Here is a 57671-nt window from a genome sequence, read left to right as displayed (position 1 = left end):
GGTCAAATTCTTGTTCGATATGATGAATCAATAGGTTTTGATAATCGACTTTATTGTCATTAAGTGGTGCTACACGAATCAACAATTTAGACGGACTAACACGTTCTAACAGCAATGCCAATCGCTCGTAGGCTTGTAATTTTAGAGGCAAAGCTTGCTTCTGGTTTTCACGCATCAATCCAAATCTTCTGCGTTGTTCATCATTTTTAGAAAATGTTTTAAAGGCATGCAAAGCAACCAATCCTGTAATAATTCCAGGTAAAGTGTAAAATGCTAATTCGATAAGTTTGTCTGTATTCATAAGTATGTTAAAATTGTATTTGTGGTGCTTTTTGATTGAACCACTCTTGGTCTCGATCTAATTTATTTTCAATAAGAAATTTTTTATCTTTGATATTAACCGTTACTTGCCCTAAATAGTTAGTTTTTCCTTTTTCAATGGTGAATTTCAAATCCAATGGAACCTCAAATTCAACCCGACTTTCTCCCGAATTATCAAAAATTTTAATCTTTGCAAATTTATAATTTCCTTCAGGTTTTACAATAGTAAATAGGAAATATGTTTTGCCTTTTTCCTTAAAGTCGCCAGACGTATTTTTAAACACAAACGAATCACTCATGTTGGCATAATCGGCCACACCATTAGCGGCATCGGTATATACAAAAGTATATGAACTATAGGATTTGTTTTCTATACAAATTGTTCCCACAACCATTCCTTCGCTGGTTTCGTTAAAGGTTGTCTTAAAATTTTTCAATTGAGAAAAGCAATTGGAACATCCTAAAAACAAAAAACAAATCAATACAATTTTGGATTTCATCATTATAAAATTTTCTTTCTATACAAAGGAATAGATTTTTTAATTCGGAAGCAAAAATAGTTAATAATTCGGCAGTTAAAATATTGTTATTAATGGTAACTAAACCTATTTTTGTATTTTTAAGAGTATTAAAATGCAACACTATATAAGCCAACTTAACGACGCACAACAACAACCCGTTTTACAAAAAGACGGGCCTATGATTATTATCGCTGGTGCTGGTTCGGGTAAGACACGCGTATTGACCATTCGAATAGCATACTTAATGAGTTTAGGTGTAGATGCTTTCAATATTTTGGCCTTGACTTTTACCAACAAAGCGGCGCGTGAAATGAAAAAGCGTATTTCCGATATTGTGGGTACTAACGAAGCTAAAAACCTTTGGATGGGAACTTTTCACTCGGTTTTTGCTCGAATACTTCGAAGCGAATCTGAGAAATTGGGGTATCCTTCTAACTTCACCATTTACGATACACAAGATTCGGTACGTCTCATTTCTGCCATCATCAAAGAAATGCAATTGGATCGAGATATTTATAAGCCTAAGCAGGTTTTGGGTCGGATTTCTTCTTATAAAAACTCATTAATTACGGTAAAAGCGTACCTGAACAATCCCGAATTACAGGAGCAAGACGCCATGTCTAAAAAGCCTCGATTGGGTGAAGTGTATGCCAATTATGTCGACCGATGTTTTAAAGCAGGCGCGATGGATTTTGACGATTTATTATTGAAAACCAATGAATTGCTAAATCGTTTTCCAGATGTACTTGCCAAATATCAAGACCGTTTTCGTTACATCATGGTCGATGAGTACCAAGATACCAATCATTCGCAATATTTAATTGTGAGAGCTTTATCCGATCGATTTCAAAATATTTGTGTGGTGGGTGATGATGCGCAGAGTATTTATGCGTTTCGTGGAGCTAACATCAATAACATTTTGAATTTTCAAAAAGATTATGATAATGTGCAAACCTATCGTTTGGAGCAAAATTACCGTTCTACGAAAAACATTGTAGAAGCCGCCAATTCCATTATTGATAAAAATAAAACCAAATTAGATAAAGTGGTTTGGACGGCTAATGATTATGGCGCCAAAATAAAGGTGCATCGCAGTTTGACCGATGGTGAAGAAGGCCGATTTGTAGCTGGAGAAATCTTTGAACAAAAAATGCGCAATCAAATGATGAACGGACAGTTTGCCATTTTATACCGCACCAATGCTCAATCGCGTGCTATGGAAGACGCTTTGCGCAAACGTGATATTCCGTATCGAATTTATGGCGGATTGTCGTTCTATCAGCGCAAAGAAATTAAAGACGTTCTTTGTTATTTGCGATTGGTTATCAATCCGAAAGACGAAGAAGCTTTAATTCGTGTCATTAATTATCCACATCGAGGCATCGGAGATACAACGGTTGAAAAACTTACTGTTGCTGCCAATCATTACAAACGTTCTATTTTTGAAGTAATGGAACATATTGATAAAATCGACTTAAAATTAAACTCGGGAACTAAAGCCAAGTTGCAAGATTTTGTAACGATGATTAAGAGTTTTCAAGTCATTAATGAAAGTCAGGATGCATTTTATTTAACCGATCATGTCACAAAAAAAACAGGTTTGGTTCAAGAGTTAAAGAAAGACGGAACACCCGAAGGCATTGCTAGGATTGAGAATATCGAAACCTTAATGGGCGGTATTAAAGATTTTATCGAAGGTCAGAAAGAAATTGATGGTGCTCGCGGTGCTTTGTCAGAATTTTTGGAAGACGTAGCCTTGGCAACCGATTTAGATAATGATACAGGCGATGATGATCGAGTAGCATTAATGACGATTCACTTGGCCAAGGGATTAGAATTTCCATACGTTTTTGTGGTCGGTATGGAGGAAGATTTATTTCCAAGTGCGATGAGTATGAATACTAGAAGTGAATTGGAAGAAGAACGCCGATTGTTTTATGTCGCATTAACTCGTGCAGAGCATCAAGCGTATCTAACGTATGCTCAGTCGCGTTACCGTTGGGGAAAACTTACGGATAGTGAACCTTCGCGATTTATAGAAGAAATTAAAGACGACTATTTAGAATACATCAATCCGAGTGAAACTGGTGGTTACCGATACAAACCCATGATGGATATTGATATTTTTGGTGATGTTGATAAAAGCAAATTGCGTTTGGCGAAACCCACTGCCGGAACGCCACCTAAAAAATATGGTGATGAACCCGTTTCTTCGGCAAATATTCGTAAATTGAAACCTGTTTCGACTAATGCGCCTAGCAGTTCATCGGCTAATTTATTTGATAGCAAACTCACCGCTGGAAATATTGTTATGCACGAACGTTTTGGAAAAGGCGAAGTAATTAATCTGGAAGGCGTTGGTGCCGATAAAAAAGCGGAAATTCGTTTTGAAGTGGGTGGCATCAAGAAATTATTATTACGATTTGCTAAATTAGACGTTATTGGTTAAATAACCTTTAAAAAAAAATACTATGTCACAATTTATTAAACTATATGAAGACAAACCCAATGAAGCTGCTGTAAAAAAAGTAGTTGATGTGTTGCGTAATGGTGGATTGGTGATTTATCCCACCGATACGGTTTATGGTTTGGGTTGCGACATTACCAATACTAAGGCATTAGAACGTATTGCAAAAATTAAAGGAATCAAATTAGAAAAAGCCAATTTTTCTTTTATTTGCTGTGATTTAAGTAATCTTTCTGATTATGTGAAACAAATTGATACCGCTACTTTTAAAATTTTAAAACGCGCTTTACCCGGTCCCTATACCTTTATTTTGCCCGGAAATAATGATCTTCCTAGAGAATTTAGAAAGAAAAAAACCGTCGGAATTCGTGTGCCAGACAATAATATTATCATAGAAATTGTTCGCATGTTGGGCAATCCTATTGTATCAACGTCCATTCATGATGATGATGAAGTATTGGAATATTCTACCGATCCTGAATTGATTTTTGAGAAATGGCAAAACTTAGTTGATATGGTTATTGATGGAGGCTATGGCGATAATACACCATCAACCATCATAGATTTATCGGGTCATGAACCCGAAGTCATTCGAGAAGGAAAAGGTAGCTTAGATATAATTTGAGTTCCTGCATGAAAAAAAATTATTTACTTATTTTACTTTTAAGCGCATCCCATATCTTTTCTCAAACAATAAAAGGTAGAGTAGTAGATGTTGATAATCTACCATTACCTGGTGCAAACATCTATTTTGATGGTACTACAATCGCTACTATAGCGGATGAAAATGGAAATTTTACACTCTTTTATGGTTCTAAATTAAACAGTGTTTTGGCTGTTAGTTTTATAGGGTATCAAACTCAATTTATTAAGTCTTTTGAATCTGATAAAGACATTATTATTGTTTTGAAAGAAGCTTCAAATACATTGAAAGAGGTTGTTATTAAGAAAGATCGATTTACTAGAAAACAAAAACTGCAGCTTTTTAGAGAACAGTTTTTAGGCATGACCGCTATTGCCAAAAAAGCCGTAATCGAAAATGAGGATGACTTGTATTTTGAATATAATGAAGAACTCAATACCTTTAAAGCTTATTCGGACAAGCCATTACTCATTAATAATGTTTCTTTAGGCTATAAAATCACGTATGAATTAGTGCATTTTGAAGTCGATTTTCAAACTACCAGCATAAAATCGGCAGACGTTTTTAGAAGTTATTATTCGGGTTTGACGAGATTTGAAGAAGTCAATTCGAATGAAAAAATTATAAAGCAACGCAAGAAGTGTTATGAAGGTTCGCAGTTGCATTTTTTTAGAAATTTGGTTAATAACATTTGGAACAAAGACAATTTTCTTTTCTTTAAAGGAAGTTATCAAGACAATCCGAATGATTATTTTACCACAACGGACTTAGGAGAATCTAAAAAAGTAACCGTTAGAAAACAGCCCAAAGATTTAGCCCCTAAAAATTTTGTTGCTGAGTTTAATTTATTATTCAAAAAGAGCCAACAATCTAAAATTATTTTTGAAACAGATACTTTTTATGTCGATAAATTTGGCAACAATTCTAACATCGAAAACATCATTTTTTCGGGATATATTGCGCAGCAAAAAGTGGGTGAGATGCTACCAATGAACTACGGAATAGAATAAAAAAACGCCCCAATTGCTTGAGACGTTTTGTATTTTGAAATCAAAAATTACTTCTTTTGATTTTTCATTTCTTTTTCAATCATATCATAGAATTCGTCGATTTTCGGCAACACCACAATACGAGTTCTTCTGTTAATTGCTCTGTTTTCAGCAGTTTTATTATCTACTAACGGAATGTATTCGCTTCTTCCTGCCGCAATTAATTGGGATGGTTTTACGCCTAAATCTTTAGTTAACACACGAATAATCGCTGTAGAACGTTTCACACTCAAATCCCAGTTATCAATCAAAATAGCGTTTCCAGTAAATGGAACATTATCCGTGTGACCTTCCACCATACACTCAAAAGTAGGTTTGTCGTTAATTACTTTAGCAACTTTAGCCAATACTTCTTTTGCTTTGTCGCTTACCACATAACTTCCGCTTTTGAATAGTAACTTGTCCGAAATTGAAATAAATACCACACCTTTGTCTACATTCACTTCAATGTCTGGATCACTAATGCCTACCGAACTTTTCAAACTGGTAACTAAAGCCAATGTAACACTGTCTTTTTTCGTTAAAGCATCTTGTAAACGGGTAATTTTTAAATCTTTTTCTCTTAAACTTTCTAGTGATTTTTCTAGATTTTGAGCGCCTTTAGTAGTCAAAACAGTCAATTCTTTAGAACTGTTAATCAAATCAGAATTGTTTTGTTTAAGATAGTCGATTTGTTTGCTAAGAGCATCTTTTTCCGTTAAACACATATTTAACTTTACAGTAGTCGAATTTAATAAATCCTGACATTCTTTATTTTTCTGCTCTAAATCGGCAATTTTCTTTTTGGCACCACACGATGTTAATGTTAGTGCTGCCAACGAAAACATAAAAATTACTTTTCTCATAAGTTTCTGATTTTTTTAATTTTTACAAAATTACAATTTCTTACTTGTTTAAACGTATAAATACTATAAAGTATTGTTAACATTTTTACTCAAACACCTTGCCACCTTTGATAAAATAACGGTAGATGATGCTTTTAGTTTGGTAGTAATTTGGATTCTGAATGGAAGCTCTTTTCTTTAAGTTTTTGGAAATCAAACCGTAAAAAGCAAAATGCGCTTTAATAATGGCTAAGCAATGGTTAAAATTTCCTTCCGAAATAAATTTAATTCCTGCCAAACCATCCAAACAAAGTCGCATAAATAGTATTGTAATTAACTTGTTTTTAGGCAGATTTTTCAATAACATCGATAAAGAATTCCTAAAATTCAAATACGTTTTCTTAGGATTTGACTTGTTTAAAGTGGCGCCACCTACATGGTATACTACCGATTTGTGCGTATATTTTATTTTGTATCCCAAATTAAAAGCCCTCCAACACAAATCAATTTCTTCTTGATGTGCAAAGAAATCGCCATCAAAACCTTTTAGCGTTCGATAGACTTCTTTTCTAATAAAAAAGCAAGCGCCAGTTGCCCAAAAAATTTCAATTTCATCATCATATTGGTGTACATCTTTTTCTATCGTTTCAAAAATTCGTCCACGACAAAAAGGAAAACCATATTGATCTATATATCCACCGGCAGCTCCAGCATATTCAAAGTAGTCTTTGTTTTTATAATCTAGAATTTTGGGTTGTATAATACCAATTTTGGATTCATTTTCAAAAATGGAAAGAATAGGAGTGAGCCAATTTTCGGTCACTTCTATATCCGAATTGACTAAAGCATAATACTCTTCTTCAACATGCTGTAAAGCGTTGTTATACCCATTAGCAAATCCGAAATTACCTTCATTGTGAATGATTTTAACCGATGGAAATTGTTCCGTAACCACTTGAATCGAATGATCCGTAGAAGCATTATCTGCAACATAAATTGCAGCTTCATTAGAAAATTCAATAACTGACGGCAAGAATTGTTCTAATAACGAAGCTCCATTCCAATTTAAAATTACGACTGCTATTTTTTTATCTGACATCAATTGAATTATATAAAATGAGGAAGCTCTTTTAAGAAAACATATTTTTCGTTTTCAAAATCCATTTGGCAAAAGTAATGATTTAGACCGTTGGTTACCATTAAGTATTTTGCCTTTAAAACTAAGTTGTAACGTGCAATTTGATCGAAAGTATGCTGAGTGATAGGTATCTCAGGTGCTTTGCATTCAATGAGTAAATAAATTTCTCCATTAGGTTGATATACAATAATATCATATCGTTTACTTAAATCGTTAACTTTAATTAATTTTTCAACATTTACATACGATTTAGGATACTTTTTATCTTGTAACAAGTACTGAACAACATGCTGGCGTACCCATTCTTCTGGTGTTAGAATGATGAATTTTTTCCGAATTTCATCGAAGATAGCTACTTTATTTTCACTATTTTTGAACCGAAACGAATAGGTAGGAAATTGGAGTTTTTGCATGAAGCAAAAGTAAGACTTTTAGATAATACTTAAAAGAGCATAAACAAAATGGATGAAGTCATAAAAATCATCAACGATATTAAAGCAGGAAACATCAAACCTATTTACTTTTTAATGGGTGAAGAACCTTATTATATTGATAAATTAACCGAATATATTGAAAAAAATGTGCTTTCTGAAGATGAAAAAGGATTCAATCAAATGGTGATTTACGGACGCGATACCACTATTGAAGATGTGGTTTCTAATGCCAAACGCTATCCGATGATGGCCGATCGACAGGTTGTTGTTGTTCGAGAAGCACAAGAATTGTCTCGAACCATTGACAAATTGGAAAGTTATGCTGAAAATCCGCAACCTACAACCGTTTTAGTGATTGCTTACAAATATAAAACACTTGATAAAAGAAAAAAGTTAGTCAAATTAATAGACAAACACGGTGTTCTTTTTGAAAGTAAAAAAATGTACGATAATCAAGTAGGAACTTGGATTCAACGTGTGTTGCAAGGCAGAGGTTACGGAATAGAACCTAAGGCCAATGCCATGCTGGTTGAATTTTTAGGAAACGACTTAAGTCGAATTAGTAACGAATTGGATAAATTACAAATTATACTTCCTAAAGGGCATACTATAAATCCAAAAGATATTGAGGAAAATATTGGCTTTAGCAAAGACTTTAATGTATTTGAATTGCAAAATGCCTTAGGTTCCAAAAATCAATTAAAAGCCTTCCAAATTGCACAATATTTTGCCGATAATCCCAAAGACAATCCGATGGTTGTTACCACAAGTTTGGTATTTAATTTCTTTGTAAAAATCTTAAAATACCACGGATTAAAAGATAAAAACCCAAAAACGGTAGCTCCAGCATTAGGCATAAGTCCCTTTTTTCTAAAAGATTACGATGTTGCCTTACGCAATTATCCGATGAAAAAAGTCAGTGCTATCGTGGCTGCACTTCGGGATATTGATGTAAAAAGTAAAGGCGTTGGTGCCAATTCACTTTCTAATCACGATTTGTTGAAAGAAATGCTGGTTAAAATTTTCAGTTGATTCATGAAAGTCAATACTAATAAGGCTTTTCAAAGATTTCTTTTTCTGATTTTATTCGGACTCATACTTGTAATTAAAGTTCACATTCTCCTGATTTACGTAGTAGTGTTTTACTTGTCATTTGAATATTTGAATCAGCATAAAAACTACCTTCAAATGGTATTTTACCAAACCTACAACTGGTTATTTCTTGCTTTTTTGAGTTTTATTATTTTAGTGAGAGCCAATCTTTTTGAATTTTCTGAAACAACTCATTATCATTTGAACAGTCTCGAACACCTTTTCTTCTCGGGAATTATATGTTTGATTTTGACCATTTACCTTTCTATTTTGAATGTTCATTTCAAAACTAAATTCTGGTATTTGTTGGCAATTTTTATTATTTTTAATGGTATCGGATTGTGTAATGAATATTTTCAGAATTATTTTCAGCATTCCGAAGTTTTCTTGCTTAAAAAAGAAGATTGTAAAGATGTAATTATTAACCTCATAGGCTCAACTCTATTTGTTACTGCATTACTCTTTACCAAAATTAAAAATTAGTTTAAAAATTCATCAATATTCACGATATTTGTCGTCCTTGAATTTAAAATAGTAATTATGGGAATGAATAAAAATACCGTTTTAGGTTGGGCTACATTGATAATGATCATTATGGGTTTACTCCTTATTGGATTGGGAGTATACCGTTATGCCGATGTAGCAGGTTGGGGGTTTAGTGCTGTTGGCGTAGGTTTTTTAGCCAATGCATGGGTTTTCAGCGCGTTAAAAGGAAGAGTTTAATTTTTCAATAAAAATAAAATACAATGTCAGACGATAAGAAAGTAATATTCTCAATGCAAAAATTGAGTAAATCCTACCAAGGAAGTGATAAACAAGTGTTGAAAAACATTTATTTGAGTTTCTTTTATGGAGCCAAAATAGGTATTCTAGGACTAAACGGTTCTGGAAAATCATCGTTATTAAAAATTATAGCTGGAGTTGATAAAAATTACCAAGGTGATGTGGTTTTTCAACCCGGATATACGGTTGGTTATTTAGAGCAAGAGCCTCAATTGGATGATGATAAAACCGTTATTGAAATTGTTAAAGAAGGTGTGGCGGAAACCGTTGCAATTCTTGAAGAATTCAACAAAATTAACGATATGTTTGGCTTGCCAGAAGTCTATGAAGATGCTGATAAGATGCAAAAACTAATGGATCGTCAAGCCGATTTGCAAGATAAAATTGATGCTTCGGGCGCCTGGGAATTGGATACTAAATTAGAAATTGCTATGGATGCATTGCGCACTCCAGAAGCCGATACGCCAATTAAAAACTTATCGGGTGGAGAACGTCGTCGTGTCGCTTTATGCCGTTTGTTATTGCAACAACCTGATGTATTATTACTTGACGAACCTACCAACCACTTGGATGCAGAAAGTGTACTTTGGTTAGAACAACATTTAGCACAATATGCTGGAACTGTCATTGCAGTAACGCACGATAGATATTTTTTAGATAATGTTGCGGGTTGGATTTTAGAATTGGATCGAGGAGAAGGTATTCCGTGGAAAGGAAATTATTCTTCTTGGTTAGATCAAAAATCGAAACGTATGGAGCAAGAAGAAAAAACAGCTTCCAAACGAAGAAAGACCTTAGAGCGTGAGTTAGACTGGGTACGACAAGGTGCCAAAGGTCGTCAGACAAAACAAAAAGCACGTCTTCAAAACTATGATAAGTTGTTGAATGAAGACCAAAAAGAATTGGATGAAAAATTAGAAATCTACATTCCAAACGGCCCTCGTTTAGGAACTAATGTTATTGAAGCTAAAAATGTTGCCAAAGCATTTGGAGATAAATTATTGTATGATGATTTGAATTTTACATTGCCACAAGCTGGAATTGTTGGAATTATCGGTCCGAATGGTGCTGGTAAATCCACTATTTTCAGAATGATTATGGGTGAACAAGAAACAGATAGTGGAGTATTTAGTGTGGGTGAGACAGTCAAAATTGCTTATGTAGATCAAGCACACTCTAATATCGATCCTAATAAATCCATTTGGGAAAACTTTTGTGATGGTCAAGAATTGATTATGATGGGTGGTCGACAAGTTAATTCAAGAGCCTATTTATCGCGTTTCAACTTTGGTGGAAGCGAACAAAACAAAAAAGTAGCGACTTTATCGGGTGGTGAACGTAATCGTTTGCATTTAGCCATGACTTTGAAAGAAGAAGGAAATGTATTGTTATTAGATGAGCCAACCAATGATTTGGACATTAATACTCTTAGAGCTTTAGAAGAAGGATTGGAAAACTTTGCGGGTTGTGCTGTAGTAATTTCGCACGACAGATGGTTTTTAGATAGAATTTGTACCCACATTTTGGCTTTTGAAGGCGATTCTCAAGTATACTTCTTTGAAGGAAGTTTCTCTGAATATGAAGAAGGCAAGAAAAAACGACTGGGAGGCGATTTAACACCGAAACGTCTTAAATATAAAAAGTTAATTAGAAATTAATTACATTTGTTTAAATATCCCAATTAAGTTTGGGATTTTTTTTGAAGTTTTAAATAATCATACAGTATCAACTATTTAGTGAATTTTGAAATTTAATAAAAATACAGTCCTTTTCTTTATTCTAACCTTTGTCCAGTTAGTGTATTCTCAGGTGCCTGCAAAGAAACAAATTGAGAAAATGCTTACTGAAGCTGGAATTGCTTTTGCCGATTTAGATGTTGACAAATCTTTAAAACTCTCCAAATTAGCCTTAAACAATGCCTATATCATTAAAAACGATGCTTTAATGGCGAAAGCATACAACATCATTGGTTTAAATTTTGAAGAGTTTTACAATCCAGAGAAAGGAGTTTTATATTACAAAAAAGCTTTATTTCATGCCAACAAAGCCAATAATGATTCTATTAAAGATTGGGTGAATAACAATTTTGGAAACTATTATTCGTATAGAAAAAACAATTTTAAGCAAAGTATTGTTTATTATAAAAGAGGCCTTTTTTTTGCAGAAAAAATCAAAGATTCTGTTGAAATAATGTACACTAAGCTGAATATCTGTTCAGCGTATTTTGCTATACAAGATTATAAAAACGGAATTCCATTTTTAGAGAGTGTAAAAGATTATGTTCTAAAAAGTGAAGAGTTGGAAGCTAAAATGAGTTTGTGTACCATGTACGGATCGTATTACAGCTTTTACAATCAAAATCAAAAGGCGGAATTGTTTTTTAATGAAGCAATTAATTTAGGGAAACAAAATAAAGCGCAACTTTTAGATTCTAATTTATGTGAGGTTTATAACGACTTTTCGAATTATTATAAAAAAAATAAAAACTACGAAAAAGCCTTATATTACTTAAATCTTCATAAAGATTTAAAAGAAAAAGTTTACAATGAAGAGCGAACCAAAAAAGTAAAATTGGCAGGAAACGAAATTGAAATTGATGAATATCAAAGACAAATCAATAAAATTGAAGGTGAAAAACACGAACAATCTAAAGATTTAAAAGAATCAAAATTGATTGTATTACTTTTTGTAATCATCCTATTCATTTTGTTGCTATTACTATATTCATTATATAAAAATAACAATTTTAGAGAACAATCCAATAAAGAATTACAACAATCCAATAAAGAATTACAACAAGCCAACGAAGAGTTAAAAATAGCTAAAGAAAAGGCCGAAGAAGCTTCTCAATTGAAAACCCAGTTCGTGTCCACAATAAGTCATGAATTGCGAACGCCTTTATATGGAGTAGTAGGAATTACCAATATCATCATCGACGAGCATAAAGAACTTTCCAACAGTCCGCACTTAAATTCTTTAAAGTTTTCAGCGCGTTATTTATTATCATTGGTAAATGATTTACTTCAGATTAACAAAATCGAAGAAAATAAAATTACGCTTGAAAACATGATTTTTAACATTACCGATGAAATCAAAACTATAGTAGATTCATTGGAATTTATTGCTGTGAAAAACAACAACAAACTCATTTGTGAAATTGATCCAAACATTCCTGAGTTTTTGATAGGTGACAAACTTCGACTTTCTCAAGTTTTTATGAATTTAGTAAGTAATGCCTTGAAATTTACAAAAGACGGCGAAGTTAAAGTCAGTGCTGTACAAGAAAAAATTGAAGGTTCTCGGCATTACATTCACTTTAAAGTTGAAGATAATGGTGTAGGAATCGCAAAAGAAGATCAAGAAAAGATTTTTGAAAAATTCGTCCAAATTGAACGTAAAGAAGGTGACTACCAAGGCACTGGTTTGGGGTTGTCAATTGTTCAAAAACTGACGGAACTTTTTGGTAGTGAAATTCATTTGAAAAGCCAAGAAGGTGTTGGAACTACATTTTCCTTTACCATTGGTTTTGAAGCCGATGAATCTAAAAAAAATGAAATTATCAATAATATAGTAGTCGATTTATCATCAAATCATTTCTATAAAATATTAGTAGTAGAAGACAATAAAATCAATCAAATTGTTACCAAGAAAATATTAGAAACTAACAATTTCAAATGTACCATTATGGAAGATGGTTATGCAGCAATTAACCTTTTAGATTCGGAAAACTTTGACGTAATTTTAATGGATATCAACATGCCAATCATTAATGGATTTGAGACTACAAAACTCATTAGGAAGAAAGGAATAACGATTCCTGTGATTGCTTTGACAGCCTTTGACAAACAAGAAATTACCGAACAAGCGCTGTCTTGTGGCATGAATGATATTATTATTAAACCATTCGAACAAGCCAAACTATTTCAAGTGATAAACAATCTTATCAATAAAAAAAACGTTGATTAATACCAACGTTTTTTATTTTTTTTAGAAGCATCCGACTTCCTAGAATTTGAAGTATTTTCTTTTTTCTTATTCCTCAAATCAGGTTTTGCATCCGGATTAGGAACTTCATCAGTATACGGATAAGGATGATCCGAAACGACTTTTATATTCATTCGAATTAACTTCTCAATATCTTTCCAATACGGTTGTTCATCTTTAGCACAAAACGAAATTGCTAATCCTGAATTTCCAGCACGGCCCGTTCTTCCAATGCGGTGCACATACGTTTCCGAAATATTAGGAATATCAAAGTTGATTACATAGGGTAAACTTTCAATGTCAATACCTCGAGCTGCAATATCGGTAGCGACCAAAACAGAAATTTCTTTATTTTTAAAAGCATCTAAAACGCGTTGTCTTGCATTTTGCGATTTATCTCCGTGAATGGCTTCGGCGGTCACTCCATTTTTCTTTAGGGCTTTTACCACATTATCGGCGCCATGCTTGGTTCTAGTGAAGACCAAAACGTTTTCGATTTTATCATTTCTAATGATGTGGTATAACAATTTTCGTTTGTCTTCTTTACCAACAAAATAAACCTTCTGATTTACTTTTTCAGCTGTTGACGAAACTGGATCTACCGAAACATATTTAGGTTTGGTTAAAAAGGTATCGGCCAATTCACGAATTGCCATGGGCATAGTTGCCGAAAATAAAAGCGTTTGTCGGTTGTCGGGCGTTAATTTTACAATTTTTTTGACGTCGTTAATAAAACCCATGTCTAGCATTTGGTCGGCTTCATCAAGCACTAAGAAATGCAAATGGTCTAAGTCGATAAATCCTTGCTTGTGTAAGTCTAATAAACGACCTGGTGTAGCAATAAGAACATCGATGCCTTTTTTAAGTTGATCCACTTGTGGCACCTGACTCACGCCACCAAAAATTACCATCGAGCGAATGTTGGTGTATTTACCATACGTATTGAAACTCTCATCAATTTGGATGGCTAGTTCACGTGTTGGAGTAACCACTAAGGTTCTAATCAATTTTCTTTTGGCAGAAGAACCCACAATTCGATGTAATGAATTGATAATAGGAATCGCAAAAGCAGCCGTTTTTCCGGTACCGGTTTGCGCACAACCCACTAAATCGGTTCCTTCTAATATAATTGGAATGGCTTGCTGTTGGATAGGAGTAGGCGATTCATATCCTTCTTCGGTTAGCGCCTGTTGTATGTTTTTTAATAAATTTAAATCGTTGAATGTCATAATATACTATCTTCTAAAACAATTGGTGTTCTGAAGTTTTGGTTGCAAAGATAGGTTATATTTATTAAAGCCAAGATTTACGCCTTAAATAGAGCGGTTATAAAATTGTTAAAGATGTATTTCCTATTATCTATGACCTTTACAAAAGACACAAACTAACTAGCCCTGATAGGAGCAAGTTACCAACGAAGTAAGGTAACGCGGATAGCAGGAATGAGGGTTACAAGAAATTCCAAACCATTCGCTTCTAATGATTAACCAATGCTAATTTCGGTTTTTGCTTTGATGAAATCGGTGACCAAGTAGCCAATTAATTTTCCAACCAAATGGGTGTTTTTATCATGATCTAAACTTGGTGCGCCTTCGCAAATGTGAATGTAGGAGGCGTTTTGATGTTTTCCGAAGAAGTAGATGAATTGACGTAATTCTTCGACCGAGAAACCGCTTAAAGTCATAGCACTACACGGAATATTAGGTATTGAATCTAAGTCGATTTCAATTCCGTAGTAATCATTTTTTATAAAGTCTAACGCAAACTGCATTTCGATGTTGAAATCTTTGGTGCGTTTGATTTTCATACTGTCATACGTATTGTATAAAACACGCTCTTTCAAGGTTTTGAGTTTGTCTAAAACGCTTTTTGACGTATAACTGTGGTGTAATCCAAAAATGAAGTATTTTTTAAGAAAACCTTCTTCAAAAGCATACGAAAATCCGTTACCGCTGTGACGACCTTCCAAAATTCTAAAATCGGAATGGGCATCAAAATTAATCGCGTTTATGGGTTTTCCTTTGGCTAATGCGGTTCCTTTAATATTCCCATACGCATTGTTGTGACCGCCACCAATTACAATTGGAATTTTTCCAGCTTTGACAATGCTAGCAATAATATGAGAAACTTCTTTATCAATTTTTACTACTAATTCGCTCAGTTTTTTGCGATCAGCAGTGACATTAAAGTCGAGATTTTTAACCAACTCCATTTCTTCGGCGACATCTAAATGTCCTAAAACTACTAGTTGCGATCCTTTACAAAAGCGATTATGTTGTATGTTCGCAATACTTTTTATAGCGCTATCCCAAGCCGAATCGGCTCCAGGACGACCGTAATTAGCTCTAATACCAATATCTTCAGGAATGCCGAAGAGAACAAATTTTTGCTCACAATTCGTTAAAAATGCTACAACCTCTTGTTCTTTGGGAATGGTTACCATTTTTTCTCCAAACTTTACTTCGCCACTTCTGTGGTTGGTAATCTTAGATAAATCGGTACTTGTAAAGCGAATCAGTTTTTCCATGGAGTAAATCTTTGCCTTCAAAAATAATATAATTATATAAATTAACGTTATACAAATAAAATTTATTAAATTTGTTAAAATAAATAATTCGACCCAAATGGAAAATCAAAAAAGCAATTCATCGTTAAAAGCCATAATCATGGTACTTTCTCTACTGTTGTTAGGGAGTTTGTTTTATATTTTTAAGTTGACGACAGATACTAAAACACTTCAAACGGAAGTAGCTTCCACTAAAACAGAAAAAGAAAATGTTTTAAAAGATTTACAAGAACTTAAAGCTACTTATGATGCAGCAATAGCAGAAAACACTTCAATGTCTGACGAATTAATTGCTGAAAGAGAAAAAGTGGTTGGTTTGATGGCTCAATTAGAAAAATCAAAAGGTGATGCCGCTTCAATGGCAAAATACAAACAACAATTCTTAGCACTTCAAACTAAAATGAACTCATTAATGCAAGAAGTGGATGTGTTGAAAAAAGAAAATAAAACGCTTACAACTAATTTAGATAGTACTAAAGTGGTTTTAGCTGATTCTAAAAATTACAATCAAGTGTTGGTTGGACAAAATGAAGAATTGTCTAAAACAGTTGAAAAAGGTTCTAAATTATCGGTGTTAAATTTAAAAACAGGTGCTTACAAATTGAGAAGTTCTGGAAAACAAATTGAAACTGATAAAGCGAGTAGAGTTGATATTTTAAAAATTAGTTTTACAATTGCCGAAAATAGTATTGCAAAATCGGGTGATAAAACCTATTATGTACAAGTTATTGACAGCAAGAGCAATGTATTAGGAGATAAAGCTACCATGAACTTTGGAAGTCAATCGCTAACATACAGTTTTACTACTACTGTTAAATATGAAAATAAAACCGTTCAAGTATCGCAAGATTTACCGGGTAAAAACTTTGAAAAAGGTACGTATTTCGTAAATGTATTTGACAAATCGGAATTGGTTTCTAAATCAAGTTTTACCTTGAAATAATCAAATTCATAAAGAATAGAAAAGGCACGAATTTCGTGCCTTTTTTTATATCGTTTTACCAGCAATAATAACCTGCTCAATAAGGTTGGTACCAAAAGCATAAGGCAATTGATAAAAAGAACTAATTTTCTTAGTAATAATTAGATTCGCTTTTTTACCTACAGTAATACTACCATGACTTTCTGAAATTCCCATAGCGTATGCAGCATTAATAGTAGCCGCATTTATAGCTTCTTCAGGTGTCATTTTCATTTTGATACAAGCGGTTGCCACTACAAAATTCATATTGCCTGATGGAGTAGTGCCTGGATTGAAATCGGTTGCCAAAGCCAGTGGCAAACCAGCATTCATCATTTTTCTCGCAGGCGTATAGGGAATACTGATAAAATAGGAACACGACGGAAGTGCAACAGGCATAGTATCGGTATTCTTCAAAGCTTCAATATCTTCATCAGTAACTACTTCCAAATGATCAACAGATAAAGCATTATGTTTTACACAAGCCTTAATACCGTTTATAGCATTGAATTGATTGACATGAATTTTAGGAATTAACCCATACTTTTTTCCAGCTTCCATAATGCGTTCGGTTTCTTCTACTGAAAAATAACCCGTTTCACAAAAAGCATCGATGTAATCTGCAAGATTTTCAGCTGCAATTTTAGGAAGCATTTCGTTGATAATTAAATCGATATAACCCGAATGATTTTCTTTAAATTCGATAGGGAAGGCATGAGCACCAAGAAAAGTAGCTTTAATTGGTAAATCATAATTTTTAGAAAGTTTTTTAATTACGCGAAGCATTTTGAGTTCGCCTTCTACTGTCAATCCATATCCCGATTTAATTTCGACAGCACCAGTTCCTTGTTGCATCACTTCCTCGAGTCGAAGTTTAGATTGTTGGTACAGTGCTTCTTCGGAAGTTTCGTTTAATTTTTTTGCCGAATTTAGTATTCCACCACCGCGATTGGCGATTTCTTCATAACTCAATCCGTTAATACGATCTACAAACTCTTGCACACGATTGCCAGCGTAAACTATATGAGTATGACTATCACACCAAGTAGGAAGTACTACTTTTCCTGTAGCATCAATTGTTGCATCAACACTACTTTTAGGGCAATTTTCCATCGTACCAAAATCGGAAATCAAATCATTTTCAATCAGTAAAAAGGCATTTTTTATAGAAGGTAGTACTGCCATTTCAGCTCCTGAAACCTTTCGTATTGAGGAATCTCTAATTTGCAATAATTCTTGTATGTTAGTAATTAAGGTTGTCATGCATTAAATTTTCGTAAAATTACTTTTTAAAAAATTATTATTTCTAAATTTAGACAAAATTTGTTTCTGTGAGAAAAATAAAATACAAAAAAGGAAAAAAGGTTCAGCCGGCAATGCTAGAATATACAGGTGTTCATAAATATACACAAACCGAAAGTCAGTTGTTTGTGTATGACGATTTGGATTTGGCTGAATTCCATGAATTTGATGTGAATGAGATCGAAAAACATGTAGATTACACTAAAATTAATTGGTTGAACGTGCACGGATTGAATGATCCTGAGTTTATAAAGCGAATTGGCGATTATCTGAATGTGGATAATTTTATGCTTTCCGACATTTTAAATACTACCAAACGCACCAAACTTGACGAGTATCACGATACCTTGTTTTTTAATATCAAATCGTTATTGCCCGAAGAAGATTCCAATGATATTAAAATGGAGCAAATCAGTTTCTTATTGAAGAACGGAATTCTGGTTTCATTTCAAGAAAAGCGAAGTGATTTTTTTACGCATATTAGAGAACGAATCCGAACTCATTCGGGAATTGTTAGAACTAAAAAAGCCGATTACTTACTGTTTCTATTGTTGGATGCCATTATGGAAAACTTTTACATAACCATTGAAAATGAAGAAGATAAAGTGGAAGAACTTATAAATTTATCTAAACATAGTACCGATTTAGCCATATTAGAACAAATAGAAAAGCATCGGGATAATTATAATTTTTTGAAACGAGCGATCATTCCGTTACGGGATTCTTTGTATTCGATTAAAAGCATCAAAGACGACAATGTTTTTGATGCTATAGAAGCCAATAACTTTACTTTTTTTGAGCGATTGCACCAAAAATGTTTGGAACTTTTAGAACAAATTGAATACGATTTAACCACTTTAGAAAGCGCTTCCAATTTCTTTTTTTCAACGCAAAGTCACAAGATGAACGAAGTAATGAAAACCTTAACGGTAGTTTCTGTTTTCTTCATGCCACTAACGTTTATTGTAGGTGTGTATGGTATGAATTTTGACAATATGCCAGAATTGCATTGGGAACACGGATATTTTACCGTTATGGGTTGCATGTTAGTTTTACTAATTGGAATGATTTATTATTTCAAGAAAAAGAAATGGTATTAGCATTGTTAAAAAAGTAGTTAATAATTATTTCAGTTTTATTGGTCAATAAAAATATATGAATTACCTTTGAAACGAATTCACAAATAATTCCGGAAAACATGTTTGAATTTCAACAGTATTTAGGTTTCTTACTTTTCTTGACCATTTTAACCATCGGTTTTTGGTTGATGATTTTCTTAATTCACTTCGTATTCTATTGGATATTTGGTGCTACTAGAGAGTTGTTAAAAGAGAGAAGAGAAAAAAGAGCATTAGAACAAGCTTAATATAGTTTTGTTTTACAATAAAAAAGCCCCAAATTGGGGCTTTTTTTATTACTCATTAGTTTCTTTATCCTGGAAAGTCGCCACCATCGCCACCATCAGAATCTTTTTTAGGTTGTTTTTCTTTCTCATTTTTTTGTTTGTTAAAACGATAAGTAAACGAAAGTGTGATTTGTCTTTTTCTCCATTGCATTTCTGAATAGGAATCTATTTGACCTGGAATATAGGTATACATTTTTCTTTTTCTAGAATTGAAAACATCGTTTACATTCAAAGCAATTGTTCCTTTATCTTTAAGCACATCTTTACTGAATCCAAGGTTGGCTGCAAAAATTCCTAACGTTTTACCTTGAGCAGAAGTTTGAGGACCGTTGTAGGTTAAGTTAGTTTGCCAATCAATTTTATTTGGAAAAGTAACTTTAGAGGTTAATCGTGTAAACCAGCTATAATTAGTATTGTTTAGATTTTGATACCCTGCTAATAAATTGTTGGAAGCATCTCTGTAAGTGTAATTAAAATCTCCTTTTATTTCACTTCTAAAGAAATTAAAATTACTATTCAATTTCCACCATTTGTATGGAGAATAGTTTAAAGTAAATTCGAATCCTGTTCTAAATTCGTTAGCAATATTAATGAATGTGGAAGTAGTAATTGGAGTTCCATTTGAATTCAAACCTTCAATATAACGAACCATTTGTGTTGTATTGTTTGTTTTGTTGTAATATGCAGAAGTATTAAAGGTTAGTTTATTCCAACGTTTCAAGAAGCCAAAATCAAATGCATCTGTTCTTGATGGATCTAAATCTGGGTTTCCTCTAAAAATGTTAATGCTACTTGAATAACTACTAAAAGGATTAATTTCTCTACCTCTTGGTCGATTTATTCTTTTACTATAATTTAATGAAACACTTGTTTTATCATTGATTTCGTAGGTAAAAAAAGCGCTTGGAAAGAAGTTGTTGTATTTTTTATTTTTATAAATTTCAGAAGTAAGCTGATTGATATCGATGTTAGAATCTTCATAACGCATACCGTAAAGCATCGATAACTTGTTGAATTTAGTTCCGAATTGAGTGTATAAAGCGTTTATTTTTTCTTTATACTCCAAAACATTTGTAAAAAAAGGATTAACAACGCCATTGTTTTGAACCGCATAGTCGGTTGTTTGTGAAGTAAAACTACCTCTGTAACCTGCTTCAAATTGACTGTTTTTTCCAATTGGTAACACGTAATCCGTTTGCAATAAGTTACGTATTTGCTTTTGATTATTTTTAGTGGCATCAAAATTCACTGTACTAGAATTGGACGTAATATCTGTAATTCCAGCCAAATCTTTGTCATTATTCAATGAAAAAACACCGTCAAAAGTTAATTTATGACCTTGTTTTTTAAAGTTTTTAGTCAAATTTGTACTGTATTCTATATTTTCACTTTTGGTATTGTCAAGATTATCACGATTTCTCAGATAGGTAAAATTGTAATTAGAATCGTAATTGTTTGAAAAAACATTTTCCTCATTATTACTTATATTTCTTCTGTAGTTTACAATGTTTGACCAAGTAGTTGATTTGTCTAAATACCAATCAATACCAAAGTTTCCATTATAGCCTTTATTGATTCTAGAGTTATCTCTATTTTCATTGATATAACCAGTTGCGTCGTTAGTGCTATTTAAATATTTGGTATTGTTAATCATTGTTCCCGGGTTACTTCTGTAATTATAACCTTGAGAAGAATACATGTTGAAATTTTCGGATTTAAAATTAATATTAGCCGTTAGACCTTGATTAGAGGGATATCCACCAGTTGCCATAACACTACCATTCAATCCTTTATTTTTTCCTTTTTTGATTAAAATATTGATAATTCCACCACCTCCTTCTGCATCATAACGAGCAGATGGATTGGTAATTACTTCAACTTTATCAATAGCATCGGCAGGAATTTGACGCAAAGCATCGTTAATGTTAATCGCACTTGAAGGTTTGCCATCAATTAAAATTTTCACATTATCGTTTCCTCTCAAACTAATATTTCCTTCAACATCAACAGCAACAGAAGGAATGTTGTCTAAAACATCACTTACTGTTCCGCCTTTAACCATTAAATCTTGGCCTACATTATAAACTTTTTTATCTAACTTAATTTCAACCGTTGTTTTCTCTGAACGAACAATAACTTCTTTCAATTGTGTAGCATCATCTTCTAGTGAAATGGTACCCAAATTGGTATTCTCTTTAATTGATTTGGCTTTTAATTCGGTGGGTTTAAACGAAATAAATTCCACTTTTACATTGTAAGTTCCTGGTACAGCATCAAAGCTGAAATCACCTTTAGCATCGGTAATTCCTCCAGCAACAACTTTGTTTGTAGTTGGATTAATTAATGAAATTGTGCTGTATTCTAAAGGTTGATTGGTTCCTTTTTCAATTACTTTTCCAGTTACTTTTACTTTTTTAACGTCGGGTTTTTGTTGAGAATAATTCAATAATGTGCTCCATAATAAAGCTAGCGTTAAAAAGAATTTAAGGTTTTTCATGTTAAGATGTTTTTTTGTCATGCTTCTTTAAGACAGCAAAACTAAACATTCGTTTAACCATCAAATCACAAAGGTTTGTTAAAAGTACGTTAGAAAACGTTAAAGGATGGTTTTGATTTTCTCTAAAGGCCTTGCTATTACCGCTTTTTCGCCATATACAACTATAGGACGTTCCATCAAAATTGGAAAGTCAACCATCGCTTGAATAATAGCTTCATCCGACAATTCTTTTCCTTTGTAATTGGCAATCCAAACCGATTCTTTGGTTCGAATTAATTCCATTGGAGGAATGCCTAATTTATTTAGAAGGCTTTTCAATTCTTCATAGGATAATGGATTTTCTAAATATTTCACCACTTCTATTTTGTGATTTGAGGTTTCAAGAAAAGTTAGACATTCTCTTGATTTTCCGCAACGAGGATTATGGTAAATCGTTATCATCTTTTTTTACGTAAAATAAATAAAAATTGTAATAATTATACTATTTTAGTACAAATTAATTTGAGTTATGTTTTTAGAACAAGGTGTCAAAAAAGAAAATGAATTTTGGAAGTATTTACTGGGTTCTGTAGTTATTATTTTTGCTGCTGCCATAGGGCAAATTCCGCTTGGTATAGCAGTTGCTCTGAAAGCATATTCCTCTAAAAAAATAATTTTAAATTCAAGTGACGCCTTAAATTCATTAGATTCTAATGGGTCACTTTTTTTAATTATGATTTCGTTTCTAGTGGCATTTGGTGGTATTCTTTTAGTTGTAAAATATTTTCACCAACAAACGTTACTTGAAATTACTACTTCCAGAAAAAAAATTGATTGGAAGCGAGTATTTTTTTCTTTTGGATTATGGGCAGTTTTTACAATTATCACCACTTTAATTGCTTATTATACAAGTCCTAACGATATGATTTGGAATTTTAAGCCCATCCCATTTGCTATTTTATTTGTAATTGCATCGGTATTAATTCCTGTACAGACTTCTGTTGAAGAATTTGTCTTTAGAGGTTATCTAATGCAAGGTTTTGCAAATCTAGCTCGTAATAAATGGTTTCCATTGATGATGACTTCCATTATTTTTGGCTCAATGCATATCTTAAATCCAGAAGTAAGCAAAATGGGCTATAGCATTTTAATTTATTACATTGGAACGGGTTTGTTTCTGGGCATCATAACCTTAATGGATGACGGAATGGAGTTGGCTCTTGGTTTTCATGCAGCTAATAATTTAGTAACTGCTTTATTGGTAACCTCTGATTGGACGGCATTTCAAACAAACTCTATTTTTAGAGATGTTTCAGAACCGTCTTCTGGATTCCAAATTTTCATACCTGTATTTGTTATATTCCCATTGTTATTACTTGTTTTTAGTAAGAAATACAACTGGAATAATTGGAGAGAAAAACTGACAGGCGACATCAAAACAACAACTAATTTAAATGCAGAATATTATGATTAATCCTACTTATGAAAACGTTCACAATCATTTTAAATTAAATGGTTTTCATCTAGATAAAGAAGATTTATGCCGTGTAGCCTATAGTTTCATTAAAGAAGGAGAAGATTTTGAAAAACCAGTTGGGGATTTTCTTTTGGATTGGTTTGACAGTAAATCTTACATCGAATTGCAAACATCGGGTTCTACAGGAACTCCTAAAATCATTCGTGTTGATAAGCAAGCTATGGTAAATTCGGCTGTAGCTACTGGAGATTTTTTCGATTTGCGTTCTGGAAATAGAGCATTGCAATGTCTTCCAGTTAAGTATGTCGCTGGAAAAATGATGTTGATTCGTGCGATTATTCTTGGTTTGGATTTGGATTATGTAGCGCCGAGTTCCCATCCTATGAAAGATTTAGATGATTTGAAGTATGATTTTGTAGCGATGGTTCCGATGCAAGCCCAGAATTCTTTAAACGAATTGAAATCGGTAAAGAAACTCATCGTTGGTGGTGCACGTGTTAGTGCCTCGTTAGAAAAAGAATTGATGAAATTGCCTACCGAAGTCTATGAAACCTATGGCATGACCGAAACCATTACACACATTGCTGCCAAACGAGTAGGCGAGAAGGCCTTTACGGTGTTGCCACACGTAACAATCTCGTATGACGACAGAAATTGTTTAGTAATTCATGCACCCCATATTATTGCAGAAGATGCCATTGTAACCAATGATTTAGTCGAATTGGTCAATGAAAATCAGTTTGTTTTCCTAGGACGAATTGACAATGTGATTAATAGTGGTGGTGTCAAAATTATGCCCGAACAGGTTGAACATAAATTAGACGGTTCTATTAAACAGCGCTTTTTTATTACATCTAAAGAAGATAAAGAGTTGGGTGAAAAAGTAGTTTTAGTCATTGAAAGTGATTCGTTTGAAGTTGATCCTACTCTTTTTGAGGTATTGGATAAATACGAACGGCCAAAAGAAATCGTATTTGTGCCTAAGTTTAAAGAAACCGAAAATGGTAAAGTATTGCGAAAAGAAAGTTTAAAATAAATAAAAAAAGCGTCTCAATTAAGAGACGCTTTTTTTATTTAGAAACCTTTACATAAAATTCACTCGTTAATACTTCTACATCGTCTAACGATTTGACTTTAATTTTAGTCTTAGACCATTCGCTTGTTGGATTTAGCCTGATTTCTTCATCGTTAATTTTTATATCAACGGGCATTGCAAAACCTGGTTCTGAAGCGGTCCAACTGCAGTATAATTTGTCTTTTTCAATTTTTAAATTCAGTACTGGAATTGTAGTATAACGCAAGTATTGGTTGAAAATAGGAGTTAGATTCATGCCACTTTCGGTATTAAAAAAATCAATTACTGTTTGGGTATCGATAATTTTATGACGGAATTTCTCAGAATAATTCAAAATAAGTTTCCACCACAATTCGTCATTATTTATAACATGACGCAACGTATTTAACATCAAAGCACCTTTAGGATACATATCGCCCGAACCTTCATTACTTACTCCATAATTTCCTATAATTGGTCGATCATTCTGAACATTACGCTGTAAACCTTTACAGTATTTCATGGCTTTTTCATATCCCTTTTGACATTCAATAAAAACCACTTCGGTATATTGAGTAAACCCTTCGTGAATCCACATGTCGGCTATGTCTTTAGACGTAATACTGTTTCCAAACCACTCGTGACCGCTTTCGTGAACAATAATATAATCAAAGGTCAATCCAATTCCAGTCATCGACAAATCGGAACCTAAATACCCTTTCAAGTACTTATTTCCATAAGCTACAGCACTTTGATGTTCCATACCTAAATAAGGAGTTTCAACTAATTTATAGCCATCTTCCTTAAATGGATAGGATCCAAACTTACTTTGAAAACAAGTCAACATCGGTTTAACGTCGGCATCAAAATGCTTTTTAGCGCGTTCCTCATTATAATTTAGCACATAATAATCAATATCTAAACCGTCTAAATTATCGTGAATGTGTGCATAATTAGCAATATTAACCGTAATGTCGTAGGTGTTTATTGGATTTTTCACTTCCCAATCCCAACGCGTATAGCCGTTCTTTAGATCTTCACTACCTAATAATCTTCCATTAGAAACTTCTGCTAAACCTGTTGGAACAGCTACTTTAATAGTGGCACCATTGTCTGGTTCATCAGTTTGAGAATCTTTAACAGGATACCATAAACTCGCACCAGTTCCTTGAACAGCAACACCAACCCATGGATTGCCTTCTTTGTCTTTTTTGAAAACAAATCCACCATCCCAAGGAGCATTTTTGGCGATTAAAGGTTTCCCAGAATAATAAAAACGAATTTTTTCATTAGAATTTACCTTCAATTCAGTAGGAAAATCAATAAAGACAGCATTGAAATCTCTATTGTATTGTAGCTTTTTAGTGTTATAAACAATCGAATCGACTTGCATATTTTGAAACAAATCGATTTGAATTTTCTTTGTTTTTTCAACCACTTTGAACGAAATGTCATTATAACCTACAATAGATTTGTCATCAATATTGATTTTAATATTTAAATCATAATATTGCACATCAAAACAAGTTCGTTCTGGGCGTAATCCACCAAATAACGAATCTTTTCGGGTAAATGTTTCTTGAGCAAAAAGCGCTTGAAAACTAGTGAGAGTTAAACCAATGAGAAGTATTTTTTTCATAAAAAAAGCTATTTTATATGTTAGTAGTAAACATAACCAATTTGTTACTAAAAATCTGCTTCTACAGAAACAGTCATTATTTCTTTAGTAATGGGATGTTGAAAGGTTATGCTTTCTGCATGCAAATGCAAACGATTGGCTTTCGTCCCGTACAAATCATCGCCAACAATGGCGGTATTCAAACCTAAAGGATGTGCGGCATGAACGCGAAGTTGATGGGCTCGACCAGTAATAGGATAGAAGTAAACTAACGTTTTACCATCGAATTGTTTTATAATTTCCCATTTAGTTTGAGCGGGTTTTCCATAATCGTAACACACCAATTGATTGGGACGGTTGTCTAAATCGACACGCAACGGTAAATCGATTACTCCGTGATTTTCTGTAATAATTCCGTTTAACAAAGCTACGTATCGTTTTTTTATTTGACGTTTAATAAATTGGGATTGTAAATTTTTATGAATTTCGCTCGATTTAGCGACCAATAACAAACCCGAAGTTGACATGTCCAAACGATGTACCACTAAGGGGCCCGTGGCACTTGGATAACGAAGTTTCATTCTAGAATATACCGAATCCGTAACTTGTTTCCCAGGTACCGAAAGAAATTCCGCTGGTTTATTAACTACTACTAAGTATTCATCTTCGTAAACAATCGCAATCTCTTTTCCTATTGCGGTATTCATTTTAAACGGATTTTCATCCATCACAATGCCTTCGAGCATGTGCCCTAAAATGGGTTGGCATTTACCCGTGCATGCCGGATAAAACTGCTGGTGCTTTCGAACTTCTGATTTGGGCGATTGTCCCCACCAAAACTCAGCCATAGCAATGGGTTTGAGTTGGTGCTGAAAGGCATAATGCAACAATTTTGGTGCCGCACATTCACCAGCACCAGCTGGCGGATTTCCATCAAATAGTTCTCCTAAACTTTTTGAGTTACCATATTGATTTAGAAATGCATAATTGTAAAACAATTGTTGTTGCAAGGCATTTGATTTTTGCCTACGTTCTTCTTTTAGCAAATCAATTTTATTAGTAAAATCAGCTAATTCTTGAGAGGCAAAATCGATTTTATGATTCCAATACTGCGTCATTTTTTTAAGGGTGATGCTTTCCTTTTGACTTTCTGAATTCAATTGATTTTTGTATGTTTCAAAAGCATTGTTGTCCAGTTCTCTTTCGGCAGTAGCCCGTTGTTCTGCTCGAAGTTTTTTGCAAATTTTTATGCGGTTTTTTTGTTCTTGCAATTCAAGTTCCGCTTGATTTTTAGTGTTTTCAAAATTTTGAATACAATTCAAATAGTCAGCTGAAGCTTCTAATGCTTCAATTTTACGATTGTATTGATTTAAAACCGCTTCTTCTTGTTTGAAAAAACCATCCTCTTGCAGCATATCAAAAACGGTAGGCACAAAATACTCATGATGATTTTGAGACGCTAATTTTCCTGAAAAAGCCCATAAATAGCCTAATTCCTTTTGTTGATTTTGAACCACTAAAACACCAAACATTTTACCTATAACCAATCCGTTTTGATTTTCATCTAATCCGAAGTTATGTTTCCAATCGGTTTGATTTTGAAGGTATTGTTGCAATTCATTTGAAGCAATGATACTCAATTCATGGGGTTCGTAATAAAATGGGAAAGTAAATTTTTCAGGAATTGCAATTGCTGAAATATCGTGTTGAAAAGGCTGGAAATGGAGTAATGGCATTATTATATCTATTACAAAAAGACTAAGTCAATTCCTTTAATTACAGTATTTATTAATGTTTAATTTACAATTTGATGAACAAAACAAAATCATTTGAAGTTCCTGTTTTTTGTAAATTTGAGTGCATTAATTAAAAGTCATTTTATGAAATATCTAGTGAAATTTTTTTTCTATTCTATTTTTATGACGATTTTATTTTTGGAACACACTACGCTTCATTTGTCTTTTACCGTATTATTTTCATTGCGAAAATTCAAATTAACGCATTAAACCTGAATTACGCCTAAATTGAATTTCTTTTCAATAGGAGCGTGGTTGGCAGCCTCTATTCCCATTGATATCCAGGTTCTAGTTTCTAACGGATCAATAATAGCATCGGTCCATAATCGTGATGCAGCATAATAAGGCGAAACTTGCGCATCATAACGTGCTTTGATTTTATCAAACAATTCTTTTTCTTTTACTTCATCTACCACTTCGCCTTTCGCTTTTAAAGACGAAGCTTCTATTTGTGCTAATACTTTAGCGGCTTGTGTTCCACCCATAACGGCAAGTTCGGCACTTGGCCATGCAACTATTAATCTTGGATCGTAGGCTTTTCCGCACATAGCATAATTGCCTGCTCCGTAAGAATTTCCAACTACTACAGTAAATTTTGGCACTACCGAATTAGAAACGGCATTCACCATTTTGGCACCATCTTTAATAATACCGCCATGCTCCGATTTGGAACCCACCATAAATCCGGTTACGTCTTGCAAAAAGACTAATGGAATCTTCTTTTGGTTGCAATTGGCAATAAAACGTGTGGCTTTGTCTGCCGAATCCGAATAAATTACACCACCAAATTGAATTTCACCTTTTTTAGTTTTAGAAACGATGCGCTGATTGGCCACAATTCCGACAGCCCAACCGTCAATTCGAGCATAGCACGTAATGATTGATTGTCCATAATCGGGTTTGTACATATCCATTTCCGAATTGTCAACCAATCGTTTAATCACTTCCATCATGTCGTATTGATCGGCACGAGATTTCGGAATGATACCATAAATATCTTGTTCTTCTAATGCTGGTTTTTGAGATTTTTCACGGTTAAATCCCGCTGTATCATAATCCCCAATTTTACCCACGATACTCTTAATTCGATCTAAAGCATCTTTATCGTTTTTGGCTTTATAATCGGTTACACCCGAAATTTCGCAATGTGTTGTCGCGCCACCCAAGGTTTCGTTGTCTATATTTTCGCCGATAGCGGCTTTTACTAAGTAACTTCCAGCCAAGAAAATACTTCCTGTTTTATCGACTATCATGGCTTCATCACTCATGATAGGAAGATAGGCACCACCAGCAACACAACTTCCCATTACGGCAGCAATTTGAGTAATTCCCATGCTGCTCATGATGGCATTGTTTCTGAAAATTCGTCCGAAATGCTCTTTATCGGGAAAAATTTCGTCTTGCATTGGCAGATAAACTCCTGCAGAATCTACCAAATAAATGATAGGCAAGCGGTTTTCCATAGCTATTTCTTGTGCACGAAGGTTCTTTTTGCCTGTAATTGGAAACCAAGCACCGGCTTTTACAGTAGCGTCATTAGCTACAACAATACATTGTTTTCCTTTGATATAACCAATTTTAACGACAACACCACCTGACGGACAGCCGCCGTGTTCAGCATACATTCCGTCACCTACAAAAGCGCCAATTTCGATAGATTTTGCTTTATCATCTAACAGATAATCAATGCGTTCTCTTGCGGTCATTTTGCCTTCAGCGTGCAATTTTTCGATGCGTTTTTCGCCTCCACCAAGCTTTACTTTGGCGAATTTTTGTTTTAAATCAGATAGTAAAAGTTTGTTATGATCTTCGTTTTTGTTGAAGTTTAAGTCCATAGATGTAATGCTTGATTTTTGCTTTGCTAAAATACGAAAACGTTTTCAAAAAGAAAGTATCAATTTGAATTCTAAAAAATAATAGTGTAAAATAGGGCTTTTTTTAATTTCTTAACATTCTCTTAATATTAGATAAATACATTTGCAAAAATTTAAAAATAGATACAATGTCATTAAACAGTATTTTCCAATTTTTGGTGCCAAAAGATAAAAAGTTCTTTCCTTTATTTGAGCAAGCATCTGCAAATTTAATTGTTTTAGCAGAAACTCTGCATGAAGCCGTAAATGCACCTAAGTCTGAGCGTGAAGAATATTACAAAAAAATAGAAGATTTAGAGGCTGTTATTGAGGAAATTACACATAAAACGCACTTAGAGTTGAGTAGAAACTTTATTACACCTTTTGATAGAGAAGACATTCATTCCTTGATTAAATCGATTGATAATGTTGCCGATTTTATGCACGGTGCTGCGAGTAAAATGCGTTTGTATCAGGTAGAAAAAATAACTAAATCCATTCGAAAATTAACAGAAATTAATTTAGAAGCATGTCAATTAATTGGTATTGGAATCAAAGAATTGAAAGACATGAATGATCATAAAGCTATTAAAGATACTTGTAAAAAAATCAATAAATTAGAAAGCAAGGCAGATGCTGTTTTTGACAAAGCTGTAGCTGATATTTTTGAAAATGAAAGCGATGCTAAAAACATTATAAAATACAAAGAAGTGCTTTCGGCTTTAGAATCAGCTTCAGACAAATGTAAAAGTGTTTCTAACGTAATGGAACAAATTTCTGTAAAACATTCTTAATAACAAGAATACTCTAGACATTAAAATATGACTTTATTAATTGTTATTATAGTATTAGCTTTGATATTTGACTATATCAATGGTTTTCACGACGCGGCTAATTCGATAGCTACCATCGTAGCCACCAAAGTTTTAACCCCTTTTCAAGCGGTAGTTTGGGCAGCTTTTTTTAATTTTCTGGCCTATTGGGTTTTCGGATTTGGAGTTGCTGATACGGTTGCAAAAACGGCACATTCAAGCAGTATTGATTTGGTAACTATTTTAGCTGGAGTTATTGCGGCTATTATTTGGAACTTAATCACGTGGTGGAAAGGAATTCCATCATCATCATCACACACGCTTATAGGCGGATTTGCTGGTGCTGCTATTGCTCATGGATTATCGAGTGTTACTGATCCTGAACATGCAGGTTTTAAAATTGTAAACTGGTTCAAAGCAGCAAAAGAAGGAGAATTATTGCCTTCTGGTGTACTTATTGTAATATTGTTTATTGTTTTTGCACCATTATTAGGAATGATTATTTCGTATTTCATTTCTTTATGGTTAATGTATTCCTCAAAAAAGAATATCTATCCAAAAATAGTAACAGTAGTATTAATGATTTTGGTGGTTTGGTTTATGTCAACTGTTATGGTTTCTTATTCGGACATTAAAAAGCCAAGATTTGAGAGCCATTTTTGGAGTGTCGTTTGTGAACCAGGAAATATCAAATGGACTTTAGTCGGATTAATTTTCTTTAGTTTAGCCATATTTAATTTATTCTTTAGTAGCTTTTCAACTTCAAAAGCTGAGAAAGTACTGAGAAAAATGCAATTGTTATCATCAGCCGCATTTAGTTTAGGTCATGGAGGAAACGATTCACAAAAAGTTATGGGTATTATCGCTGCAGCTGTTGCGGTTTATTTACGAATGAATCCACATGTTGATATGTCTTCTGGATGGTTGGATTTGAATGTAATTTTACCAGACGAAGATAAAGGAATTAAAGCCAATATGCCGAGTTGGATTCCATTAACTTGTTATACTGTTATTGCTTTAGGAACTTTAAGTGGTGGATGGAAAATTGTAAAAACCATGGGTTCAAAAATTACTAAAGTGACCGCTTTTGAAGGTGTAGTAGCAGAATCTGCTGGTGCTTTAACCTTATTTACAACAGAACATTTTAAGATTCCTGTTTCTACTACACATACTATTACGGGTTCCATCATTGGAGTAGGGGTTACTAAAAGAGTTTCAGCCGTTCGTTGGGGAGTAACTGTTAAATTATTATGGGCCTGGATTTTAACCATTCCAGTTTCAGCTGTGTTAGCTGCTCTAATATACTCTATCTTGAAGATATTTCTATAGATAAAAAAAAACATTATATAACTATGACTGCCTTAATTGGCAGTTTTTTTTCAACCTTTTTTTAAAAGTTAATATAACGTTAACAATTTTTAAAAAAAACTACTTTTAGTAATTTTAATTTAAGAATAAGCTAACTTTAAAGAAACAATAAATCAATTAAACTACACAAACACACACAACTAACTATTTTACAATGAAAAGAATTATTCTATTAACGACTCTTTTAGTGTCTATTTCATTTTATGCTCAAGTAAATAATGAAAAATCGAAACACGATAATGATTTAAAAATAAATTCATTACCCTATTTCAGTTATGGAAAAGGAATTGGAATTACTTCTCCAGACAGTTTGTACCAATTCAACATTCGTTTTCGTATACAAAACAGATTGTCTTATTATGATAATGAAGGAAATGATCCCTATTATGAAGCTCAAGTAAGACGTCTTCGTTTACGATTTGATGGTTTTGTAGGGAACCCAAAGTTTTTATATGTAATGCAACTTTCATTTGGTGCAGGAGATGTTGGGGTTGAAAAAACTGGAGAGAACCTTAATGTAATTCGGGATGCGATGGTTTACTATCGTCCAAATAAAAAATGGCAATTAGGATTTGGAGTTACCAAGTTACCTGGTACTCGTCAAACCGTAAATTCCTCTGGAGCCATACAATTTACCGACCGTTCTATAAATAATTTCAAATTTGGAATTGATCGTGATTTTGGTTTTCATTTTGCTAATTTGCATGAAAAACCAAATCAATTCTCTTACGATTTTAAAGGCGCAATCACTTTAGGAGAAGGTAGAAATTGGACAACAAATAATCCCAATGCTCCAATTAAAGATAATAATGGATTGTGCTTTACTGGAAAAATAGAATTATTGCCATTAGGAACTTTTAAAAAAGACGGACAATATTTTGAAGGAGATATTTTAAGAGAACCAAAACCAAAAGTTATGATTTCTGGAGCTTACTCATACAACCAAAAAGCTAGAAAAACATTAGGACAAACTGGTGATTTATTATATTCTGCTCACGATATGAAGTCGTTACTTTTAGATGCCATTGCGAAATATGATGGTTGGGCATTTATGGCCACTTATATGAATCGAATGTCTAATGACCCTGTTACCGTTAATCCATTAGATGCTACTCAAACCAAAGTTATTTTTAATGGGTACGGAACTGATTTTCAGTTAAGTTATGTACTTAAATCTAATTACGAATTTGTAACACGTTATTCTATACAAAAAATTGATAATGAAGTTTTTAAGTATTACCCTAACACTAACGAGTTTAGTTTTGGCATTAACAAATATCTTTGGGAACACGCATTTAAACTACAAGCGGAGGCTAGTTTTGATAAATTAGATTATTATGACGGAACCTCAAAAAACAATTGGTATGTAAGATTTCAAATCGAAATGGGTATTTAAACATTTATTTCTGTTTTTCAAATAAAACCTTTAAAGTTTCACAATTACATTTTGTGAAACTTTTTTTTAAAAAAAATAGTATCACAATTTAGTTTCTTAAAATTAACATTTAGATAACATCTTAACATTTTAGAAACAATTTAAAAACATAACGATAAAGTGTTAATAACTTCAATTTTAACTTGACGCTGTTAATTTGCATCAAATTAAAAAACACAACTATGTTTAAATTAAAATCACTTTTCTCAATTGTAATGCTGTTTGTAATCAGTGTCGTATCGGCTCAAATTACATCTTCTTCTGTTTCAGGGAAAGTTACAGATGGTACTGCTCCAGTTTTTGATGCTACCATAACGTTAACACACTTGCCAACAAATTCTACTTATGAAACGACCACAGACAAGCAAGGTCGATACAATTTAGAGAATTTGAATGTGGGTGGTCCATACAAAATAACGGTGAAAAGTATGGATACTAAAGAGTATACCACTTCACAAATTCAGTTATCATTAGGAGATAACGATATTCCAGTAATTAAAGTTCAGAAAAACGATAATGTATTGCAAGAAGTTGTTGTAGCAGGTAAAAAAACCTCTGCAAGAAATGGCGGTACAAACATTACTCAAACGCAGATCAACGGATTACCTAATATTAATAGAGGAATTCAAGATGTTACTAAACTAGTACCTCAAAGTGCCAATAACTCATTTGCAGGTACCAATTTTAGATATAATAATGTTACTATTGATGGTTCTATCAATAATGATGCGATTGGTTTTAGCCCATCATTAGGTGGTCAATCTGGAACTTCTGGGATGCCAGGAAGCAGTACCAGAACCAACTCTATTAGTTTGGATGCCATTCAAGATGTTCAAGTATATATTGCTCCTTACGATGTTAAATTAGGAAACTTTCTTGGAGGAAGTGTAAATGCCGTAACTAGAAGTGGTACTAATAAAGTATCGGGTTCGGTTTATACGTATGGTAGAAATGCAGCTTTAACAGGTCCGAATAATGTTGGTGATGGTTCTAAAATGCCTAAAGAATTTGAAGATTATCAATTAGGATTCAGAGTGGGTTTCCCAATTATTAAAGATAAATTATTCTTTTTTACAAATGAGGAATATACCAAAAGAACAGATCCATTATTTTACAATGCTGGTGATGTTGATGCAAACGGTAATGTAGCTTCATTAGTAGACAATGCTACAGCTACTTCTATTTCAAACTTTGTAAAAACAAATTATGGTTTTGATGCTGGTTCATTCAATGCATACAATAACCATTCGCAAAGTAAAAAGTTTTTCAATAAAATTGATTGGAAAATAAACCAAAAACACTCTTTGTCACTTCGAAATAATACTGTTTTTTCTGAGGCTTCTAACTTAGAACGCGATGCTGCAAACTTCAGATTTTCGAGTATGGACTTCATTCAATACAACAAATCAATCAGTACGGTATTGGAATTTAAAAGTCATTTTAGCAATAAATGGTCTAACTCATTTATGGTTGGCTATTCTAGTATTAAAGATTATCGCGACCCAACTTCAGGAAATTATATGTTTCCACAAGTTGAAATTGGATACAATGGTGGTACAATCTTCTTAGGAAATGATAGAGAAGCTACCGTATTTAATATGAAACAAAATACCACTGAAATTACCGATAACTTAACGTACAAAAGTGGAAATCACACGTGGTTGTTTGGAACACATAACGAACTTTATGATATTAGTTACGGATTTGTTAATGCTTTAAACGGTAGAGTTTCTTATAAAACATTAGCTGATTTTTATGCAGGAACACCTTCACGTGTAAGAGGAACTTATGCATTCGATGGATCTACAAGAGATGATATTTTCAACAATCCATATGCAAAGTTTAAAGTGAATATGTACAGTGCTTATGTACAAGATGAAATCAAAATTGGTGATAAACTTAAAATCACTCCAGGAATTAGAGTTGATTACACCGATTTACCTAACAAACCAAATTTGAGTTCTCAGGTTCAAAATTCACCAAATGATCCTTACTACGGAACAACATACAATTACACGCCGGTAAATCAAATCAAAAATAACTTCTTTACAACGGCATTAGTGTCTCCTCGTTTCGGATTCAATTATAATGTTTTTGAAGATAAATCATTAGTAATTCGTGGTGGTTCAGGGATATTCACCGGTAGAATTCCTTTTGCATGGTTAGGATATGCCTACTATAATGATGGTGTTGGATATGGAAGTTTTGATAGAAATAACTTAACCGCTGCACAAGCTACAGCTTTAGGAGATCCTTTAAACCAAAATACAGGTGGAATAAACAACTATCATGATGCTACACCAAAAGTTCAGGCAGATTTAATTGATAACAAGTTTAAAATGCCACAAATCTCAAGAAATTCACTTGCAGTAGATTATACCTTAAAAGGATATAAATTTACTTTTGAAGGTATTTACACCAAAGTAATTAGAGATTTATTATTCCAACAAGTGAATAAAACAGACAACCCTTATTACTATTCTTACGATGTAAATCATGAGATGCCAATTTATTCAACCAATATAAATCCAGCTTTCTCAAATGCGTATATGCTTTCAAATACAAGCAAAGGATACCGTTACAGCTTAACAGGTATGGTTTCTAAATCGTATAACTTTGGATTCAATTTCATGGCAGCCTATACCTATGGTAATGCCAAAGATATCACTAACGGTGTTAGAAATTCAATGGAGAGTAACTGGCAAATGAATCAATCGTTAACGCCTAATAATCCGCAATTAGCTACATCTAACTTTAATATCAAACACAGAATTGTTTCTAATGTTGGATATGCGGTTAACATAACCAAAAACAATACGCTTTCTGCAAATGTTTTCTTCAATGCACAATCTGGAAATCCATTTACATGGGGATTTGTCAACTCAACAATTGCTGGAACAGGACAATCAGCTGGTTTAGCTTATATTTTTAAAGATGCTGCAGAAGCGGCACGTTACATCGGTGTTGATGCTACTGGTGCACCAACTGCCACAGCAGTGCAACAAGTTGCTGATTATGAAAACTTCATTAATGGTAACAGTTATTTAAAAAGTAGAAGAGGAACTTTTACAGAAAGAAATGGCGATTTTACTCCATGGAACATTCAAACCGACATGAGAATAATGGATGAATTTAGAATTAAAGATGGTAAGGATAATATTCATACTATTCAATTTTCTATCAGCATTATTAATGTTGGAAACATGATTAATAAAGATTGGGGAAGAAGTTATTTTGTTCCAAATACCTACAATTCAACGGCTGGTGTTGGTTTAACTAAAACTGGTAATTTAGGTGGTGTTGCCACTGGTGATCCAATTTACACCTTTAAAACACCAACTTCTACACCATATACTGTAGATCAATTTGCTTCAAGATTTCAAGCACAATTCGGAATTCGTTATTCATTCTAATCAAATTAATAGAACATATGAAAAAGTTAAAATCATTAGTAGCAGTCCTATTTATTTTATCAGCAGGAATTGCTTCTGCACAAATAACTTCTTCTACCATCAATGGAAAAGTTACAGACGGTGATATGCCTGTTGTAAATGCATCGGTTACTTTGATTTATTTGCCTACAAATTCGGTTTACGAAACTGTAACCGATAAAAAAGGTAGATTTAGTTTAGATAATCTTGATGTAGGAGGTCCTTTTAAAATTGAAGTAAAAGGAGAAACAATTGAGAATTACTCTAAATCAGGTTTTACGTTATTACTTGGAGATAACGATTTACCAAAACCAATAATGGTTAGAAAAAAAGAGACTGATTCACAGGTTGATTCAACTACTGATAAAAATAGCACATCTAAATCGAGTTAGTTAAAATTTCATTTATTTTGTTTAATCCGTTGCCTTAATTACAATGCAACGGATTTTTTTTAGTCTAATTTTAACAATTGTTTTTGAGATAAGTATGTACTTTTATTAAAAAAATATATCATGAAGACAAAATTATTTTTAGTGATGATTATGAGTGCTTTTATGTCACAAGCACAACTAAAACCTGTTGATTATACAGACGGTGCTCAAAAGTTAAGTGGATTCATTTCCAAACCTGCAAATGCCCTAAAAAACAAAGCTGGTGTTCTGATTTTACCTGCTTGGATGGGAATTGATGATCATGCCAAAGAAAGCGCTGAAGAGTTATCTAAATTAGGGTATTACACCTTTGTAGCCGATATTTATGGAGTAGGTAATAAGCCCAGCAATTATAGTGAAGCAGGTCAAAAAGCAGGCTATTACAAAAAAAATATTCAGGAATATCAAAAACGCATTCAATTGGCTCTTGAACAATTGATAAAACAAGGTGCTAATCCTGATGAAATTGTGGTTATGGGGTATTGTTTTGGAGGAACTGGTGCAATTGAAGCGGCTAGAAGCAATATGAAAGTAAAAGGAATTGTTTCGTTTCATGGAGGTTTGGCTCGTGATGAAGCTAGAGCCATTGAACCCATTTCAGCTCGAGTTTTAGTACTGCACGGTGCTGACGATCCTTATGAAAGTGAAGCCGAAATCAAAGCATTTCAAAATGAAATGAGAACTTCTAAAGCCGACTGGGAAATGGTCTATTATGCCAATGCAGTTCATTCGTTTACCGATAAAAATGCAGGTACCGATAACAGCAAAGGTGCAGCTTATAATGAAAAAGCCGACCATCGTTCTTGGAAAGCCCTGTTACAATTTTTGAAGGAAGTATTGGTTTAATAATTGTGTATTATAAAAAAAACACCCCAAATGTTGTATTTGGGGTGTTTTTTTTAATTGAATTGATATTTTAGGAGCAACGAAGTGTTCTTAAAAGCATATACATTAGAATCGGTATAAGGATTCAAATTAGTATTAGTATATTGTCTAAAAGCAATTACATATTTTTTGAATTGAAAACCAACTCCAAAAAGGAGGTTGAATTTGACTCCGTTCAATTCGGTGTATAAAAAGGTTGGATATCCATTATTATCTCTGGTTATTAATAAATCTGAATTATTTACAAACTGTATATTCATTGCAGTTTCCAAATATAGTTTCGAATTTTTATTAAAATTAAAATTGCGTTTTATTCCAAATGGGACAGTAATACTGTTAAATTTAAAATTTATTTTATAATCATTATTGGTGTATCCATTATTATAATTTGGATTGATGTAGTAGGTACTTGTCATAACTCCGTCACCTTTATATGAAATGAAAGAAGGTTCGGTAAATACAGCCCAACTTCTATTGTTGAATGGAAGCACTGCTTCAAGTTCAACTCCAATCGAAAAGGATGTTTTCTTTCCAGTTTCATTAGAACCATCAAAAGGTACGGTTCGGATTCCATTTTTGCTAATTAAATCAAAATAGGAATAATTAGTATTAAAAGCTAGTTTGTAATTCAACTTTGTCTTCTGTCTTTTTGACACCTCTTTACTTGAACTATCTCCAGAACATTTATTAACCAAATTAAAATAATCTCTTAGATCATCGTCAGAATATTCTAGCGTTTCAACTTTTAAAGCACTATCGTTACAATTCACAGCAGCTAATAATTGTCTTTTATAAAAATCATTAGCATACAAATTAGACATGTTTTCATTTGATTTAAAATACTTTTTATAAATCAATTGTTGGATATTTTGAGTGTTATTTTTAAAGAAAAAACGAATTGGGAAGGTATTATTTTCATATTGATATAGGTTATTTGTTCCTTCTACCAACACTTTTAAAAAAACTGTAACTGTTGTAAAAGTTGGCTCTTTATCAATAGAATAATCAGGTTCTCCTTTAGAAATATCAATTGCAACAGTTTCTTTTACGTATTTAGAATAGCCATCAATAGCAAACTCTTTCGCTTCAGATATCGAAACTTCTCTGGAAACTTCATCAGAATTATTTTTTACCTCAAAAAAAATGGGATTGTACTCCCAATCAGAATTCTTAATCAAACAGTCAATTTTTTTTCCAGAATTATCAATATAATATCCTTTTAAAAAATTCTTTTGGCTGAAACAGGCAGCAGATACAAGTAATAAACAGGCAATCATTTTTTTCATATTCTATTTTTTAATGGTTTAGAATTCCAAATATAGAAAAAAAACTTACATGTATAAAATACAAAAGCCGATCTGGAGCGATCGGCTATTGTGGTGAGGTGTAACTTCCTTTCGGAATCCTCGATGCAAATATAGGGTTAAATTATGAATTACAAATTATAAATTACGAGTTATTTTATAATTCATAAATTTTGCTATTCCTCTTTTTGTCCCATCATCATTAAATACGCTTTCAAAAAAACATCGATATTTCCGTTCATAACGGCATCAACATCACTGGTTTCTTTTCCGGTTCTTACATCTTTTACCAGTTTATAGGGCTGCATCACGTAGTTTCTAATTTGTGATCCCCATTCAATTTTCATTTTTCCTGCCTCAATATCAGCACGTTGTGCCATTTGTTTTTTAAGCTCAATTTCATATAACTGCGAGCGTAACATTTGCATGGCACGTTGTCTATTATCTTGCTGTGATCGCGTTTCGGAACACTGAATCTGGATTCCAGTGGGTTTGTGAAATAATTGCACTTTAGTTTCCACTTTATTCACATTTTGACCACCAGCACCACTCGAACGAGAGGTTATAATTTCTATATCGGCTGGATTGATGTCAATTTCAATAGTGTCATCTACTAATGGATAAACATAAACCGAAGCAAAAGAAGTATGACGTTTAGCATTACTATCAAAGGGTGAAATACGTACCAATCGGTGTACCCCATTTTCTCCTTTTAAATAACCAAAAGCAAAATCACCTTCAATTTCGAGCGTTACCGTTTTAATTCCAGCAACTTCACCTTCTTGAAAGTTCAATTCTTTAATTTTATAATTTTGATTTTCGGCCCACATCATGTACATACGCATCAGCATAGAAGCCCAGTCGCAACTTTCGGTACCACCAGCGCCAGCGGTAATTTGAAGTACGGCACTAAAACTATCACCTTCATCAGAAAGCATGTTTCTAAACTCTAGATCTTCTATGAAATCGTTCGTGAGTTTGAATTGATCATCCAACTCGACTTCTGTGACATCGCCTTCTTTAAAAAATTCATAGGTGATTTGAAGCTCTTCTGCTAAACCATTTGCTTTTTCAAAATCTTCTACCCATTTTTTCTTAGAGCGAAGGTTCTTCACAATCAGTTCTGCTTCTTTAGCATTGTTCCAAAAATCTGGAGCGTACGTCTTTTCTTCTTCGTTAGAAATTTCGATTAGTTTGGCATCAATGTCAAAGATACCTCCTCAACGCACCAAGACGTTCTACAATACCTTTAATTTGTTCGGTATTTGTCATAAATAATGTAATTTTGTAATCGCAAATGTAATGCATCCAAATTTTATATGGAAATAAATTTAATCAGTGATACCGTAACCAAGCCCAGCAATGAAATGTTGCAATTTATGTTTAAGGCTAAAGTTGGTGACGATGTATATAAACAAGACCCAACGGTAAACGAGTTAGAGACTGCTGTGGCTCAATTGTTTGGTAAAGAAGCGGCTTTGTTTTTTCCGAGTGGCACAATGGCTAATCAAACAGCAATAAAGTTGCATACCAATCCAGGTGAGCAAGTTATTTGTGATAAGTATTCACACATTTATCATTATGAAGGAGGAGGTGCCTCATTTAACAGTGGTGTTTCTTGTTGTTTAGTGGATGGAAAACGAGGCATGATTACTGCCGATTTGGTTAAAAATGCTATAAATGACCCTGAGTTTTATCATGCACCATTAACGTCGCTAGTGAGTATTGAAAACACAACTAACAAAGGTGGTGGTGCTTGTTATGAGATTTCTGAATTAAAAAAAATAAAAGAGGTTTGTGTTGAACACCATTTGAAATACCATTTGGATGGTGCTCGATTGTGGAATGCTATGGTGGCTAAAAAACAACATCCTAAACAATTTGGAGAATTGTTTGATACCATATCCGTTTGTTTATCGAAAGGATTAGGAGCACCCGTAGGTTCCTTATTAATCGGTAGTAAAGACGATATGAAACGTGCCTTGCGAATCCGAAAGATTTTTGGCGGTGGAATGCGTCAATCGGGGTATTTAGCAGCAGCTGGAATGTATGCCTTGCAAAATAACATCTTGCGATTGGAAGAAGATCATCGCAGAGCTAAAGAATTAGGAACACTTCTACAAACGTTATCATGGGTGGATAAGGTAGAACCAGTTGAAACGAATATCCTAATTTTTTCGGTTAGACCCTCATTAGAAGATAAATGGGTTATTGAAAAATTAAAACAGAAAAGCATTCATATTAGCTCTATGGGGCATGGCAAACTTCGAATAGTGACGCATCTTGATTACAAAGAAGTAATGCATAACTATGTAATGGAAGCTTTAGAAAAAATGAAGTTTTAAATTCTGAAGAGTTTTAGAGATTTCCAGAAATTATACCCTTACTTATTTTGGTTCCCAAAGTTCAATTTTGTTACCATCGGCATCCATAATATGAACAAATTTACCGTAGTCGTAAGAAGCAATCGTATCTAAAATAGTTACACCATTTTCTTTGAGTTTGACTACCAATCCTTCAATATTCTGTACTTGATAATTGATCATAAATTCTTTTTTGGAAGGTTCAAAATAGGAATCACCTTTTTTAAATGGTTTCCATTGCACCGAATTTACTTCCTCAGGTTTATTAACATTTCTCGTTTCAAAACTTGAGGAACCCCAAGCATTAATTTCAAGACCTAAATTTTTTGCATACCAATCCCTGGTTTCTTTAGGATGGTCTGAATAAAAGAAAACACCTCCAATTCCGGTTACTTTTGGAGTTGCATCTGTAGTAGTTGATGGTTTTGTTTGGTCTTCCATTTTAGTATTGTTTTTAGGGATGGAGTGACAATTTGAAAATAAAACGAGCACCAAAATTGTACTAATAAACCTTTTCATAATGTTTGTATTTTTTAGTTATGATGAAATTGTATCAATTGGCACCTCATTTTTAGCAACCATTTCCGCTTTAATTTCGGGCACCATGTGTTTAAAAACTACAACTGTTCCTGCTACCACATCTTTAAAACTTTGGTTGCGTTGGCTGGACATATATAGTATAAAATCGGTAACTACTAGCACTGTAGAATAAGTACCCTGAATGATTATCCCAAAGGGTAAAAATGAAGACAAATAGCGAGATTGTTCTTGCCAATCTAAATTAACAAACTCATTTGAATCTGCCAATCGAATACAAAATAGCATACAACTCACGCTAATTATTGTATTAATAAAATAAGGTAGGTATCGTAAAAAAGTATTTTTATAAGTTACATCATCACCGTTTATTTTGAGTAATTGTAATCCTACAATGCGTTTTCCTGGAGTTGCACCAAAATTTTTAGGTAAGTAAACATAATACCATAAAGTAAAAACAATAGTACACGGAAAAGTAATATAAAAGTTATTTAGGGCTTTCGAATTGAAATAAAGAACTACTAGTGATACAGGTAACATAATAACAAAATCCAATAATAATGCAGCGAATCGGTAACCAAAATCACCATAAATAGGTGATGCATTTCCTTTTAAAGTAATTGGTATTTCTTTTGAGGCCATAGTTTCAAAATTATTTTTTCAAACTTACACAATTATTTTGGGTTGAGAAGCACTTCTATGTCGCTTTTATGTACCAATACTATAGTAATTTTACGAAATCTAGTGCTATATCGATATCGAACTATAGTTTCAGTAATCTACTTGTCAAACATTCCTACTAAAAATTAAATATATTCATTTTTTTATCAATAAAATTAAGGAGTGTATAATTTTAAGCTAAAAAAAATACATAAAATGTTTTTGTATAATTGCTAAATTAGTATATTTATGCAAAATTTATATATATGGATATTTTAGCCTGCCCAAAATGCCAAAGCGACACAATCGTTAAAAGCGGTGTAATCAAAGACCGTCAAAGGTATTTATGCAAAAAATGCAATTACTATTTTACGGTTAATAAAATGGGGAAAAAGATTGATAGTTACTACGTAACAAAAGCATTACAATTGTATTTGGAAGGATTAAGTTTTAGAGAAATTGAGCGTATTATAGGCGTTTCCCATGTTACTGTAAGCAATTGGGTAAAGGAATTTAAAGTAACCAAACCCAATCATACCGATTATCATCCTACTTACAAGATATATAACCACTTAGAATTGGTTGAATTCCTAAAAAACAAAGACCAATTAAAAGGTGCTGGAATGATAATTACCGAATTAGGGGATAAGTTTATGCTAATAAAATGGGAACGTTTCAAAGATTAACTATACCCTTTACATATATATATATCATAATTTTTTTTGATTCATAAAATTTTAGAATTTGGTCATGCAAAAATATGTTACTAACCAAATTTCAAACCCTTATGAAAAAAATTATTATGTTATCCTTTGTGGCTTGTTCCTTTATAACAAATGCACAAACGACTACTCCAGCCACAACTCCAGCTCCAGCAGAAAAAGAATGGGATGTGAGTATGTATGGATTCATTAGAACTGACTATATTTTCGATACTCGAAAATCGGCTTCCGTGAGAGAAAACAATTTAAACTTGTACCCATTAGATGAAGCTCTAGATGTAAATGGTTCCGATTTAAACGCCAAAGGACAATCCAATTTTTTATCGATTGTTTCCAGATTAGGCGCTAAAGTAAAAGGTCCAAATGTTTGGGGTGCCAAAATGAATGGTACATTAGAAGGCGATTTTTTTGGAAATACCGAATCTACCATAGGACTGTTTAGATTACGCCATGCCTATGTAAACATGGATTGGTCTAAAACCTCTTTGACAATGGGACAAACATGGTACCCGACGTTTATTCCTGAGGTTTTTCCAGGTGTAGCTAACTTCAACACGGGTATCTTATTTAATCCTTTTGGATGGGCAACACAGGTAAAATTAAAACAAAACGTAACCAAAGAATTATCATTCGCCATTACGGCTTACAAAGAAAGAGAATTTACTACGGCTGCTGCTACAGGAGCAAGTCAAAATGCAGCGGCTATCAATTCAATATTACCTACATTTCACGGTCAATTTCAGTTCAAAAACAAGAATTGGATAGCTGGTTTAGGTGCCGAATACAAATCATTACAACCTTTAACTGAATATGCGCCAACTTCAAGTACCAAAGCGGTATCCAATGAAAAAGTAAACAGTACATCATTTGTAGGATACTTCAAATATTCTAACGATAAATTTTCTATTAAAGCCTACGGAATTACTGGTAAAAACATGTACAATCTTGTTATGTTAGGCGGATTTGCAGGCTATTCAACTGCTGGTCAAGCCGAAAAATATGAAGGGTCTAAAACAAGTTCGTTTTGGTTGGATGTTGCCAGTAATGGTAAAAAAGTAGCTCCTGGGTTCTTCTTTGGATACACTGCCAATGGTGGGACCAACAAAAATGGATTAGCTACTGGTGAATCAGTTAAATACTACATGAGAGGAGTTTCAGGAAGTAGAGTAGTAGACAACGTTTGGAGAGCCTCTGCACGAGTAGATTTTAAACAAAACAAATTTAGAGTAACTCCAGAAGTTGAATATACTGCTGCTACTTGGGGAGATTTGAACACGAACGCCAGTGGAACTGCCGATTTAAATACTAAAAGCGTTGGAAACTTCAGAGCGATGATTTCTTGTGCGTATTCATTTTAATTTACAACAACCAATAAAACTATAAAAATATGAGCGATAAATCAACAAAAGGAATTTGGAAAGTAATTTCCGCATCGTCGTTAGGAACGATGATTGAGTGGTATGACTTTTACATCTTTGGAAGTTTAGCCGTAGTCTTATCTACGAAATTCTTCCCATCTGACAATCCTACAGCCGCGTTCTTATCTACATTAGCTACTTTTGCAGCTGGATTTGTAGTGCGTCCGTTTGGAGCCTTATTCTTCGGAAGATTAGGCGATTTAATTGGACGAAAATATACGTTCATGGTAACGTTAATACTAATGGGTGGCGCAACTTTCATGATTGGATGCATTCCTAGCTACGAAACCATTGGTTTTATGGCACCCTTATTAGTATTATTACTTCGGTTGCTTCAAGGTTTAGCTTTGGGTGGTGAATATGGTGGAGCAGCAACTTATGTTGCAGAACATGCACCAAGAGGACAAAGAGGGTATTGGACATCCTGGATTCAAACTACGGCAACAGTAGGTTTATTCATCTCTTTAATGGTAATTTTAATCACTAAAGGGCTATTGTCTAAAGAAGAATTTGATGCTTGGGGATGGAGAGTTCCGTTTTGGGTATCCATCATTATGGTATTTGTTTCGTATCTAATTCGTAAAAACATGGATGAATCTCCTGTATTTGCAAAAGCAAAAGCAGAAGGTAAAACCAGTGTTAATCCGCTAAAAGAAAGTTTTGGACACAAATTAAACTTGAAATTTGTATTATTAGCTTTGTTTGGAGCTACTATGGGACAAGGTGTGGTTTGGTATACGGGTCAGTTTTATGCCATGAGTTTTATGAAAACGGTGCAAAGTATTGATTCGTCGCAAGTAGATACTTTATTGGGAATTGCTTTATTATGCGGAACGCCTTTCTTTGTATTCTTTGGTTGGTTGAGTGATAAAATTGGCAGAAAAACAATCATGATGACAGGTATGTTATTGGCTATTTTCTTATACCGTCCCATTTACCGTCAGATGTATCATTTAACAGATGCTAAAGAAATGGTTAAAAACAACATTACTATTGTAAAAGATAGTTGTAAAGCCATTGGCTCTTATGTTGCTACAGTTAAAACAGAACCGGACAAAAAAGATCCAACAGTAAAAAATACTAAAATTTTTATTGATTTTAAAACCGATTCCTTGTATTCTAATGGAGCTAAATTCCATTATACTAAAACAGATACTTTATATTTAGCAAAAGAATTAGATTTTGATGCTAAAGCAGCAGCTAAAAATGAAACTTGGTTAAAATATGATTCTAAAGACAAAGCTGGTGTAGTAGTTCACAATGTAGTAAAAATTAAAAATGATTTGGCTAAAGACGAGAAACCAATGAAAATTGATACGATTCAAACATTAGCATTGAAAACATTCACTAGTGGAGAAACTAAAGATAAATCGCATATTGACGGTTACAGTATTAAACCTAATATAGCCGTTGTTAAAAATATTACTGACGATGTAAGATGGTTTTTAATTTTATTGATTTTCATCCAAGTAATTTTTGTAACAATGGTATACGGTCCAATTGCGGCTTTCTTGGTAGAAATGTTCCCAGTTAAAATTAGATATACGTCTATGTCGTTACCTTATCATGTTGGAAATGGTATCTTTGGAGGATTGCTTCCGGCTATTTCAACCTATTTAGTAACAACAGCTAAAGGTACAGGTACAAAACCATTGAATCCTGAGTTTTACTTAGAAGGATTGTGGTATCCAATTATCATTGCAGCGATTTGTTTCGTAATTGGAATGATATATATCGACAAAAAAATTAATACTCTTCACGACTAAACCTAGAAATTATGATGAACGCAATAAAAAAATATATAGGAATTCTTTGGATTGCATTAGCAGCAGCAGTAGCCTACTATTCCATCGGAATCTTTGGAAGTAAATTAACCTCTGGAAAACAAGATGATTTAGTATTCGGAATCATTATCTTCTTTGTGTTACTTCCTTTAGTGGTGACTGGTTTAACCATCTTTGGATGGTATGCCATGACCAATGAATACGAAGATTAACTATTAGATTTAGTTAGCCTAAAAGCTCTTATGTAACATAAGGGCTTTTGGGTTTTTATAGTAATTTACGTTTGCAAAATAATTTTATTAAAAAGAAATTGTCTATTTTTAAAAATTAAAAAGCCACTCTAATTGATCGATTCCTTTCGAAATAACACTAAAATGTATTCAGCATAAAATGAAAAAAAGACACCAACAAAAATTTATAATTGTATCCATGCTTTTGTTAATAGGGTTAAACCTTCCTATTGTATTGCTGTTTGATTCGGCGCAAAATTTGTTGGGTTTTCCGATAATCTACATTTATATTTTTTCGTTGTGGTTGTTTTCCATACTAACTTCTTTCTTAATTGTAAAACGATATAATGAATAGCGTAGCACTTTTAATAATTCTGTCCATCTATTTGGCAGTTCTTTTTTATATTGCGCATTGGGCAGAAAAAAAAGGAAACAGCAAATGGACTAACAATCCTTATATCTACACGCTTTCTTTGGCAGTGTATTGTACGGCTTGGACGTATTATGGTAGTATTGGAGTAGCCGCCGATAGTGGCTTGAGCTATCTACCCATTTATCTTGGCCCTATTATTATTGCTCCAGCATGGATTATGATTTTGAAAAAAATTATCCGCATTTCAAGAGTCAATAAAATTTCTAGTATTGCCGATTTTATATCCTTGCGCTATGGAAACAGTCGTTTTTTAGGAGCAATAGTAACCGTAATTTGCCTTACTGGAATTATCCCGTACATCGCATTACAACTCAAAGCCATATCCGAAACATTTCATATTGTGGCGCAAACCAAAATGAGTTCTTTCATCTTCAGTGATACTACAACCTATGTAGCCATTGCACTTGCTTTGTTTGCCTCATATTATGGAACACGTTATGTAGATGCCTCCGAAAAGCGAAAAGGTATTGTGACTGCGGTTGCCATGGAAAGTGTTTTAAAATTAGTGTTTTTTGTGATCATTGGCGTGTATGTTACTTTTTTTGTCTTTGATGGTTTTGATGACATTTACCAAAAAGCTTCGTTGCTAGAACATTTTAGAGAAAAAAATACTATTGGTGGTTTACCGCAAGCGATTAACTGGTTTTTGTTGTGTATACTATCCATGTTTGCCATATTCTTATTGCCTAGACAATTTCAAGTTTCGGTCATTGAAAACAATCGTGAAAATCATATTAATACTGCCGTTTGGTTATTTCCTTTATACTTATTGCTTTTTAATTTATTTGTCTATCCAATCGCTTGGGGTGGCAACATATTGTTTGACGGACAAATGGTGAATTCCGATACCTATTCGTTGTTAATTCCCCAGTTTTTTAATAATAAAACGTTAACCGTTATGGTGTTTTTAGGAGGGTTTTCTGCAGCAATATCCATGATTGTGGTTTCTTCTATTGGGTTATCTACAATGCTGACTAATAACATTTTAATTCCGTATAACTTAATTGGAAATTTAAAAGGAAATGAACAAACCATCAGCAGTAGAAAAATCTTAAATACTAGAAAAATTAGTATTTTTTCACTAATTATACTTTCGTATTTTATTTACCGTTTCTTTGGCTTAAATTACACTTTGGTTTCTATAGGGATGGTGGCATTTGTCATTATTTCTCAATTAGCACCTGCTTTTTTTGGCGCTTTATTTTGGCGACGAGGCTCTAGATTGGGAGCTGTGTATGGAATTTTGGTTGGATTTATCATTTGCATCTATACCTTGTTGATTCCGTATACTATCGGATTGACTAACAGCAATAATACTTTTATATCAGAAGGATTTATGGGGTTTTCATTATTGAAACCGTTTCAATTGTTCGGATTGGATTATTTGCAACCCATTCCACATGCTTTATTTTGGAGTTTGTTGTTTAATGTAATAACCTATTTCTCCGTTTCGGTTAGTTTTAAAGGCAATTATCGTGAACGTAATTATGCCGAAATGTTTGTTGATATTAACAAATACATTACCAACCACGAAAATGCGTTCATTTGGAAAGGAACTGCTTATAGAAATGATATTGAAAAAGTCTTAATTCGTTTTCTAGGTGAAGATCGCACCAAACGAGCGATGAATATTTTTAACGTAAAATACAACGTCGATAAAAATCAAGAACTAGCCGATGCTCGATTGATTAAGTTTTCTGAAAATTTATTAACAGGCCACATCGGAACGGCATCAGCACGAATCTTAATTGCCAGTGTGGTGAAAGAAGAGAAAATTACCTTACCCGAAGTGTTAAAAATCCTAGAAGAATCAAAAGAAAATATCATCATCAATAAAAAATTGACTGAAACGTCTAATGAATTAAAAGAAATCACAGCTAAATTGCAAAATGCTAACCAATCGTTGATGGTAAAAGACAAACAAAAAGACGAGTTTTTAGATACGGTAACGCACGAACTTCGTACGCCAATTACCGCTATTCGAGCAGCTAGTGAGATTTTGTATGACGATGATGAAATTCCAGATGAGTTGAAAAAACAATTTTTGCAAAACATCATTTCCGAATCCGATCGACTAAACCGATTGATTGATAAGATTTTGGATTTAGAGAAATTTGAAACTGGAAAACAAACCATTCATCCCGAAAAAAATAACTTAGTGCACACTATTGAAAAAGCAATAGAGCCTTTACAGCAGTTGATTAAAAATAAAAATATTGCCATTCATGTAGAAAGTAAAGATCATATTTATGCCTATTATGACGAAGATCGAATTTTTCAAGTGGTTACCAATTTATTATCAAATGCCATCAAGTTTTGTCCAGACCAAGATGGTTTAATAACCCTTCAAATCACTTCTAAAGACGATTTTATCTATACTTCTGTTCAAGACAATGGAAAGGGAATTTCACCTAATGATTACGAAACCATATTTGACAAATTCTATCAATCTACCAATCAGAATATCAAAAAACCAGTGGGTAGTGGATTAGGATTAGCCATTTGCAAACAAATTATCGAACATCATAAAGGTAAAATATGGGCACAATCTAGTTTGAAAGGTGCTTGTATTTTCTTTACTTTGCCAAAGTCTAAAAATGTTGAAAATTTATAATTATGAAAAAGATTTTAATAGTTGATGATGAGCCCAACATTGTTATGGCCTTGGAGTACACGTTCAAGAAAAACAACTACGAAGTTTTTATTGCTCGAGATGGGCAAGAGGCCTTGGATATTGTTAAAACTAATTTTCCCGATGTGATAATTTTGGATGTTATGATGCCTATGGTAGATGGATATGCAACGTTAGAACAAATTCGAAAAGACGACAATCTAAAACATACTAAAGTTATTTTCTTATCGGCTAAAAATAAAGAAAGTGATATAGAAAAAGGATTGGCTTTAGGAGCAGATGCTTATTTAACCAAACCATTCTCTGTTAAAAAAGTAGTTGATCAGGTAATGGAATTGCTTTCGTAACTAAAATATTCTAGAATATAATGAATGACCAAATATACTTATTTGGTCTTTTTTTTGCTTAAATGCGAAATCGATTTCGTATATACCTATTTAGCAAGAATATTTCGAAGTGTAAAGTATAAATAGCTACATTTACTTTACTAATAATACAACCACAAACTAAACATTTCTAATGAATTACGAAGAATTTTACAACAAAAGCATTCAATTTCCTGAAGACTTTTGGGCAACACAAGCAAATCAAATAGAATGGTATAACAAACCCTCCATTATACTTTCTAAAGATAAAAATGATTACCCACTTTGGTTTGAAGATGGCGAACTAAATGCATGCTATTTAGCATTAGACAAACACATTCAAGACGGTTTTGGTGATCAAACTGCAATCATCTATGATTCACCTGTTACACAAACTGTAAAACGCTATTCTTATTCGGAAGTGAAAACCGAAGTCGCAAAATTGGCAGGCGGAATGTTGGCTTTAGGATTGAAAAAAGGCGATACTGCTGTAATATACATGCCCATGATTCCACAAGCGGCTTTCGCCATGTTGGCTTGTGCCCGAATAGGCGTTACGCATTCGGTCGTTTTTGGTGGATTTGCTCCACACGAACTCGCTATCCGTATTGACGATTACAAACCTAGATTGATCATAACAGCCTCATCCGGAATTGAAATTGACCGATTGATTGCTTACAAACCTTTAGTCGATGAAGCTATTGATTTAGCAGAACACAAACCTAAGAAAGTGATTGTTTTTAATAGAAAATTAGGAGCAAGAATTCCGTTTAAAAAATACGATGTCGATTATGACGCTTTGGTGTATGGTTCAGAAGAAACGCCATGTATTCCAGTAAACTCAACGCATCCTTTATACGTTTTATATACTTCTGGAACCACTGGAAAACCAAAAGGAATTGTAAGAGATACAGGAGGTTATGCGGTTGCACTTAAATTTTCAATGCAATACATTTACGGAGTCAAACAAGACGAAGTTTTTTGGGCAGCCTCCGATGTGGGATGGGTGGTTGGACACAGTTTTATAGTTTATGGTCCATTAATCAATAGAAACACTACTATCATTTTTGAAGGTAAACCCATTAAAACACCTAATGCAAGTACGTTTTGGAGAGTTATAGACGAACATCGTGTGAATGCCATGTTTACAGCACCAACCGCCATTCGTGCTATTAAAAAAGAAGATCCAAATGGTGAATTTATTAAACAATACGATTTAACGTGTTTGAAAACACAATTTTTAGCCGGTGAACGTTGTGATGTGGCCACTTTAGAATGGTACAACCAACACATTCCAGTTCCAGCAATTGATCATTGGTGGCAAACTGAATCGGGTTGGCCAATGATTGCAGATATGATGGGAGTAGAGTACTTTCCTGTAAAACCAGGTTCTGCGGGTAAAGCCGTTTCGGGTTATGATATCAAAATATTAGGAGAAAATGGTACCGAATTAGGTCCGAATGAAGAAGGTTATGTAGTAATCAAATTACCATTACCACCAGGAACCATGCTTGATTTATGGAATGATAACGAACGTTTCAAATCTGGATATCTTAATAAATTTCCAGGCTATTATTTTTCTGGAGATGGTGGATATAAAGATGCTGATGATTATATTTTTATAACAGGTCGTGTTGATGATGTTATTAATGTAGCTGGTCATCGCTTGTCTACAGCCGAAATGGAAGAAATTGTATCATCCCATCATTCGGTAGCAGAATGTGCTGTAATTGGCATTAACGACGATTTAAAAGGGCAAATACCATTGGCTTTAGTAGTCAATAAATCGGGTGAAGCTATTGAACATTTTCAATTACAACATGAAGTGGTACATTTGGTTAGAGATCAAATTGGAGCAGTCGCTTCGTTGAGAGATGTGGTTGTTATTGATCGATTGCCTAAAACACGTTCGGGTAAAATTTTACGAAAATTATTGCGAAGTATAGCCGATGGCGACGATTTTCAAGTTCCTTCTACTATAGATGATGAAGCCATTATCGATGAAATTAAACAAGAATTTGAAAAAGCGAGGATAGGTTTCTTTAGAAAATAGATAAAAGATCATAGAGTAAAGATTTTCCTAAAGTAGTCTATTTTCTATATTCTATATTCTTTTCCAAAATAAACTATACCTATTTAGCAACAAAAATCTTTTTCAAACAAATAGAATATTTATATTTACAAAACCAAAAGACTAATTACTAGTCATTAATCACTTAAAAAAATGAGTTACTATAAAATACACAACTTAGAGCATTACTTCAAAATGTATAAAAAATCGGTTCGGGAACCTAGAAAATTTTGGGACCGAATTGCCGACGAAAACTTTACCTGGTACCAAAAATGGGAAAAAGTATTGGAGTTTGACATGCAAGAAGCCCAATTTAAATGGTTTGTGGATGCCAAAGTCAACATTACGAAGAATTGTATCGACAGACATTTAGCCAAAAGAGGTGAAAAAACAGCCATCATTTTTGAACCCAATGATCCTAAAGAAGAAGCACAACACATTTCGTATAATGAACTGTATGCCAGAGTAGCCAAAATGGCAAATGTTCTAAGAGAACAAGGTGTTAAAAAAGGAGATCGTGTGTGTATTTATCTTCCTATGATTCCCGAATTAGCGGTATCCGTTTTAGCTTGCGCTCGTATTGGGGCAATACATTCAGTGGTTTTTGCTGGATTTTCATCATCTGCGGTGGCCGCCCGAATTAACGACTGTGATTGCAAAATGGTAATTACTTCTGATGGAAGTTATCGTGGTAACAAAGCCATCGATTTGAAAGGAATTGTTGATGAAGCTTTAGAAAAAACACCTTGTGTAGAAAGTGTTTTAGTGGTTAAAAGAACCCATACAACAGTAAACATGAAAGAAGGTCGTGATCAATGGTTGCAGCCTTTAATGGATGCGGCAATTCCGAATAATGTAGCTGAAATTATGGATTCTGAAGATCCATTGTTTATTTTATATACTTCTGGTTCTACCGGAAAACCAAAAGGAATGGTGCATACAACCGGTGGTTATATGGTGTATACGGCTTATACTTTTAAAAATATATTCAATTATGAAGAAAACGATGTGTATTGGTGTACCGCCGATATTGGTTGGATTACGGGACATTCGTATATTCTTTACGGACCCTTATTGAACGGAGCTACCACTGTAATATTTGAAGGTGTTCCTTCATATCCCGATTTTAGCCGTTTCTGGGAAGTAATTGAAAAACATAAAGTCAATCAATTTTATACCGCACCAACAGCTATTCGTGCTTTGGCAAAAGAAAGTTTGGACTATGTACAACGTTTTCCATTAAGTTCGTTAAAAGTAATTGGTTCGGTTGGTGAGCCTATCAATGAAGAGGCATGGCACTGGTACAATGATCATGTTGGTGGCAAACGTTGCCCATTGGTAGATACTTGGTGGCAAACCGAAACAGGCGGAATTATGATATCACCAGTTCCCTTTGTAACACCAACCAAACCAACATATGCATCATTACCTTTACCTGGAATTCAGCCGGTATTAATGGACGAATTGCGCAATGAAATTGAAGGCAATCAAGTAACTGGTAGTTTGTGTATCAAATTTCCATGGCCATCTATGGCAAGAACCATTTGGGGTGATCATCAACGGTATAAGGAAACCTATTTTACGGCATTTCCTGGTAAATATTTCACTGGTGATGGTGCCTTACGAGACGAAGTAGGATATTACCGAATTACAGGTAGGGTAGATGATGTTATTATTGTTTCTGGACACAATTTAGGCACCGCTCCTATAGAAGATGCCATCAACGAACACCCAGCAGTTGCTGAAAGTGCTATTGTTGGTTTCCCACATGATATTAAAGGAAATGCGCTTTACGGATTTGTGATTTTGAAAGAAGTTGGCGAATCTCGTAATCAAGAAAACTTGGCAAAAGAGATCAATCAATTGATTTCAGACCAAATCGGACCTATTGCTAAATTGGATAAAATACAATTTGTAAACGGCTTGCCTAAAACACGTTCGGGGAAAATTATGCGTAGAATATTACGAAAAATTGCCGAAGGCGACTTTTCTAATTTTGGAGATACTTCAACACTTTTAAATCCTGAAATTGTGGAAGAAATCAAAAATGGGAAATTATAGTTTTATAGTTTTATAGATTTATTTAGATTTTTAGTAAGAACTGCTCTAGAAATGGAGCAGTTTTTTATTTATATTCGATTGAAAAAATGAATATATTTGTTACATCAAGACTAACTTACCAGTCGTTTTTTAATTCCGTAATATGAAAAAAATAGCAGTTTTTATTATTTTAAATCTCAGCAATGCTATCTTTTCTCAAAAGATGATAATGGGACAAATTAAATATTGCTCGATATCATTTTTCTTCTTATTAACCCCCATTTTGTGGGCTCAAAACAAACAAATAACACCCGCCGGATTGTATATTTTAGAAAGTAAAACAATACTAAAAGATGGAGAAACCTTTGGAAATTCAGGAGAATTAAAAGTAGTAACTATAGACTCAGAACATCTTTTGGTAAGTTTAGAGGTGTCTATTGGAGCACCTAGTTACAATTCGGGTATAATGGTGGATACACTTTACTACAAAAATAACATTGCGATTTATAAAAATCAATGTGAAAGTGATGCGTCTTGTGTGATTACGCTTCAATTCTCAAAATCAGGTGTAACAGTGACTCAAGAACAAAATGATTTAAACTTTGGATGTGGATTTGGTCATGCCGTATTTGCGGATGGGTTTTATAAACGAAGAAAAAATAGCAAACCCACCCAAAAAGAGATTTTAGAAACAGAAAATAGATAATTCAAAATACAATTTAATTTTTAAACAATTGCTCTAACGATTTACTTAAAATAGTTTCCATTACTTTATAACCTTCTAAATTAGGATGAACTCCATCATCACCATAATTTTTTTGTAAGCCTTTTTGGTCGTCAACCATTGCGGTGTAATAATCTACATAAGTGATGTTATTTTTGGTTGCATATTTCTGAATCAGAACATTCAAAGCAATTACTTTTTCAGCAGGTTTTATTTTAGGATTCCAATTAAACTGGTTGGCAGGTAAGACAGAGCAAAGCACCACTTTAATGTTGTTAGCATTGGCTAATTCTACCATGGAAATGATATTTCCCATAATTTGTTCAATGGTTATAGGTCCGGTATTTTCAGCAATATCATTTATTCCTGCCAAAATCACGACCGCACTAGGTTTTAAATCAATTACATCTTGTCGGAAACGCAATAACATTTGTGGCGTAGTTTGCCCACTAATTCCTCTATCGTAGTACGGATTAGCACTAAAAAAATTACCATCGTTAACTTTCCAAAATTCGGTAATGGAATCTCCCATAAAAACAACGCTACCCTTAGGTATCGTTAGCGTAGCATTTTCTGTGGCATACTTATTTAAATTAGGCCAATCCTTTTTCATAACATCGTTTTGAGAGTTCATATAGAATGGAAATAAAACTAAAAACAAGACCATTTTTCGATTCATAATGCAATATTTAATAATTTATAAAGTTAAATAAATTTTGCTTCTAATTCTTTTTTAAATTCAAAAAAGCTTCAATTTCTGCATCAGTTATTACCGGATTTGCGCCTTTGTTTGATGCTACCAAAGCACCAACGGCACAACCAAATTCGACTGCTTTATGATAATCATCAGTATACAATACTTTAGACAATAATGCCGCTAAAAAGCTGTCACCAGCACCAATAGTATCCACTACAGCAACTTCAAAGCCTTCATTAGTATAAAACTGATTGTCAATGTATAAAACGGCACCGTCTTTACCTTTAGTAACGCAAATCGTTTTGGTATTGGTAAGGTTAGATAAAAATAAGATTGTAGCGTTTATATCAGTACTTTCAAAACCAAAAGCATGTGCAATTTCAAATAATTCTTCGTCGTTTAATTTTACAAAATCGGCTAACATCATCATTTCTTTCAAAAATTCAAATGAATAAAATGGCGGTCGAATATTAACATCAAAAACTTTGTATTTGGCTTCTTTTAAAAGTGTTAGTAAGGTATTTCTAGAAATAATGTCTCGGCAAGCCAATGACCCATAAACCAATGCATCAGCTTCTTTTACGGCCTTAATATTTTCTTTATTTAAGAGAATATTGTCCCATGCCGTTGGATACACAATAGTGTAGGTTGCACTGCCTTTTTCATCCAGTTTAACCAATACTTCTCCAGTAGCATGAGTGTGGTCTATTTGAATTAATGACGTATCTACATTTTTACTTTTAATGATTTCTAGAAGTTCAGAACCTAACTTGTCGTTACCAATTTTGGAAATCATTTTAGTAGCAATACCTAGCGATTGCAATCGTATGGAAACATTCATAGGAGCACCTCCAGCAATACTTTCTGAAGGCAGGACATCCCATAAAACTTCTCCAAAGCAAACTATTTTTTTAGACATATTAATTTTTATTAGATAAACTTTCGGATAATTCTTCTAAGGTTTGGCCTTTGGTTTCGGGCATTTTAAAATATACCCAAAGTAATTGGAGTACCATCATCAAACAAAAAATCACAAAAACGGTTGATGTTCCAATGGTTTTGAACAAAAAAGGAATGAACGATGGAATTAATGCGGCCAACACCCAATGCACTGAACAACCAAAGGCTTGACCTGCGGCTCTTAATTTATTTGGAAATAATTCGGAAATGAATACCCAAATAACAGCACCTTGTCCAATGGCATGAGAAGCGATAAACAAAAAGAAAAATAACGGCACCATCATGCCTTTCCATTCTAAAATAAAGGCGGTAGAAACTAATCCTAAAGAAATAATATAACCAACAGAACCTAAATACATCAGGGTTTTTCTGCCGTATTTATCAATCAAAGTAATCCCTATTAATGTGAATAATAGATTAATAATTCCGATTCCGATACTGCTTAAGAATGACGCCGATTTAGCTAAACCTGCCAATTCAAAAATTCGAGGCGCATAATATAAAAATGCATTTATACCCGAAAGTTGGTTGAAAAAAGCAATAAAAAACGCCAATAAAAGTGGTTTTCTGTATTTTTTCATGAATATAGTTTCGGCAATAGTCTC

Annotated in this window: 49 protein-coding genes (2 of these 49 only partly in view); 29 read left to right on the top strand and 20 right to left on the bottom strand. The window is 33.5% G+C overall.

Going from position 1 to position 57671, the window contains the following annotated elements; all coding sequences use genetic code 11:
- Positions 1-301: the 5' portion of a DUF7935 family protein gene (locus tag ACODSI_RS01335; RefSeq protein ID WP_488915038.1), read on the bottom strand. The gene continues 221 nt to the left of window position 1, outside the view; 301 of the gene's 522 nt are visible here — the first part of the coding sequence; the start codon lies at positions 299-301; its stop codon lies beyond the left edge, outside the window.
- 7 nt (positions 302-308) lie between these two features.
- On the bottom strand, positions 309-824 hold the full coding sequence (locus ACODSI_RS01330; protein ID WP_488915037.1) for a hypothetical protein: 516 nt from the start codon (positions 822-824) through the stop codon (positions 309-311).
- 130 nt (positions 825-954) lie between these two features.
- Between ACODSI_RS01330 and ACODSI_RS01325 the strand changes: the two genes are divergently transcribed.
- The 3 genes from ACODSI_RS01325 to ACODSI_RS01315 are packed head-to-tail and all read left to right on the top strand — an operon-like array spanning position 955 to position 4962.
- The gene (locus ACODSI_RS01325; protein ID WP_488915036.1) at positions 955-3291 is read left to right on the top strand and encodes an ATP-dependent helicase; all 2337 of its coding nucleotides are present in this window, start codon (positions 955-957) and stop codon (positions 3289-3291) included.
- 22 nt (positions 3292-3313) lie between these two features.
- Positions 3314-3934, top strand: coding sequence for an L-threonylcarbamoyladenylate synthase (locus tag ACODSI_RS01320; protein ID WP_488915035.1), 621 nt, complete (start codon positions 3314-3316; stop codon positions 3932-3934).
- 8 nt (positions 3935-3942) lie between these two features.
- The gene (locus ACODSI_RS01315) at positions 3943-4962 is read left to right on the top strand and encodes a carboxypeptidase-like regulatory domain-containing protein (protein WP_488915034.1); all 1020 of its coding nucleotides are present in this window, start codon (positions 3943-3945) and stop codon (positions 4960-4962) included.
- Positions 4963-5009: 47 nt separating this feature from the next.
- Here ACODSI_RS01315 and ACODSI_RS01310 read toward each other — a convergent pair whose 3' ends face one another.
- From ACODSI_RS01310 to ACODSI_RS01300, 3 genes are all read right to left on the bottom strand, one after another.
- Complete coding sequence (locus ACODSI_RS01310; protein WP_488915033.1) at positions 5010-5846, bottom strand: OmpA/MotB family protein; 837 nt, start codon at positions 5844-5846, stop codon at positions 5010-5012.
- 85 nt (positions 5847-5931) lie between these two features.
- Positions 5932-6924 carry a glycosyltransferase family 2 protein gene (locus ACODSI_RS01305; RefSeq protein ID WP_488915032.1) on the bottom strand — a complete coding sequence of 331 codons (993 nt, stop codon included), beginning with the start codon at positions 6922-6924 and terminating at the stop codon, positions 5932-5934.
- An 8-nt stretch (positions 6925-6932) separates the two neighbouring features.
- On the bottom strand, positions 6933-7376 hold the full coding sequence (locus ACODSI_RS01300; RefSeq protein WP_488915031.1) for a type I restriction enzyme HsdR N-terminal domain-containing protein: 444 nt from the start codon (positions 7374-7376) through the stop codon (positions 6933-6935).
- Between the two features lie 48 nt (positions 7377-7424).
- On the opposite strand from ACODSI_RS01300, the gene holA reads away from it, so the two are divergent.
- From holA to ACODSI_RS01275, 5 genes are all read left to right on the top strand, one after another.
- The gene (holA, locus tag ACODSI_RS01295; RefSeq protein WP_488915030.1) at positions 7425-8429 is read left to right on the top strand and encodes a DNA polymerase III subunit delta; all 1005 of its coding nucleotides are present in this window, start codon (positions 7425-7427) and stop codon (positions 8427-8429) included.
- 3 nt (positions 8430-8432) lie between these two features.
- The gene (locus tag ACODSI_RS01290; protein ID WP_488915029.1) at positions 8433-8972 is read left to right on the top strand and encodes a hypothetical protein; all 540 of its coding nucleotides are present in this window, start codon (positions 8433-8435) and stop codon (positions 8970-8972) included.
- A 57-nt stretch (positions 8973-9029) separates the two neighbouring features.
- Positions 9030-9212: a CAL67264 family membrane protein gene (locus ACODSI_RS01285; RefSeq protein ID WP_488915028.1), complete on the top strand. Its 183-nt coding sequence runs from the start codon at positions 9030-9032 to the stop codon at positions 9210-9212.
- A gap of 23 nt (positions 9213-9235) precedes the next feature.
- Complete coding sequence (gene ettA, locus ACODSI_RS01280) at positions 9236-10930, top strand: energy-dependent translational throttle protein EttA (RefSeq protein WP_488915027.1); 1695 nt, start codon at positions 9236-9238, stop codon at positions 10928-10930.
- Positions 10931-11108: 178 nt separating this feature from the next.
- Positions 11109-13238, top strand: a complete 2130-nt coding sequence (locus ACODSI_RS01275; RefSeq protein WP_488915026.1) for an ATP-binding protein — start codon at positions 11109-11111, stop codon at positions 13236-13238.
- Here ACODSI_RS01275 and ACODSI_RS01270 read toward each other — a convergent pair.
- Complete coding sequence (locus ACODSI_RS01270; RefSeq protein WP_488915025.1) at positions 13235-14485, bottom strand: DEAD/DEAH box helicase; 1251 nt, start codon at positions 14483-14485, stop codon at positions 13235-13237. The genes ACODSI_RS01275 and ACODSI_RS01270 overlap by 4 nt on opposite strands.
- 254 nt (positions 14486-14739) lie before the next feature.
- Complete coding sequence (locus ACODSI_RS01265) at positions 14740-15783, bottom strand: formimidoylglutamase (RefSeq protein WP_488915024.1); 1044 nt, start codon at positions 15781-15783, stop codon at positions 14740-14742.
- Positions 15784-15880: 97 nt separating this feature from the next.
- Between ACODSI_RS01265 and ACODSI_RS01260 the strand changes: the two genes are divergently transcribed.
- Positions 15881-16765: a hypothetical protein gene (locus ACODSI_RS01260; protein ID WP_488915023.1), complete on the top strand. Its 885-nt coding sequence runs from the start codon at positions 15881-15883 to the stop codon at positions 16763-16765.
- A 45-nt stretch (positions 16766-16810) separates the two neighbouring features.
- Here ACODSI_RS01260 and hutI read toward each other — a convergent pair whose 3' ends face one another.
- Positions 16811-18046, bottom strand: coding sequence for an imidazolonepropionase (gene hutI / locus ACODSI_RS01255; RefSeq protein WP_488915022.1), 1236 nt, complete (start codon positions 18044-18046; stop codon positions 16811-16813).
- A gap of 68 nt (positions 18047-18114) precedes the next feature.
- Between hutI and corA the strand changes: the two genes are divergently transcribed.
- Positions 18115-19185, top strand: coding sequence for a magnesium/cobalt transporter CorA (gene corA / locus ACODSI_RS01250; protein ID WP_488915021.1), 1071 nt, complete (start codon positions 18115-18117; stop codon positions 19183-19185).
- 98 nt (positions 19186-19283) lie between these two features.
- A complete protein-coding gene (locus tag ACODSI_RS01245) occupies positions 19284-19451 on the top strand; it encodes a hypothetical protein (RefSeq protein ID WP_488915020.1) in 168 nt (55 codons plus the stop codon).
- Between the two features lie 64 nt (positions 19452-19515).
- On the opposite strand, the gene ACODSI_RS01240 is transcribed toward ACODSI_RS01245, so the two are convergent.
- Positions 19516-21987, bottom strand: a complete 2472-nt coding sequence (locus ACODSI_RS01240; protein WP_488915019.1) for a TonB-dependent receptor — start codon at positions 21985-21987, stop codon at positions 19516-19518.
- Positions 21988-22086: 99 nt separating this feature from the next.
- Complete coding sequence (gene arsC, locus ACODSI_RS01235; RefSeq protein WP_488915018.1) at positions 22087-22428, bottom strand: arsenate reductase (glutaredoxin); 342 nt, start codon at positions 22426-22428, stop codon at positions 22087-22089.
- A gap of 67 nt (positions 22429-22495) precedes the next feature.
- Between arsC and ACODSI_RS01230 the strand changes: the two genes are divergently transcribed.
- A complete protein-coding gene (locus ACODSI_RS01230) occupies positions 22496-23440 on the top strand; it encodes a CPBP family intramembrane glutamic endopeptidase (protein WP_488915017.1) in 945 nt (314 codons plus the stop codon).
- Complete coding sequence (locus tag ACODSI_RS01225) at positions 23433-24479, top strand: AMP-binding protein (protein ID WP_488915016.1); 1047 nt, start codon at positions 23433-23435, stop codon at positions 24477-24479. The genes ACODSI_RS01230 and ACODSI_RS01225 overlap by 8 nt, the downstream gene beginning before the upstream one ends.
- Positions 24480-24513: 34 nt before the next feature.
- On the opposite strand, the gene ACODSI_RS01220 is transcribed toward ACODSI_RS01225, so the two are convergent.
- The 3 genes from ACODSI_RS01220 to ACODSI_RS01210 all read right to left on the bottom strand — a co-directional run bounded on the left by ACODSI_RS01220 (position 24514) and on the right by ACODSI_RS01210 (position 29746).
- Positions 24514-26136, bottom strand: coding sequence for a M1 family metallopeptidase (locus ACODSI_RS01220; RefSeq protein ID WP_488915015.1), 1623 nt, complete (start codon positions 26134-26136; stop codon positions 24514-24516).
- 47 nt (positions 26137-26183) lie between these two features.
- Complete coding sequence (locus ACODSI_RS01215; RefSeq protein WP_488915014.1) at positions 26184-27851, bottom strand: pseudouridine synthase; 1668 nt, start codon at positions 27849-27851, stop codon at positions 26184-26186.
- A 266-nt stretch (positions 27852-28117) separates the two neighbouring features.
- Positions 28118-29746 (bottom strand): acyl-CoA carboxylase subunit beta, encoded by a 1629-nt coding sequence (locus tag ACODSI_RS01210; RefSeq protein WP_488915013.1) that lies wholly within the window; start codon positions 29744-29746, stop codon positions 28118-28120.
- A 167-nt stretch (positions 29747-29913) separates the two neighbouring features.
- Between ACODSI_RS01210 and ACODSI_RS01205 the strand changes: the two genes are divergently transcribed.
- The 6 genes from ACODSI_RS01205 to ACODSI_RS01180 all read left to right on the top strand — a co-directional run bounded on the left by ACODSI_RS01205 (position 29914) and on the right by ACODSI_RS01180 (position 38087).
- Positions 29914-30558 (top strand): DUF47 domain-containing protein, encoded by a 645-nt coding sequence (locus ACODSI_RS01205; protein ID WP_488915012.1) that lies wholly within the window; start codon positions 29914-29916, stop codon positions 30556-30558.
- Between the two features lie 27 nt (positions 30559-30585).
- Positions 30586-31905, top strand: coding sequence for an inorganic phosphate transporter (locus ACODSI_RS01200; protein ID WP_488915011.1), 1320 nt, complete (start codon positions 30586-30588; stop codon positions 31903-31905).
- A gap of 193 nt (positions 31906-32098) precedes the next feature.
- Entirely contained in the window at positions 32099-33340 is a 1242-nt protein-coding gene (locus tag ACODSI_RS01195) for a porin (protein WP_488915010.1), read from the top strand.
- A gap of 221 nt (positions 33341-33561) precedes the next feature.
- On the top strand, positions 33562-36792 hold the full coding sequence (locus ACODSI_RS01190) for a TonB-dependent receptor (RefSeq protein WP_488915009.1): 3231 nt from the start codon (positions 33562-33564) through the stop codon (positions 36790-36792).
- Between the two features lie 17 nt (positions 36793-36809).
- On the top strand, positions 36810-37202 hold the full coding sequence (locus ACODSI_RS01185) for a carboxypeptidase-like regulatory domain-containing protein (RefSeq protein WP_488915008.1): 393 nt from the start codon (positions 36810-36812) through the stop codon (positions 37200-37202).
- A 120-nt stretch (positions 37203-37322) separates the two neighbouring features.
- Positions 37323-38087: a dienelactone hydrolase family protein gene (locus ACODSI_RS01180; RefSeq protein ID WP_488915007.1), complete on the top strand. Its 765-nt coding sequence runs from the start codon at positions 37323-37325 to the stop codon at positions 38085-38087.
- Between the two features lie 53 nt (positions 38088-38140).
- Here the strand turns inward: ACODSI_RS01180 and ACODSI_RS01175 are convergent, their stop codons facing one another.
- Complete coding sequence (locus tag ACODSI_RS01175) at positions 38141-39412, bottom strand: porin family protein (RefSeq protein WP_488915006.1); 1272 nt, start codon at positions 39410-39412, stop codon at positions 38141-38143.
- Between the two features lie 194 nt (positions 39413-39606).
- A protein-coding gene (gene prfB, locus ACODSI_RS01170) for a peptide chain release factor 2 (protein WP_488915005.1) occupies positions 39607-40702 on the bottom strand; the annotation gives its coding sequence in 2 pieces (ribosomal slippage) (positions 39607-40638 and positions 40640-40702; 1095 coding nt in all).
- 47 nt (positions 40703-40749) lie between these two features.
- On the opposite strand from prfB, the gene ACODSI_RS01165 reads away from it, so the two are divergent.
- A complete protein-coding gene (locus tag ACODSI_RS01165) occupies positions 40750-41775 on the top strand; it encodes a threonine aldolase family protein (RefSeq protein ID WP_488915004.1) in 1026 nt (341 codons plus the stop codon).
- A 42-nt stretch (positions 41776-41817) separates the two neighbouring features.
- Here the strand turns inward: ACODSI_RS01165 and ACODSI_RS01160 are convergent, their stop codons facing one another.
- A complete protein-coding gene (locus tag ACODSI_RS01160) occupies positions 41818-42234 on the bottom strand; it encodes a VOC family protein (protein WP_488915003.1) in 417 nt (138 codons plus the stop codon).
- 96 nt (positions 42235-42330) lie between these two features.
- A complete protein-coding gene (locus tag ACODSI_RS01155; RefSeq protein WP_488915002.1) occupies positions 42331-42972 on the bottom strand; it encodes an RDD family protein in 642 nt (213 codons plus the stop codon).
- Positions 42973-43256: 284 nt separating this feature from the next.
- On the opposite strand from ACODSI_RS01155, the gene ACODSI_RS01150 reads away from it, so the two are divergent.
- From ACODSI_RS01150 to ACODSI_RS01110, 9 genes are all read left to right on the top strand, one after another.
- The gene (locus ACODSI_RS01150) at positions 43257-43676 is read left to right on the top strand and encodes an IS1/IS1595 family N-terminal zinc-binding domain-containing protein (protein ID WP_488915001.1); all 420 of its coding nucleotides are present in this window, start codon (positions 43257-43259) and stop codon (positions 43674-43676) included.
- 101 nt (positions 43677-43777) lie between these two features.
- Complete coding sequence (locus ACODSI_RS01145) at positions 43778-45070, top strand: hypothetical protein (RefSeq protein ID WP_488915000.1); 1293 nt, start codon at positions 43778-43780, stop codon at positions 45068-45070.
- Positions 45071-45099: 29 nt separating this feature from the next.
- The gene (locus ACODSI_RS01140) at positions 45100-46896 is read left to right on the top strand and encodes an MFS transporter (RefSeq protein ID WP_488914999.1); all 1797 of its coding nucleotides are present in this window, start codon (positions 45100-45102) and stop codon (positions 46894-46896) included.
- Between the two features lie 11 nt (positions 46897-46907).
- Positions 46908-47126: a DUF6814 family protein gene (locus tag ACODSI_RS01135; RefSeq protein WP_488914998.1), complete on the top strand. Its 219-nt coding sequence runs from the start codon at positions 46908-46910 to the stop codon at positions 47124-47126.
- A 365-nt stretch (positions 47127-47491) separates the two neighbouring features.
- On the top strand, positions 47492-50191 hold the full coding sequence (locus tag ACODSI_RS01130) for an ATP-binding protein (RefSeq protein WP_488914997.1): 2700 nt from the start codon (positions 47492-47494) through the stop codon (positions 50189-50191).
- A gap of 2 nt (positions 50192-50193) precedes the next feature.
- Complete coding sequence (locus tag ACODSI_RS01125; protein ID WP_488914996.1) at positions 50194-50556, top strand: response regulator transcription factor; 363 nt, start codon at positions 50194-50196, stop codon at positions 50554-50556.
- Positions 50557-50728: 172 nt separating this feature from the next.
- Entirely contained in the window at positions 50729-52627 is a 1899-nt protein-coding gene (locus ACODSI_RS01120; RefSeq protein WP_488914995.1) for an acetate--CoA ligase, read from the top strand.
- Between the two features lie 171 nt (positions 52628-52798).
- Positions 52799-54706, top strand: coding sequence for an acetate--CoA ligase (gene acs, locus ACODSI_RS01115; protein ID WP_488914994.1), 1908 nt, complete (start codon positions 52799-52801; stop codon positions 54704-54706).
- A 142-nt stretch (positions 54707-54848) separates the two neighbouring features.
- On the top strand, positions 54849-55391 hold the full coding sequence (locus ACODSI_RS01110; RefSeq protein WP_488914993.1) for a hypothetical protein: 543 nt from the start codon (positions 54849-54851) through the stop codon (positions 55389-55391).
- A gap of 13 nt (positions 55392-55404) precedes the next feature.
- Here the strand turns inward: ACODSI_RS01110 and ACODSI_RS01105 are convergent, their stop codons facing one another.
- The 3 genes in view from ACODSI_RS01105 to ACODSI_RS01095 are tightly spaced (at most 43 nt apart) and all read right to left on the bottom strand, a layout consistent with a single transcriptional unit that may run on beyond the window.
- Positions 55405-56088, bottom strand: a complete 684-nt coding sequence (locus tag ACODSI_RS01105) for an SGNH/GDSL hydrolase family protein (RefSeq protein WP_488914992.1) — start codon at positions 56086-56088, stop codon at positions 55405-55407.
- A gap of 43 nt (positions 56089-56131) precedes the next feature.
- Positions 56132-57025 carry a carbohydrate kinase family protein gene (locus ACODSI_RS01100; protein ID WP_488914991.1) on the bottom strand — a complete coding sequence of 298 codons (894 nt, stop codon included), beginning with the start codon at positions 57023-57025 and terminating at the stop codon, positions 56132-56134.
- Position 57026: 1 nt separating this feature from the next.
- Positions 57027-57671 carry the final stretch of a sugar porter family MFS transporter gene (locus tag ACODSI_RS01095; RefSeq protein ID WP_488914990.1) on the bottom strand. It continues 684 nt past the right edge of the window, so only the last 645 of its 1329 coding nucleotides appear in the window; its start codon lies off the right edge, out of view; its stop codon occupies positions 57027-57029.

The sequence above is a fragment of the Flavobacterium sp. FG139 genome (assembly GCF_057809695.1).
The sequence above is the reverse complement of the archived record's forward strand: the minus strand, read 5'-3'. Positions and strand labels throughout refer to the sequence as shown.

Excerpts from the sequence above, each read along its gene's own strand:
- hutI (WP_488915022.1), bottom strand. The coding sequence starts at position 18,046 with ATGACAACCTTAATTACTAACATACAAGAATTATTGCAAATTAGAGAT.
- ACODSI_RS01230 (WP_488915017.1), top strand. The coding sequence starts at position 22,496 with ATGTTTTTAGAACAAGGTGTCAAAAAAGAAAATGAATTTTGGAAGTAT.
- ACODSI_RS01145 (WP_488915000.1), top strand. The coding sequence starts at position 43,778 with ATGAAAAAAATTATTATGTTATCCTTTGTGGCTTGTTCCTTTATAACA.
- ACODSI_RS01155 (WP_488915002.1), bottom strand. The coding sequence starts at position 42,972 with ATGGCCTCAAAAGAAATACCAATTACTTTAAAAGGAAATGCATCACCT.
- ACODSI_RS01125 (WP_488914996.1), top strand. The coding sequence starts at position 50,194 with ATGAAAAAGATTTTAATAGTTGATGATGAGCCCAACATTGTTATGGCC.
- ACODSI_RS01330 (WP_488915037.1), bottom strand. The coding sequence starts at position 824 with ATGATGAAATCCAAAATTGTATTGATTTGTTTTTTGTTTTTAGGATGT.
- ACODSI_RS01275 (WP_488915026.1), top strand. The coding sequence starts at position 11,109 with ATGCTTACTGAAGCTGGAATTGCTTTTGCCGATTTAGATGTTGACAAA.
- ACODSI_RS01320 (WP_488915035.1), top strand. The coding sequence starts at position 3,314 with ATGTCACAATTTATTAAACTATATGAAGACAAACCCAATGAAGCTGCT.
- ACODSI_RS01180 (WP_488915007.1), top strand. The coding sequence starts at position 37,323 with ATGAAGACAAAATTATTTTTAGTGATGATTATGAGTGCTTTTATGTCA.
- ACODSI_RS01265 (WP_488915024.1), bottom strand. The coding sequence starts at position 15,783 with ATGGAAAAACTGATTCGCTTTACAAGTACCGATTTATCTAAGATTACC.
- ACODSI_RS01190 (WP_488915009.1), top strand. The coding sequence starts at position 33,562 with ATGTTTAAATTAAAATCACTTTTCTCAATTGTAATGCTGTTTGTAATC.
- ACODSI_RS01110 (WP_488914993.1), top strand. The coding sequence starts at position 54,849 with ATGAAAAAAATAGCAGTTTTTATTATTTTAAATCTCAGCAATGCTATC.
- ACODSI_RS01130 (WP_488914997.1), top strand. The coding sequence starts at position 47,492 with ATGAATAGCGTAGCACTTTTAATAATTCTGTCCATCTATTTGGCAGTT.
- ACODSI_RS01210 (WP_488915013.1), bottom strand. The coding sequence starts at position 29,746 with ATGGACTTAAACTTCAACAAAAACGAAGATCATAACAAACTTTTACTA.
- ACODSI_RS01195 (WP_488915010.1), top strand. The coding sequence starts at position 32,099 with ATGAAAAGAATTATTCTATTAACGACTCTTTTAGTGTCTATTTCATTT.
- ettA (WP_488915027.1), top strand. The coding sequence starts at position 9,236 with ATGTCAGACGATAAGAAAGTAATATTCTCAATGCAAAAATTGAGTAAA.
- ACODSI_RS01175 (WP_488915006.1), bottom strand. The coding sequence starts at position 39,412 with ATGAAAAAAATGATTGCCTGTTTATTACTTGTATCTGCTGCCTGTTTC.
- ACODSI_RS01270 (WP_488915025.1), bottom strand. The coding sequence starts at position 14,485 with ATGACATTCAACGATTTAAATTTATTAAAAAACATACAACAGGCGCTA.
- ACODSI_RS01200 (WP_488915011.1), top strand. The coding sequence starts at position 30,586 with ATGACTTTATTAATTGTTATTATAGTATTAGCTTTGATATTTGACTAT.
- ACODSI_RS01185 (WP_488915008.1), top strand. The coding sequence starts at position 36,810 with ATGAAAAAGTTAAAATCATTAGTAGCAGTCCTATTTATTTTATCAGCA.
- ACODSI_RS01240 (WP_488915019.1), bottom strand. The coding sequence starts at position 21,987 with ATGAAAAACCTTAAATTCTTTTTAACGCTAGCTTTATTATGGAGCACA.
- ACODSI_RS01160 (WP_488915003.1), bottom strand. The coding sequence starts at position 42,234 with ATGGAAGACCAAACAAAACCATCAACTACTACAGATGCAACTCCAAAA.
- ACODSI_RS01315 (WP_488915034.1), top strand. The coding sequence starts at position 3,943 with ATGAAAAAAAATTATTTACTTATTTTACTTTTAAGCGCATCCCATATC.
- ACODSI_RS01165 (WP_488915004.1), top strand. The coding sequence starts at position 40,750 with ATGGAAATAAATTTAATCAGTGATACCGTAACCAAGCCCAGCAATGAA.
- ACODSI_RS01140 (WP_488914999.1), top strand. The coding sequence starts at position 45,100 with ATGAGCGATAAATCAACAAAAGGAATTTGGAAAGTAATTTCCGCATCG.
- ACODSI_RS01220 (WP_488915015.1), bottom strand. The coding sequence starts at position 26,136 with ATGAAAAAAATACTTCTCATTGGTTTAACTCTCACTAGTTTTCAAGCG.
- ACODSI_RS01105 (WP_488914992.1), bottom strand. The coding sequence starts at position 56,088 with ATGAATCGAAAAATGGTCTTGTTTTTAGTTTTATTTCCATTCTATATG.
- ACODSI_RS01205 (WP_488915012.1), top strand. The coding sequence starts at position 29,914 with ATGTCATTAAACAGTATTTTCCAATTTTTGGTGCCAAAAGATAAAAAG.
- ACODSI_RS01305 (WP_488915032.1), bottom strand. The coding sequence starts at position 6,924 with ATGTCAGATAAAAAAATAGCAGTCGTAATTTTAAATTGGAATGGAGCT.
- arsC (WP_488915018.1), bottom strand. The coding sequence starts at position 22,428 with ATGATAACGATTTACCATAATCCTCGTTGCGGAAAATCAAGAGAATGT.
- holA (WP_488915030.1), top strand. The coding sequence starts at position 7,425 with ATGGATGAAGTCATAAAAATCATCAACGATATTAAAGCAGGAAACATC.
- ACODSI_RS01245 (WP_488915020.1), top strand. The coding sequence starts at position 19,284 with ATGTTTGAATTTCAACAGTATTTAGGTTTCTTACTTTTCTTGACCATT.
- ACODSI_RS01260 (WP_488915023.1), top strand. The coding sequence starts at position 15,881 with ATGGAAAATCAAAAAAGCAATTCATCGTTAAAAGCCATAATCATGGTA.
- ACODSI_RS01100 (WP_488914991.1), bottom strand. The coding sequence starts at position 57,025 with ATGTCTAAAAAAATAGTTTGCTTTGGAGAAGTTTTATGGGATGTCCTG.
- ACODSI_RS01285 (WP_488915028.1), top strand. The coding sequence starts at position 9,030 with ATGGGAATGAATAAAAATACCGTTTTAGGTTGGGCTACATTGATAATG.
- acs (WP_488914994.1), top strand. The coding sequence starts at position 52,799 with ATGAGTTACTATAAAATACACAACTTAGAGCATTACTTCAAAATGTAT.
- ACODSI_RS01310 (WP_488915033.1), bottom strand. The coding sequence starts at position 5,846 with ATGAGAAAAGTAATTTTTATGTTTTCGTTGGCAGCACTAACATTAACA.
- ACODSI_RS01225 (WP_488915016.1), top strand. The coding sequence starts at position 23,433 with ATGATTAATCCTACTTATGAAAACGTTCACAATCATTTTAAATTAAAT.
- ACODSI_RS01290 (WP_488915029.1), top strand. The coding sequence starts at position 8,433 with ATGAAAGTCAATACTAATAAGGCTTTTCAAAGATTTCTTTTTCTGATT.
- ACODSI_RS01300 (WP_488915031.1), bottom strand. The coding sequence starts at position 7,376 with ATGCAAAAACTCCAATTTCCTACCTATTCGTTTCGGTTCAAAAATAGT.
- ACODSI_RS01215 (WP_488915014.1), bottom strand. The coding sequence starts at position 27,851 with ATGCCATTACTCCATTTCCAGCCTTTTCAACACGATATTTCAGCAATT.
- ACODSI_RS01325 (WP_488915036.1), top strand. The coding sequence starts at position 955 with ATGCAACACTATATAAGCCAACTTAACGACGCACAACAACAACCCGTT.
- ACODSI_RS01120 (WP_488914995.1), top strand. The coding sequence starts at position 50,729 with ATGAATTACGAAGAATTTTACAACAAAAGCATTCAATTTCCTGAAGAC.
- ACODSI_RS01135 (WP_488914998.1), top strand. The coding sequence starts at position 46,908 with ATGATGAACGCAATAAAAAAATATATAGGAATTCTTTGGATTGCATTA.
- ACODSI_RS01150 (WP_488915001.1), top strand. The coding sequence starts at position 43,257 with ATGGATATTTTAGCCTGCCCAAAATGCCAAAGCGACACAATCGTTAAA.